At 72.6% G+C, this 55,301-nt stretch carries 50 protein-coding genes and 1 pseudogene; 19 read left to right on the top strand and 32 right to left on the bottom strand.

Annotated features, from left to right (window positions below):
• Window positions 1-147 precede the first annotated feature (147 nt).
• Complete coding sequence (locus E2C05_RS05315; RefSeq protein ID WP_133218562.1) at window positions 148-1,236, bottom strand: isocitrate/isopropylmalate dehydrogenase family protein; 1,089 nt, start codon at window positions 1,234-1,236, stop codon at window positions 148-150.
• A gap of 164 nt (window positions 1,237-1,400) precedes the next feature.
• Here E2C05_RS05315 and E2C05_RS05310 point away from each other — a divergent pair, with 164 nt between their 5' ends.
• The 4 genes from E2C05_RS05310 to E2C05_RS05295 are packed head-to-tail and all read left to right on the top strand — an operon-like array spanning window position 1,401 to window position 5,673.
• Entirely contained in the window at window positions 1,401-2,606 is a 1,206-nt protein-coding gene (locus tag E2C05_RS05310) for an acyl-CoA dehydrogenase family protein (RefSeq protein ID WP_133218561.1), read from the top strand.
• A 1-nt stretch (window position 2,607) separates the two neighbouring features.
• Window positions 2,608-3,744, top strand: coding sequence for an acyl-CoA dehydrogenase family protein (locus E2C05_RS05305; protein WP_133218560.1), 1,137 nt, complete (start codon window positions 2,608-2,610; stop codon window positions 3,742-3,744).
• Window positions 3,741-4,709, top strand: coding sequence for a Bug family tripartite tricarboxylate transporter substrate binding protein (locus E2C05_RS05300; protein ID WP_240046589.1), 969 nt, complete (start codon window positions 3,741-3,743; stop codon window positions 4,707-4,709). Before E2C05_RS05305 ends, E2C05_RS05300 begins: the two co-directional genes overlap by 4 nt.
• Window positions 4,710-4,713: 4 nt before the next feature.
• Entirely contained in the window at window positions 4,714-5,673 is a 960-nt protein-coding gene (locus E2C05_RS05295; protein ID WP_158291963.1) for a Bug family tripartite tricarboxylate transporter substrate binding protein, read from the top strand.
• 217 nt (window positions 5,674-5,890) lie between these two features.
• Here E2C05_RS05295 and E2C05_RS05290 read toward each other — a convergent pair whose 3' ends face one another.
• The 9 genes from E2C05_RS05290 to E2C05_RS05250 all read right to left on the bottom strand — a co-directional run bounded on the left by E2C05_RS05290 (window position 5,891) and on the right by E2C05_RS05250 (window position 13,672).
• Window positions 5,891-7,000: a retropepsin-like aspartic protease gene (locus E2C05_RS05290; protein WP_133218558.1), complete on the bottom strand. Its 1,110-nt coding sequence runs from the start codon at window positions 6,998-7,000 to the stop codon at window positions 5,891-5,893.
• A gap of 109 nt (window positions 7,001-7,109) precedes the next feature.
• Window positions 7,110-7,988: a DUF697 domain-containing protein gene (locus tag E2C05_RS05285; protein ID WP_133218557.1), complete on the bottom strand. Its 879-nt coding sequence runs from the start codon at window positions 7,986-7,988 to the stop codon at window positions 7,110-7,112.
• Window positions 7,985-9,388, bottom strand: coding sequence for a YcjX family protein (locus E2C05_RS05280; protein ID WP_133218556.1), 1,404 nt, complete (start codon window positions 9,386-9,388; stop codon window positions 7,985-7,987). The genes E2C05_RS05285 and E2C05_RS05280 overlap by 4 nt, the downstream gene beginning before the upstream one ends.
• Window positions 9,389-9,410: 22 nt before the next feature.
• A complete protein-coding gene (gene gloA / locus E2C05_RS05275; protein WP_133218555.1) occupies window positions 9,411-9,800 on the bottom strand; it encodes a lactoylglutathione lyase in 390 nt (129 codons plus the stop codon).
• Complete coding sequence (locus E2C05_RS05270) at window positions 9,797-10,639, bottom strand: LpxI family protein (protein ID WP_133218554.1); 843 nt, start codon at window positions 10,637-10,639, stop codon at window positions 9,797-9,799. Before E2C05_RS05270 ends, gloA begins: the two co-directional genes overlap by 4 nt.
• A gap of 85 nt (window positions 10,640-10,724) precedes the next feature.
• Window positions 10,725-11,609, bottom strand: coding sequence for an acyl-ACP--UDP-N-acetylglucosamine O-acyltransferase (lpxA, locus tag E2C05_RS05265; RefSeq protein WP_192912418.1), 885 nt, complete (start codon window positions 11,607-11,609; stop codon window positions 10,725-10,727).
• The gene (fabZ, locus tag E2C05_RS05260) at window positions 11,606-12,088 is read right to left on the bottom strand and encodes a 3-hydroxyacyl-ACP dehydratase FabZ (protein ID WP_133218553.1); all 483 of its coding nucleotides are present in this window, start codon (window positions 12,086-12,088) and stop codon (window positions 11,606-11,608) included. Before fabZ ends, lpxA begins: the two co-directional genes overlap by 4 nt.
• A gap of 4 nt (window positions 12,089-12,092) precedes the next feature.
• Window positions 12,093-13,127, bottom strand: coding sequence for a UDP-3-O-(3-hydroxymyristoyl)glucosamine N-acyltransferase (gene lpxD / locus E2C05_RS05255; RefSeq protein WP_133218552.1), 1,035 nt, complete (start codon window positions 13,125-13,127; stop codon window positions 12,093-12,095).
• A gap of 8 nt (window positions 13,128-13,135) precedes the next feature.
• Window positions 13,136-13,672, bottom strand: coding sequence for an OmpH family outer membrane protein (locus E2C05_RS05250; RefSeq protein WP_240046587.1), 537 nt, complete (start codon window positions 13,670-13,672; stop codon window positions 13,136-13,138).
• On the opposite strand from E2C05_RS05250, the gene E2C05_RS34535 reads away from it, so the two are divergent.
• A complete protein-coding gene (locus E2C05_RS34535) occupies window positions 13,658-14,011 on the top strand; it encodes a hypothetical protein (protein WP_207191657.1) in 354 nt (117 codons plus the stop codon). The genes E2C05_RS05250 and E2C05_RS34535 overlap by 15 nt on opposite strands.
• On the opposite strand, the gene bamA is transcribed toward E2C05_RS34535, so the two are convergent.
• From bamA to rpsB, 9 genes are all read right to left on the bottom strand, one after another.
• A complete protein-coding gene (gene bamA / locus E2C05_RS05245) occupies window positions 13,963-16,311 on the bottom strand; it encodes an outer membrane protein assembly factor BamA (RefSeq protein WP_133218550.1) in 2,349 nt (782 codons plus the stop codon). The genes E2C05_RS34535 and bamA overlap by 49 nt on opposite strands.
• Before the next feature lie 137 nt (window positions 16,312-16,448).
• Window positions 16,449-17,579, bottom strand: coding sequence for an RIP metalloprotease RseP (gene rseP / locus E2C05_RS05240; RefSeq protein ID WP_240046585.1), 1,131 nt, complete (start codon window positions 17,577-17,579; stop codon window positions 16,449-16,451).
• Between the two features lie 156 nt (window positions 17,580-17,735).
• A complete protein-coding gene (dxr, locus tag E2C05_RS05235; protein ID WP_133218549.1) occupies window positions 17,736-18,899 on the bottom strand; it encodes a 1-deoxy-D-xylulose-5-phosphate reductoisomerase in 1,164 nt (387 codons plus the stop codon).
• A gap of 156 nt (window positions 18,900-19,055) precedes the next feature.
• Entirely contained in the window at window positions 19,056-19,916 is an 861-nt protein-coding gene (locus E2C05_RS05230; protein WP_240046583.1) for a phosphatidate cytidylyltransferase, read from the bottom strand.
• Entirely contained in the window at window positions 19,900-20,574 is a 675-nt protein-coding gene (gene uppS, locus E2C05_RS05225) for a polyprenyl diphosphate synthase (protein ID WP_133218565.1), read from the bottom strand. The genes E2C05_RS05230 and uppS overlap by 17 nt, the downstream gene beginning before the upstream one ends.
• A gap of 113 nt (window positions 20,575-20,687) precedes the next feature.
• Window positions 20,688-21,260, bottom strand: a complete 573-nt coding sequence (frr, locus tag E2C05_RS05220; RefSeq protein WP_133218548.1) for a ribosome recycling factor — start codon at window positions 21,258-21,260, stop codon at window positions 20,688-20,690.
• A gap of 74 nt (window positions 21,261-21,334) precedes the next feature.
• Entirely contained in the window at window positions 21,335-22,066 is a 732-nt protein-coding gene (gene pyrH / locus E2C05_RS05215) for a UMP kinase (RefSeq protein ID WP_133218547.1), read from the bottom strand.
• A 245-nt stretch (window positions 22,067-22,311) separates the two neighbouring features.
• Window positions 22,312-23,232: a translation elongation factor Ts gene (gene tsf, locus E2C05_RS05210; protein WP_133218546.1), complete on the bottom strand. Its 921-nt coding sequence runs from the start codon at window positions 23,230-23,232 to the stop codon at window positions 22,312-22,314.
• Between the two features lie 159 nt (window positions 23,233-23,391).
• On the bottom strand, window positions 23,392-24,261 hold the full coding sequence (gene rpsB / locus E2C05_RS05205; RefSeq protein WP_133218545.1) for a 30S ribosomal protein S2: 870 nt from the start codon (window positions 24,259-24,261) through the stop codon (window positions 23,392-23,394).
• 310 nt (window positions 24,262-24,571) lie between these two features.
• On the opposite strand from rpsB, the gene E2C05_RS05200 reads away from it, so the two are divergent.
• From E2C05_RS05200 to E2C05_RS05190, 3 genes are all read left to right on the top strand, one after another.
• Entirely contained in the window at window positions 24,572-25,894 is a 1,323-nt protein-coding gene (locus tag E2C05_RS05200) for a hypothetical protein (protein WP_133218544.1), read from the top strand.
• A gap of 155 nt (window positions 25,895-26,049) precedes the next feature.
• Window positions 26,050-26,334 (top strand): hypothetical protein, encoded by a 285-nt coding sequence (locus E2C05_RS05195; RefSeq protein WP_133218543.1) that lies wholly within the window; start codon window positions 26,050-26,052, stop codon window positions 26,332-26,334.
• 159 nt (window positions 26,335-26,493) lie between these two features.
• Window positions 26,494-27,486 carry a Bug family tripartite tricarboxylate transporter substrate binding protein gene (locus E2C05_RS05190; RefSeq protein WP_133218542.1) on the top strand — a complete coding sequence of 331 codons (993 nt, stop codon included), beginning with the start codon at window positions 26,494-26,496 and terminating at the stop codon, window positions 27,484-27,486.
• 330 nt (window positions 27,487-27,816) lie between these two features.
• Here E2C05_RS05190 and E2C05_RS05185 read toward each other — a convergent pair whose 3' ends face one another.
• From E2C05_RS05185 to E2C05_RS05165, 5 genes are all read right to left on the bottom strand, one after another.
• Window positions 27,817-29,313, bottom strand: coding sequence for an amidase (locus tag E2C05_RS05185; RefSeq protein ID WP_133218541.1), 1,497 nt, complete (start codon window positions 29,311-29,313; stop codon window positions 27,817-27,819).
• A 219-nt stretch (window positions 29,314-29,532) separates the two neighbouring features.
• Window positions 29,533-30,105, bottom strand: coding sequence for a GNAT family N-acetyltransferase (locus E2C05_RS05180; protein ID WP_133218540.1), 573 nt, complete (start codon window positions 30,103-30,105; stop codon window positions 29,533-29,535).
• Between the two features lie 187 nt (window positions 30,106-30,292).
• Entirely contained in the window at window positions 30,293-32,224 is a 1,932-nt protein-coding gene (gene rpoD / locus E2C05_RS05175) for an RNA polymerase sigma factor RpoD (protein WP_133218539.1), read from the bottom strand.
• A 75-nt stretch (window positions 32,225-32,299) separates the two neighbouring features.
• Entirely contained in the window at window positions 32,300-34,204 is a 1,905-nt protein-coding gene (dnaG, locus tag E2C05_RS05170) for a DNA primase (RefSeq protein WP_133218538.1), read from the bottom strand.
• 169 nt (window positions 34,205-34,373) lie between these two features.
• The gene (locus E2C05_RS05165) at window positions 34,374-34,838 is read right to left on the bottom strand and encodes a GatB/YqeY domain-containing protein (protein WP_133218564.1); all 465 of its coding nucleotides are present in this window, start codon (window positions 34,836-34,838) and stop codon (window positions 34,374-34,376) included.
• 143 nt (window positions 34,839-34,981) lie between these two features.
• On the opposite strand from E2C05_RS05165, the gene carA reads away from it, so the two are divergent.
• The 7 genes from carA to E2C05_RS05130 all read left to right on the top strand — a co-directional run bounded on the left by carA (window position 34,982) and on the right by E2C05_RS05130 (window position 43,788).
• Complete coding sequence (gene carA, locus E2C05_RS05160) at window positions 34,982-36,439, top strand: glutamine-hydrolyzing carbamoyl-phosphate synthase small subunit (RefSeq protein ID WP_133218537.1); 1,458 nt, start codon at window positions 34,982-34,984, stop codon at window positions 36,437-36,439.
• Window positions 36,440-36,444: 5 nt separating this feature from the next.
• Window positions 36,445-37,203, top strand: a complete 759-nt coding sequence (locus tag E2C05_RS05155) for an SDR family NAD(P)-dependent oxidoreductase (protein WP_133218536.1) — start codon at window positions 36,445-36,447, stop codon at window positions 37,201-37,203.
• Between the two features lie 3 nt (window positions 37,204-37,206).
• Window positions 37,207-37,842 (top strand): LysE family translocator, encoded by a 636-nt coding sequence (locus E2C05_RS05150; protein WP_133218535.1) that lies wholly within the window; start codon window positions 37,207-37,209, stop codon window positions 37,840-37,842.
• Window positions 37,839-38,105: a hypothetical protein gene (locus E2C05_RS05145; protein WP_133218534.1), complete on the top strand. Its 267-nt coding sequence runs from the start codon at window positions 37,839-37,841 to the stop codon at window positions 38,103-38,105. The genes E2C05_RS05150 and E2C05_RS05145 overlap by 4 nt, the downstream gene beginning before the upstream one ends.
• A 160-nt stretch (window positions 38,106-38,265) precedes the next feature.
• Window positions 38,266-41,511: a carbamoyl-phosphate synthase large subunit gene (gene carB / locus E2C05_RS05140; RefSeq protein WP_133218533.1), complete on the top strand. Its 3,246-nt coding sequence runs from the start codon at window positions 38,266-38,268 to the stop codon at window positions 41,509-41,511.
• Between the two features lie 235 nt (window positions 41,512-41,746).
• Window positions 41,747-42,220, top strand: a complete 474-nt coding sequence (gene greA, locus E2C05_RS05135) for a transcription elongation factor GreA (RefSeq protein WP_133218532.1) — start codon at window positions 41,747-41,749, stop codon at window positions 42,218-42,220.
• Between the two features lie 368 nt (window positions 42,221-42,588).
• The gene (locus E2C05_RS05130; protein WP_133218563.1) at window positions 42,589-43,788 is read left to right on the top strand and encodes a threonine ammonia-lyase; all 1,200 of its coding nucleotides are present in this window, start codon (window positions 42,589-42,591) and stop codon (window positions 43,786-43,788) included.
• 306 nt (window positions 43,789-44,094) lie between these two features.
• Here E2C05_RS05130 and E2C05_RS05125 read toward each other — a convergent pair whose 3' ends face one another.
• The gene (locus tag E2C05_RS05125) at window positions 44,095-44,745 is read right to left on the bottom strand and encodes a class I SAM-dependent methyltransferase (protein WP_158291961.1); all 651 of its coding nucleotides are present in this window, start codon (window positions 44,743-44,745) and stop codon (window positions 44,095-44,097) included.
• A 357-nt stretch (window positions 44,746-45,102) separates the two neighbouring features.
• Between E2C05_RS05125 and E2C05_RS05120 the strand changes: the two genes are divergently transcribed.
• On the top strand, window positions 45,103-45,381 hold the full coding sequence (locus E2C05_RS05120) for a type II toxin-antitoxin system Phd/YefM family antitoxin (protein ID WP_133218530.1): 279 nt from the start codon (window positions 45,103-45,105) through the stop codon (window positions 45,379-45,381).
• Window positions 45,382-45,498: 117 nt separating this feature from the next.
• Window positions 45,499-47,307, top strand: coding sequence for an ABC-F family ATP-binding cassette domain-containing protein (locus tag E2C05_RS05115; RefSeq protein ID WP_133218529.1), 1,809 nt, complete (start codon window positions 45,499-45,501; stop codon window positions 47,305-47,307).
• Between the two features lie 116 nt (window positions 47,308-47,423).
• Here the strand turns inward: E2C05_RS05115 and E2C05_RS05110 are convergent, their stop codons facing one another.
• From E2C05_RS05110 to E2C05_RS05085, 6 genes are all read right to left on the bottom strand, one after another.
• A complete protein-coding gene (locus E2C05_RS05110; RefSeq protein WP_133218528.1) occupies window positions 47,424-48,152 on the bottom strand; it encodes a hypothetical protein in 729 nt (242 codons plus the stop codon).
• Window positions 48,149-48,781: a biliverdin-producing heme oxygenase gene (locus tag E2C05_RS05105; RefSeq protein WP_205082726.1), complete on the bottom strand. Its 633-nt coding sequence runs from the start codon at window positions 48,779-48,781 to the stop codon at window positions 48,149-48,151. The genes E2C05_RS05110 and E2C05_RS05105 overlap by 4 nt, the downstream gene beginning before the upstream one ends.
• Complete coding sequence (locus E2C05_RS05100) at window positions 48,781-49,698, bottom strand: methyl-accepting chemotaxis protein (protein ID WP_133218526.1); 918 nt, start codon at window positions 49,696-49,698, stop codon at window positions 48,781-48,783. Before E2C05_RS05100 ends, E2C05_RS05105 begins: the two co-directional genes overlap by 1 nt.
• Window positions 49,699-49,732: 34 nt before the next feature.
• Window positions 49,733-50,044 (bottom strand): STAS domain-containing protein, encoded by a 312-nt coding sequence (locus E2C05_RS05095; RefSeq protein ID WP_133218525.1) that lies wholly within the window; start codon window positions 50,042-50,044, stop codon window positions 49,733-49,735.
• Between the two features lie 11 nt (window positions 50,045-50,055).
• On the bottom strand, window positions 50,056-51,897 hold the full coding sequence (locus tag E2C05_RS05090) for a GAF domain-containing protein (RefSeq protein ID WP_158291960.1): 1,842 nt from the start codon (window positions 51,895-51,897) through the stop codon (window positions 50,056-50,058).
• Window positions 51,898-52,129: 232 nt separating this feature from the next.
• The gene (locus E2C05_RS05085; RefSeq protein WP_133218523.1) at window positions 52,130-52,972 is read right to left on the bottom strand and encodes an alpha/beta fold hydrolase; all 843 of its coding nucleotides are present in this window, start codon (window positions 52,970-52,972) and stop codon (window positions 52,130-52,132) included.
• A 174-nt stretch (window positions 52,973-53,146) separates the two neighbouring features.
• Between E2C05_RS05085 and E2C05_RS05080 the strand changes: the two genes are divergently transcribed.
• A complete protein-coding gene (locus tag E2C05_RS05080; protein WP_133218522.1) occupies window positions 53,147-54,364 on the top strand; it encodes an MFS transporter in 1,218 nt (405 codons plus the stop codon).
• A 92-nt stretch (window positions 54,365-54,456) separates the two neighbouring features.
• Here E2C05_RS05080 and E2C05_RS05075 read toward each other — a convergent pair whose 3' ends face one another.
• A complete protein-coding gene (locus E2C05_RS05075) occupies window positions 54,457-54,645 on the bottom strand; it encodes a hypothetical protein (protein WP_133218521.1) in 189 nt (62 codons plus the stop codon).
• Between the two features lie 469 nt (window positions 54,646-55,114).
• Here E2C05_RS05075 and E2C05_RS34135 point away from each other — a divergent pair.
• Window positions 55,115-55,301: pseudogene (locus tag E2C05_RS34135) on the top strand (hypothetical protein); the annotation flags it as partial.

Here is a 55,301-nt window from a genome sequence, read left to right as displayed (position 1 = left end):
GGCGGGGCGGCCGCGGCGGGGGTTGCCGGCAGCCCGCCCAGCGCCGCCAGCGCCGCGATGGCCGCCCGCGCCCCGCCCGCTGCCGCGATGCCGTCCAGCAGGCCCCGCCGCGTGATCACGCCCCCCGCCTCCTCCGCCGCGCCGCGGTCATCCGCCGATCCGCGCCAGCACGGCCTTCGCCGTCGCCACGGTCCCGTCCCTGCCGCCGATATCGGCCGTCCGCAGCCCCGCCGCGAAGGCCCGGTCCACCGCGCCTTCCAGCTCCGTCGCCGCATCCGCGAAGCCCTGCCCCGCCCCGCGGGAGGCCAGCCAGTCCAGCATCATCGCCGCCGAGAGCAGCGTCGCGGTCGGGTTGGCGATCCCCTGACCGGCGATGTCCGGCGCGGTGCCATGCGCCGGCTGGAACACCGCATGCTCGTCGCCGATATCGGCGGAGGGAGAAAACCCCATGCCGCCCACCAGCCCGGCGCCGAGGTCGGACAGGATGTCCCCGAACATGTTCTCGGTCGGCAGCACGTCGAACTCCCAGGGCTTGCGGACCAGGTCGAGCGCCATCGCATCCACATAGTGGTGGCCGCTGCCCACCCCCGGGAACTCCGCCGCCACGCCGTCGAAGACCGACCGCATGAAGGCGAAGGCCCGGAAGACATTGGCCTTGTCCACCAGCGTCACCTTGCCCGGCCGGCCGCGCTGTGCGCTGCGCCGCTGCGCGAGGCGGAAGGCGAAGCGGGAGAGCTTCTCGGTCACTGTCCGGGTGATGCGCAGCGTCTCCTCCGCCAGTTCCTCCGTCACCAGCCCCTTCCCGCGGGAGTGGAACAACCCTTCCGTGCTTTCGCGGATCAGCACCAGGTCGATCCCCCGCGCGCGCGGATCGGCCAGCGCGACCGGCACGCCGGGGATGGCCCGCACCGGCCGCACGCCGGCGTACAATCCGAGCCGGAAGCGCAGGTCGAGCTGCGGGGCGATCTCGGTCCCGTCCGCCTGGCGGATGCCGGGCCAGCCCATGGCGCCGAGGAGGATGGCATCGGCGGCGGCCGCGGCGCGGAAGCTGGCTTCGGGAAACCCGTCGCCGGTCGCCTGGTAGTGGAAGGCGCCAGCCGGCAGGGTCTCGGTCGCGATGCCGATGCCATGGCGCTTCGCCAGCGGCTCCAGCACCGCCAGCGTCGCCTCCGTCACCTCCGTCCCGATGCCGTCGCCGGGCAGCACCGCCACCCGCACCGTGTTCGACTGGCCCATCGCGGCCCTCCCTGCCCTTCCTGCCGCCGGCACTCTGCGCCAGCCGGGGGCGGCGGGACAGGGCGCGGGATCGTGCCGCTGGGGACCATGCCCGGGCAGCAGGCTTGCCGCCCGCCCCGGCCAGGGTCACACTTTCGGCCAACGACATCAGGAGGAAACGCGGCATGGACCTGCGCTTCACGCCCGAGGAAGCGGCCTTCCGCGAGGAGGTGCGCGCCTTCATCCGGGATCATCTCCCGCGCGAGATCCGCGAACGCATGCGGCTGGGCCACCCGCCGCGCAAGCAGGACACCATCGCCTGGATGCGCATCCTGAACGAGCGCGGCTGGGCGGCCTATTCTTGGCCCACGGAATGGGGCGGACCGGGTTGGACGCCCATCCAGCGCATGATCTTCCTTGAGGAGAACCTCTCGGCGCCGGCGCCCGAGCTGCTCTCCTTCAACATCACCATGCTCGGCCCCGTCCTGATCCAGTTCGGGACCGAGGCGCAGAAGAAGCACTTCCTGCCGCGCGCCGCCAACCTCGATGACTGGTGGTGCCAGGGCTTCTCCGAGCCCGGCGCGGGCTCCGACCTCGCCAGCCTACGCACCGCCGCGGTGCGCGACGGCGACCACTACGTGGTGAACGGCCAGAAGATCTGGACCAGCACGGCGCACAATGCCGACTGGTGCTTCTGCCTGGTCCGCACCAACCCGCAGGCCGCCAAGCGGCAGGACGGCATCTCCTTCCTGCTGATCGACCTGAGGACGCCTGGCATCGAGGTGCGGCCGATCATCTCCATCGACGGCAGCCACCACCTGAACGAGGTGTTCTTCACCGATGTCCGGGTGCCGGTCGGGAACCTGGTCGGCGAGGAGAACAAGGGCTGGTCGGTGGCCAAGTACCTGCTGGGCAATGAGCGCACCGGCATCGCCCGCCTGGGCAAGAGCAAGGAGCGCGTGCGCTTCGCCAAGGAGGTGGCGAAGGAGGTCCGGATGAACGGCCGCCCGCTGATCGAGGACAAGGCCTTCCGCCAGCGCGTCGCCCAGATCGAGGTGGAGATGAAGGCGCTGGAGATCACCCAGCTCCGCGTCGTCTCGGCCTATGCCAAGGCCGGCGGCAACCGGCCCGACCCGCTGTCCTCCGTGCTCAAAATCAAGGGGACGGAGCTGCTGCAGGCCAGCAGCGAGCTGGTGATGGATGTCGGCGGCCCGCAGGCCATGCCGGTCTGGCAGCAGGAGCTGGCGGCGCTGGCGAACGAGCCCGCCATCGGCCCCGACTGGGCGCCGCAGATGGCGCCGAACTACCTGATGCTGCGTGCCGCCTCGATCTATGGCGGCACCAACGAGATCCAGAAGAACATCCTCAACAAGGCCGTGCTGGGGCTCTGAGATGGATTTCGACCTCACCGACGACCAGCGCCTGCTGACCGACAGCGTCGCCCGCCTGCTGTCCGACAGCTATTCCTTCGAGCAGCGCAAGGCGCTGCTGAAGACCGAGCAGGGCTGGAGCGAGACGCTCTGGCAGAAATACGCCGAGCTGGGCCTGACCGGCCTGCCGATCGCCGAGGAGCATGGCGGCTTCGGCGGCGGCGCCGTGGATGTCATGCTGCTGATGCAGGCCTTCGGCCGGCACCTGGTGCTGGAACCCTACCTGGCCACGGTGGTGCTGGGCGGCACCGCGCTGCGGCTGGCCGGCGACGCGGCGCAGCAGGGCGAGATCCTGCCCGAGGTCGCGGCGGGTTCGCTGCGGCTCGCCTTCGCGCATTACGAAAGGCAGGCGCGCTACGACATCACCGATGTGCTCACCACCGCGAAGCCGCAGGGCGGCGGCTTCCTGCTGGAAGGCGCGAAGAGCGTGGTGCTGCACGGCGCGACGGCGGACAAGCTGGTCGTCAGCGCCCGAACCGGCGGCAGCCGAGCCGAGGCGGAAGGGCTGAGCCTGTTCCTGGTGGATGCGGATGCCCCGGGCCTTGCCCGCCGCGGCTACCGGCTGCGCGACGGCACGGAGGCGGCGGAGCTCTCGCTCTCCGCCGTGCAGGTCCCGCGGGAGGCGCTGCTCGGCCTGCAGGACGCCGCCCTGCCCGTCATCCAGCGGGTAGTGGAGGCCGGCATCGCCGCGACCGCGGCCGAGGTCATCGGCGCCATGGAGACCATGCACGCCATGACGCTGGACTACCTGAAGACGCGCGTGCAGTTCGGCAAGCCAATCGGCGAGAACCAGGCGCTGCAGCACCGCGCCGCCGAGATGCTGGTGGCGATGGAGCAGGGCCGGTCCATGGCCATGCTCGCCACGATGTCCTTGGAGGAGGAGGACGCCGCGGAGCGCGCCCGCCACATCTCCATGGCCAAGGTCGGTGTCGGACAGGCCGGCCGCTTCGTCTCCCAGCAGGCGGTCCAGCTGCATGGCGGCATCGGCATGACGGAGGAATACGCTGTCGGCCATTTCTTCCGCCGCGTCATGGTGATCGAGCATCTGTTCGGCGACACCGCCACCCACCTGGACCGGCTGGCGGAGCAGGTGGCGTGACCCGGCGCCGCGCGCTGCTGGGCGCGGCGCTGGCGATGCCGGCCATCGGGCGCGCGCAGGCGCCCTGGCCGGAGAAGCCGGTGAAGATCATCGTGCCCTTCCCGCCTGGCCAGGCCGCCGACATCCTGACTCGCGTGCTGGCCGATGAGCTGTCGCGGCGCTGGCCGCAGCGCGTGGTGGTGGAGAATCGGGGCGGCGGCGCCGGCGCCCCGGGGCTGGAGGCCGGTGCCCGCGCCGCGCCGGATGGCTATACGCTGACCGCCGGCACCTCCGGCACGCTCTCCGTCAACCCCTCCGTCCTGCCGCGCATCCCCTATGATGCCGAGCGGGACTTCACCTTCATCGGCAATGTCGCGGTGCTGCCGCTGCTGATCGTCGCGCACCCGTCCTTCCCGCATCGCACGGCGCAGGCGCTGGTGGCGGCGGCGAAGGCGGCTCCTGGCGGCATCGACCTGGCCACCGCCGGCCCGGCCACCAGCCAGCACATGTCGGCGGAGCTGTTCAGCCACCGCACCGGCACCCGCTTCAACATGGTGCATTACCGCGGCAGCGGCCCGGCCATGGCCGATCTGCTGGGTGGCACCGTGCCGCTGATGTTCGACAGCGTCACCTCCTCCCTGCCGCATATCCAGGCCGGCAAGATCATCCCCCTGGCGGTGACGACGCCCGATCGTGCGCCGCAATTGCCGGAAGTGGCGACCATCGCCGAGACGGTGGCGCCGGGCTACGGCGCCTATGGCTGGACCGGCCTGGTCGGGCCGGCGGGGTTGCCGGAGACCATCACCCGCAAGGTGAATGCCGACCTGAACGCCGTGCTGTCGGAGGCCGCCATCCGCGCCCGCTTCCTGGAACTGGGCGCGACCGTGGCGCCCGGCACGCCGGACGAGTTCGGCGCCTTCGTGCGCCGCGAGATCGCGCAATGGCGCGAGGTGGCGCGCATCGCCAATGTCCGGCTGGAGGGCTGACGCGATGCGCCGGCGCGCCTTGCTCGGCGCCCTTGCGCTGCCGGCCGCGGCGCGGGCGCAAGCGCCCGGCTTCCCGGCGCGGCCGGTGCGCATCATCGTGCCCTACGGCCCGGGCGGGTCGAGCGACATCGTCTCGCGCATCCTGGCGCAGCACGCCTCGGAACTCGCCAACCAGTCCTTCCTGGTGGAGAACCGCGGCGGCGGCGCCAGCGTGCCCGGCACCCAGGCGGTGGCGACCGCGGCGCCGGATGGCTACACCATCGGCAGCAACGACAACGCCCTGCTGGTCAACCCCGGCCTGCTGGGCGACCGGCTGCCCTACGATGCCGAACGCGACCTGCAGCCGCTCGGCCTCGCCGTCACCACGCCCGGCCTGCTGCTGGCGGCGCCCGGCGCCGCGGCGCGCGACCTGGGCGGCATGATCGCGGAGGCGCGGGCAAGGCCGGGCCTCGGCCTGTCGCACGGCGGCATCGGCACGCCATCGCACCTGCAGGTCATCCAGTTGCAGCAGGCGGCGGGCGTGGAGGTGACGCCGGTCGGTTATCGCGGCGGCGGGCCGCAGATCGCCGGCCTGGTCGCGGGCGAGACGCCCTATGGCTTCGCCGCCCTCTCCTCCTCCTTCGGGCATGTGCAGGCGGGACGGCTGCGGGCGCTGGCGGTGACGGGCGCCACCCGCACCCCGCTGCTGCCGGAGGTGCCGACGGCGGCGGAGGCTGGCTTCCCCGCGGTGGATCTGGTGGGGCTCTGGGGCTATGTGGTGCCCGCCGGCGTGCCGGCGCCGCTGGTCGATCGCCTGCACGCCCTGCTGCTCGCCCCGGCGCGCGAGCCGCCGCTGCGGCAGAAGCTGGAGGCGCAGGGCTATGCCGTGGTCGCCAGCAGCCCGGCCGATTACGGCGCCCTGATCCGCCGCGAGACCGCGCAATGGCGCGAGGTGATCCGCAAGGCCGGCATCAGGCTGGATTAGAGCGGTTGCCGTTCGCCATGGCTCACGGCAACCGCTCTAGTCATTTGAATCCACGAGCATCGTCACCCTCTCAGGTGATTCCACCTGATCGGGATCTGGTCTGGCCGATCGCGGCAGGGCGGGAACGCGCGGACCCATGCCGCGAACTGCGGCCTGCGGCGGGGTGCGCCGACCGGGGGCGACACGGCCACCCGTCCCGCCCTCCGCCGGCCCGGCCTCATGGCAGCGGCCGCAGCTCCAGCACGCCGTTGCCGAGCTGCAGGCTGAAATTGCCGAGGAAGGACAGGCCGAGCAGCGCATCCACGCCGGGGCCGAGCGCGGCCTTCGACTCCACCAGCACATGCACGGGCACGTCATGCGCCACGGCGCCGCCCACGGCGATGCGCCGCACCCGCCCGCCGGCCACCCAGGCCGTGCCGCTCGCCGTCCCGACCAGCGCGCCATCCGACCGGTCCTGCCGCAGGCCGATGCGGGCCGCGAAGGCGGTGGTCAGGGTGGTGCGCGTGGCGCCTGTGTCGAGGATGACGCGCGCCGGCGTGCCGTCGAACTCGGCCGGGACGATGACGGCGCCGGCGCGCGCATCGTAGCGAAGCTCGGCGCCGCCGCTGCCGAAGGGCGCCGGGCAGCCGCCCTGCTGCCGCCAGTCGCGCATCAGCGTGCCCAGTTGCTGCGTTCGGCGCTGGACCGGGTCGAAAGCGACGAAGTCGCGCAGGGTGAGCAGCGCGTCGCAGGGCCGCCCGGCCCGCGCCTCCGCCCGCGCCAGCGAGTAGTAGGTGGACAGGGCAACATTGCCCGGATCGGCGAAGCGTCCGAGCGCCTGCCGCCAGTCCTGCGCCGCGGCCGTCCAGTCGCCGGCCTTCTCCCGCAGCTCGGCCCGCCAGCCCCAGGCCTGCGGATCGGCGGGATAGCGCTCCACCAGCTCATCGGCCGTTCGCGCCGCGCCGGCCAGATCGGCCGAGAGGAGCTGCGCCTGCAGCCGCGGGTGCAGCAGCGCTTCGTCCAGCCCGCAGCGCTCGCGCGCCGCCGCTTCCACGATGAGCATGGCGCGGTACTCGGCCGCCTGGTTCAGCGCCTGGGCGAGGTCCAGCGCCACGGTGCGGTTGCACGGCTCCTCGGCCAGGCGGTCGGCAAGCTGCCGGGCCGCTGGTGCCAGGCGGCGAAGCGTCGCCGCGGGCAGGGCGGAGGGCGGCTCCGGCGCGGCGGGCGCAGCCGCCTGCGGGGGAGCCTGCGGCGGGGCCGGCGCCGGCATGCCCTGCCGCAGCAGCATCGCCATCCCGCCGGCCACCAGCGTCAGCACGATGCCCAGCACGACCCAGGCCCATGGCACGCCGCCGGAGGATCGCCGCCCGACTGGTATCGACCGCTCCGAGGGATCCACCCACATGGCCGCCTCCGTTGAAGCGGAAGCGACTCATATACGACACAGAAACGAAAATCTACTGTGTCGGCGTGATCCGGCACGCCTCGGCCGAGACCTTGGCCAGCCGCAGCATCCGCCGCACCGCGACGGCGCCCGCCCCCACCTCCCCCGCCACATGCTGCAGCAGCGGGTTGGAGAGCAGCGCCCGTGCCCCGGCATCCAGCACCACATCGGTCGCCGCCACCGTCGCCGCATCCCACAGCGTGCGCCGCAGCAGCGCCAGCGTGCCGAACAGGCCGGGCCGTAGTCCGTGCAGGGACGCGACCTGCCGCACCAGCCGCACCCCGCGCCAGGCGAAGATCAGCGCATCCAGCGCCGGCGAGGGGCTGATGGCGGTGACGGCGAAAGCCTGCATGGCGGCGCTGCGGCCCAGGGCGCCAGCGCGCTGTTCCAGCGATTGCATGCAGGGCTGCAAGGCCAGTTGCAGCTCGTCCACCGTCCGTGCCGCCTGGATGGCAGGGACCAGCGCCGCGCCGTCCGGCACCGTCGCGGCCCAGCGCAGCGCCTCCGCCTTCGCCGTCGCCAGGTCGCCGCGGGCGAAGGCGGCACGCGCCTGGTCGACGTTGCGGATGGAGGCGAGGCCGCGGAATTCCCGCCAGACGCCGGACCCGATCAGCGCGATGCCGCCGGCCACCACGCCGAGCGTCGCCGCGCCTTCCAGCATGCCGCGGCCGAACTGGTCGACGACGAAATTCACCGAATCGATCAGCGTGATGCCGCCGATCAGCAGCGCGCCGCCGCCCAGCACCCGGCCGATGCCGGACCAGCGCACGGTGGGGCGGGGCTCCGCCACCGGCACCACCGCCTGCTCCCACTGGAAGTCCAGGCGCTGGGCCGGCCGCGTATCCTCCTCCAGGATCACCCGCGGGCCGCGGGGCGCGTTCGGGTCGCTCACAGCTTGTCTCCGATCAGCGCCGCCACCAGCGCGTCGAGGCCGAGATGCGGAACGCCGGCGCCCCCGGCGGGGTCGAGCCGCGGCGGCTGGAATTCCGGCATCTCGAAGAAGCCGTGCTCCCAGAAGCCGGGCTCGGGCGGCCGCAGCGGGATCTCGCCGGGATAGACCTTGGCGCTGCGCCGGCTTTCCATCAGCACGCCGCGCACCGCCGCCACCGGGCGGCCGTCCAGCGTCGCCACGTCGTCTTCCGTGCAGCGGACGGAGGCAAGGGCATGCACGCTGGTGGCGACGCCGGCGCTGGCGACGCGGCCCTGCGGCGCCGCAACGAGGTGGCCCAGCAGGGCCGAGAGCGCATCGCGCTGCCGCGCCGGCACATGGTCGGCCTTGGTGGCGACGAAGGCGACGCGGTCCACGCCGACGCCGGTCAGCCAGTCCAGCCAGCCGCCGCCATAGCGCAGCGCCTCGGCGATGGCGGCCAGCGCATCGGCGGTGTCCTCGAAGGCCTCCCGCCCCGCATGCAGGGCGCCGAGCACGTCCACCAGCACCGCCTGGCGTTCGAAGCGGCGGAAATAGGGCTCGAAGAATTCCTCGCGCTGCGCCTCGATATAGGCGCGGTGGCGCTCGGCCATCGCCTCCGCCAGCTCGCCCTGCAGCAGGCGCGGCACGGGGAAGAACCACAGCAGCGGCGTCTCCCCGCGCGGGCCGGGGTTCAGCAGGCGGCCGGGCTGCAGGAAACGGAAGCCGAGCTTGTCGCGGCAGCCGCGCAGCGTGTCGCGATACAGCGCCGCGCCCTCCCTGATCAGCGAATCATCGGCGGGGGCGTAGTTCGGCAGGGCATCGAGGAAGGCGAAGAACCGGGCCGCCTCCGCCGCGCGCGGCCCGCTGCGCAGCCGCGCCAGCGTCGCCTGCGACCAGGCGGCGAAATCCTGCCGCAGCATCGGCAGGTCCAGCAGCCATTCGCCGGGATAGTCCAGCAATTCCAGGGTGATGGTGCGCGGGCCCATGACGCTGCCGAAAAGGCTCTGCCGGTCGAGCTCCAGGACGAGCTCGAGCGAGGAGAGGTCGTCGGTGCGGGCCGGCCAGGCCGGCGGGTTGGCGGCCAGCGCCGCGACATGCGCCGCCACGTCGAAGCGCGGCAGGCCGTGCAGCTCCGGCGCCACCGCCTTCACGCCGCGCAGCCTGCCGCCCGCCGCCGCCTCCAGCGCCGGCAGCGTGCGGCGGCCGCGCCCCGCCGCCAGCAGGTTGGCGAGCAGGGAGGTGATGAACACGGTCTTGCCGGCCCGCGTCAGCCCGGTGACGGCCAGGCGGATGCGTTCCTGCCCGAGCAGGGAACGGCCGAAGCGTTCCGCCCCATAGGCGGCGTCGCGCAGCAGGCCGAAGGGGTCGAGGAGGCCCGACATGCGCGGCCGGCGACGCCCCCGGTCAGCGCTGGATCAGCTCGATCTTGTAGCCGTCCGGATCCTCGACGAAGGCGATGATGGTGGTGCCGAACTTCACCGGACCCGCTTCCCGCGTCACCTTGCCGCCGCCGGTGCGGACCTTCTCGCAGGCCGCCGCCACGTCCGGCACGCCGAGCGCCAGATGGCCGAAGGCATTGCCCTGCTCGTACTTGTCCACGCCGTAATTGTAGGTCAGCTCGATCTCCGCCTGGCCCTCGGCATTGCCCTCGCCATAGCCGAGGAAGGCGAGGGTGTACTTGCCGTCCGGCACGTCGCGGCGGCGCAGCTCCTTCATGCCCAGCAGCGACGTGTAGAATTGCACGCTGCGGTCCAGGTTGCCGACGCGAATCATGGTGTGCAGGAACTTGCTCATGGCGTCCTCTCCTCGAATTCCTCGGGGCGCAGGGCGAGCAGGAACAGCCCCGCCGCCTCCGCCGCCGCCACCGTTGCGGCGCGATCCACCAGGATGGTCCCGCCCGCCTCGAAGGCGATGCCGGCAAGGCCGGCCGCCACGGCGCCGCGCACTGTCTCGGGCCCCAGGGTGGGCAGGTCAAGGCGGCGATCCTGCCCGGGCTTCACCAGCTTGACCAGCACGCCGCCCGGCCCCTCTCGCCGCAATCCGGCACAGCGCGCCAGCAGGGCATCGGTGCCCTCGATCGCCTCCACCCCCAGCACCAGCCCCTGCTGCACCACCGCGCCCTGGCCGACATCGACCGCGCCCAGCGCCCGCACCACCGCGACGGCGCGGGCGATGTCAGCGCGCGCGGCTTCGTCCGGCCCGGCGGCGGTCAGCAGACCGGCTTGCGGCAGGATGTCGCGCAGCAGGGACTGCGCCGGCAGGATCTCGAACCCCTCCTCCTCCAGCACCCGCGCCACCGCCCGCAGCAGCCCGTCATCGCCGGCGAAATAGGCCCGGCCGATCTTCGCCAGCAGCCGGGCGCCCACCGCGTCGGGGCGCAGGGAGAGGAAGCCCGGGCGCTGCGCCCGGCCGGTCAGCACGATCTGCCGGCAGCCATGTTCGCGCAGGAAGCCGAGGATGCTGCCGGCGGCGCCCACCCTCTCCCGCAACACCGGCACGTCCTGCCAGTCCTGGTCGGACCAGCCTGCCAGCGCCACCACCGCCACAGGGCGCCCCGCCGCGCGGGCGGCCTGCGCAACGCGGAGCGGGACATCGCCGCCCCCGGCCAGCAGGCCCAGAGGATTCCTCACCATCGCCTCGGGAGGGGCTCAGCCCCGCCCGGACCCTCCCCGCCAAGGGCCGAAGGCTCCTTGGAAATCACGAGATCCGGGCGACGCGTCACGCCCCGTCCCCGTTCTCCTCGTCGACGCCGCCAAGCTCGGGGGCGGCCATGCGGCCGGGGCGGACCAGCTGGCGGCGCCGGCTACTGTCGCGGACGAAGGCGATCACCTCCTGCACCAGGGGCTCGTCCGGCCAGCGCTGCGTCGCCTGCTCCAGCTTGGCGGCGAACTCGCCGGGGTCCTTGAACAGCAGGTTGTTGGCGGTCCGCAGGGTGCGCAGCTGGTCGCGGGTCGCGCCGCGGCGCAGCAGCCCGATCTTGTTGAAGCCGACCAGCCGCGCCGGCAGGCCGAAGACATAGCCGAAGGGCGGGATGTCGTTGGTCACGCCCGCAAGGCCCGAGACCATCGCCAGCCTGCCGATCCGCACCGTCTGGTGCACGGCCGCCCCACCACCGACGAAGGCGTGCTCGCCCACCCAGACATGGCCGCCGAGCATGACGTTGTTCGCCAGGATCACGCCGTCGCCGACGCGGCAGTCATGCGCGACATGCGCCATGGCCATCAGCATGCAGCCGGCGCCGACGGTGGTGACGCCACCGCCGCCGACGCTGGCGCGGTGGATCGTCACGCCCTCGCGGATCAGGCAGCCCGGCCCGACCTCGCAACGCGTCGGCTCATCCTTGTATTTCAGGTCCTGCGGCGGGGTCCCGATGGCGGAGAAGGCCAGCACTTTGGTGCCGGCGCCGATCCGCGTCGCGCCATCGACCACGACATGCGAGACGAGTTCGACCCGGTCCTCGAGCACCGCCTCCGGCCCCACCGAGCAGAAGGGGCCGATCCGGCAGCCGGCGCCGATGACGGCGCCCTCGGCGATCACCGCGCCGGGCGCGATGCTGGCGGTCGGGTCGATGCCCGGACGGGAGAGGGTGTCCAAGGCGCTCAACGGTCGAGGATCATGGCGGCATAGGTGGCTTCCGCCACCACCTTCCCGTCAACCTTCGCCTCGGCCGCGAATTTCCAGATATTGCCGCGCTGCTTCTCCTTCACGACGTGCACGCGCATCTGGTCCCCCGGCACCACCGGCTTGCGGAACTTCGCGTTCTCCACGGTCATGAAATACACCAGCTTGCCGCGCGCCTCCGGGCCCAGCGTCTCCACCACCAGCACGGCGGCGGTCTGCGCCATGCTCTCGATGATCAGCACGCCCGGCATGACCGGATGCTCGGGGAAGTGGCCCTGAAAGAAATTCTCGTTGATGGTGACGTTCTTGATGCCGATCGCCGAACTGTTCTTCACCACCTCGACCACGCGGTCGACCAGCAGGAAGGGGAAGCGGTGCGGGATGGCGCGCATGATCTGCGCGATGTCATAGGCCTCCACCGTCGCCGGGCCCGCGGTCTCCGCCGCCTCGCTCGCCGCCATCGTCCTAGCCTGCCTTCCCTTCGCCGCCGCGCCCGCCCCCCAGCGCCTTCAGCTTCGCCATCGCACGCCAGAACTCGCGCACCGGCATGGACGGGCTGCCGATCACGTCGGTCTTCGCGGGGACATCGTTCATGACCCCGGCCTGGGCACCGATCCGCGCCTGCGCGCCGATCCGCAGATGCCCGGTGAGACCCGCCTGGGCCGCAACGGTCACGTAGTCCTCGAGCACGGTGGACCCTGCGATGCCCGCCTGCCCGACCACGACGCAGCCCCGGCCGGTGCGCACGTTGTGCCCGATCTGCACCAGATTGTCGAGGCGGGTGCCCGGGCCGAGGACGGTGTCCCCCTGGCTGCCGCGGTCGACACAGGCATTGGCGCCGACCTCGACGAAGTCGCCGAGGATGACCCGGCCGAGCTGCGGCATGGTCTCGAACCGCCCATCCGGCGTCGGGGCGAAGCCGAAGCCTTCCTGCCCGATCCGCGCGCCGGGATGCAGCACCACGCCCTCGCCCAGAATGGCATGGCTGACGCTGCTATGCGGCAGCAGCCGGCAATGGTCGCCGATCTCGACCGCCGGCCCGACCGTCACCTGCGCCCCCAGGATGCAGCCGCGCCCGATCCGCGCCCCGGCGCCGATCACGGCATGGGGACCGATCTCCGTGCCCTCTCCCACCACCGCATCCGCGGCCACCACCGCCGTCGGGTGGATGCCGGGCACCGGCGCCGGCGGCGGGTGCAGCAGCCGCGCGGCGCGGGCGAAGCCGAGATAGGGCTGCGGCGTCACCAGCGCGACGGTCCCGGCCGGCACCTGGCCGGCGAAGGCCCCCGCCAGGATCACCGCCCCGGCCCTGGTCTCCGCCAGCAGCCCGGCATAGCGCCGGTTGTCGAGGAAGCTGACGTCGTCGGGCCCAGCCGCCTGCAGCGGCCCGACGCCGGTGAACAGCCGGTCCGGATCGCCCTCGAAGCTGGCGCCCGCGGCGCCGGCGATGTCGGCGAGCCGCGTCGGCCCGGCGGCGGGGAAGAAGCGCGGATCCGCCACGGCGTCGCCTAGCGCCGCTGGTTCGGCTGGCCCTGCTGGGCCGGCGCGGCCGCCCCGGGAGCCGGGCGCGGCGCATTCGCCGCCGCCGGCGCCTCGGTCGCCACGCCCTCGGGCGGCATGGTGACGCTGCGCAGGGTGCGGTTGAACTGCTGCGCGATCTCCTCCGTCAGGTCGAAGGGCGGCTCGTTGAAGATCACCAGCGGCCGCGGCAGCACCATGTTCACGTTGCGGCTGGCGGCCACCTGCCGGATCACCGTGCCGAGCGTCTGCTCGATCTCCTGCAGGGCCTGCTGGGCCGCCTGGTCGATGGCGGTGTTGCGGCCGCGGAAGATGCGCTGGCTGTCGGTGATGCGGTCCTGCAGCGCCCGCTCCCGCTCCCGCAGCTGCTCGGGCGGCAGGGTGGCGCGCTGGTTCGCCAGCTGCTGCTGCGCCTCCCGCCAGGCATTCTGCTCGCGCTGCAGGTCGTCGTTCAGCTTCTGCCGCCGCTTCTCGATCTCGTCGCGCACCTGGTTGAAGGCGGAGGAGACGCGTTGGATCTCCTGCACGTCGACGATGCCGATGACCGCGGCCGGCGGCTGCTGGCCGGGCGGCAGCGGCCGCGCCGCCTGTGGCGGGCGCTGCTGCTGCTGTGGCGGCCGCTGCTGCTGCTGTTGCTGCGGCTGGGCCGGCCGCTGCTGGCCCTGGTTCGGAATGAAGTAGCCGGGATCCTGCTGCTGCGCGCGTGCCGGCAGGCCGGGAAGCAGGAAGGCCGCGGCAGTGAGGCACGCGGCGGCCGCGCGGGCCTGGGCAGTCATGGGGCGCATGGTATCAGCATTCCGTCGTCAGATGCGGGGCGTCAGAAGCGGGTGCCGAAGCCGAAGCGGAAGACCTGCGTCTCGTCATAGGACTTCTTCACCACGGCCTGGGCAAGGTCGACATTGATCAGGCCGAAGGGGCTGCGCCAGGAAACGCCGATGCCGGCGCCGACGCGCGGCGCGCTGTCATCGGCGAAGCGCACGCCGGCCAGGCTGGGCGAGCTGGCGTTCAGCTGCGACAGCGACCCGACATCGACGAAGGCGCGGCCGATCAGGCCGAGTTCCGCCGGCAGCGGCAGCGGGTAGCGCAGCTCCGTGCTCTGGGTCCAGAGGAACTTGCCGCCGAGGCTGTCCCGCGTCGTCAGGTCGCGCGGGCCGGCGCCGGCGATGCGGAAGCCGCGCAGGTTCTCGCCGCCCAGGAAGAAGCGGTCGATGATGCGCTCGTTCTTGCCGAAGATGTTCTCCAGGTAGCCGACGCTGCCGGAGACCGAAAGGTACCAGTCGGGATCGCCGAGATAGGATTCCAGCGGGATGTAATAGGTGCCGTCGAGCCGCAGGCGCAGATAGGCGACGTCGCCGCCGAGGCCGGCGAAATCGGTGCCCAGCCGGGCGACGCCGCCGCGCCGCGGGTCGATGATGGAATCGCGGAAGTCGTAGGTCAGCGTCTGGCCGATCTGCGACAGCAGCGTCTCGCCCCGCTGCTCGGTGATGAAGCGCGACGCGCCGGTGGCGATGTCGTAGACCTCGCGGTTGACCAGGGTATAGGCCCAGGACTGCCGCAGCCGGTCGTTGAAGGCGTAGCCCGCGCGCAGGGTGAAGCCCGCCCGCCTCTCGCGGTAGGAGGCGATGTTCAGCAGGTTGCGCTGGATGAAGAAGATGTCGACGCCGGCCGCCAGGTTGCGGTCGAGGAAGTAGGGATCGGTGATCGAGAAGTCGAGCTGGCTGCGCCGCTCCGCCAAGGTGCCGTTGATCCGCGCGTCGATGCCGGTGCCGAGCAGGTTGCGCTCCCGCAGGCCGAGATCGGCGAGCGCGCCGGCATCGGTGGAGTAGCCGCCGCCGATCGAGACCTCGCCGGTCGCCCGTTCCGTCACCTGCGTCGTCAGGATCGCGCGGTCGGGCGCCGTGCCGGGCGCCGAGCTGACCTGCACATCCGCGAAGTAGCCGAGGTCGCGGATGCGCTGGCGGCTGCGGCGGATCTGCGCCGCGTTGAAGGCGTCGCCCTCGCTCAGGCGGAATTCGCGGCGGATGACGCGGTCCTGCGTGCGGGTGTTGCCGTTGATGTCGATGCGCTCGACATAGACGCGCGGCGATTCGTTGACCTCGAAGGTCAGGTCCACCCGCCGCTCGTCGCGGTTGCGCTGGATGCGCGGCTGCACGTCGACGAAGGGGAAGCCGCGCAGGTTGGCGGCGTCCTGCACCGCCTGCGCCACCCGCTCCACGCTGTCGCCGTCATACCAGTCGCCGGTGTCGATATCGACCAGCCGCTGCAGCCCGGCCGCCTCGAGGTTGCGGATGTTCGACACCACCTCGACCTTGCCGACGCGGTACCGCGGCCCCTCGTCGATGGCATAGGTGACGAAGAAGCCGCTGCGGTCCGGCGCCAGCTCGGCCGTCGCATTGGTCACCTGCACATCGGCATAGCCGTTGCGCAGGTAGAAGCGGCGCAGCAGCTCCCGGTCGAAGGACAGACGCTCCGGGTCGAACTGGTCGGAGGAGGAGAGGATGCGGTACCAGGCCTGCTCCTTGGTCGCCACGATCTCCTTCAGCTTGGTGTCGCCGTATTCCCGGTTGCCGACGAAATTGATGCGGGCGACCAGGGCGACCTCGCCCTCCTGGATCTCGTAGACCACGTCGACGCGGTTCTGGTCGAGCTGGATGATCTTCGGCTCCACCACCGCCGAGAAGCGGCCGCGCCGCGCATACAGCTCCTGCACGCGCTGGCGGTCCGCCTGCACCGCCTGCGGGGTGAAGACCGCGCGGCTGCGCATCTGCACCTCGTTACGCAGGACGTCGTCGGAGATCTTGCGGTTCCCCTCGAAGGCCACCCGGTTGACGATCGGGTTCTCCTGCACCTCGACCACCACGCGGCTGCCTTCGCGCCGCAGCTGCACGTCGCGGAACAGGCCGGTGGCAAACAGCGACTTCAGGCTGCGGTCCAGCCGGTCCGCGTCGAAGCGGTCGCCGGGCTGCAGCAGCATGTAGGACCGGACGGTATCCGCCTCGATCCGCTGGTTGCCGCGGATGTCGATGCCCTGGATCACCTCCCCGCCGGGCGCGGGCGCGGCGCGCTCCGGCGCACGGGGGCGGACCTGCGCATCCGCCGCCGCGGGCAGCAGGGTCGGCGCGAGGCAGGCGGTGGCTAGCAGGATGGCGCGCAGGGAGAGGGACAAGATCGGGCCCGTGCTCTGAGGGGGTTGCCCCGGGGTTTCGCAGGCGGCGCGGAGAATAACCGCAGCCCCCTCCCCCCGCCACCCCACCTGCCGCCGCCGAGGCCCCCCGGCGGCGGCGCCCCGGCGCCCGCGGCGCGTCAGCCCAGCAGGCGTGCCACGAATTTGCCGATGCCGCCCTCGACGATGTCGTTCCTCGAGGCAAAGAGGAAAAGGGCGATCAGCACCGCGAATCCGGCGCGGAAGCCGTATTCCTGAACCTTGGGGGGCAGCGGGCGGCCGCGAATCGCCTCGGCCGCGTAGAACATCAGGTGGCCGCCATCCAGGATCGGGATGGGGAAGAGGTTGAGCAGCCCCAGGCTGACCGACAGCACCGCCATCAGGTTCACCAGCGCGCCGATCCCCAGATTGGCCGCCTCGCCGCTGATCTCGGCGATGCGAATCGGCCCGCCCAACTCCTTGGCGCTGCGCTGCCCGGAGATCATCTCGCCGATCCCGACCAGCGTCTGCCAGGTGATGTCGGCGGTCTGCACCGTCCCGGCCCAGAGGGCGGAGACGGGGTCCAGCCGCTCGAACCGCGCCGCGCCGCCCTGGATGCCGAGGACGCCGACCGTGCCCTGCGCATTCTCCCGCGGCTCCGGCACCGCGGTCACCGTCACCGCGGCGCCGTCCCGCAGCACCTGCACGGCGATGGGCTGGCCGGCGCGCGGCTGGACGTAGCGCTGAACCTGCTCGAACCGCGCGACCTTCTGGCCGTCCAGCGCCACGATCTCGTCGCCGGCCAGCAGCCCCGCCCGGGCGGCGGCCGAGCCCTCCATCACCGTCCCGACCCCGGTGCCGCCGACCGGCTGCCCGATGCTCATGAACAGCCCGGCGAATAGCAGCACCGCGAGCAGGAAATTGGCGAAGGGCCCGGCGGCCACCACGATGGCACGGCTGCCGACCGGCTTGCCGTGGAAGGTGCGGCCCGGCTGCCAGGTCGCCCGCACCTCGGGCGGCGCGTCCTCGGGCGTCTCCTGCCCATGCATCTTCACGTAGCCGCCCAGCGGGATCCAGCCGAGCCGCCATTCGGTGCCTTGGCGGTCGACGCCCTTCACCACGGGGCGGCCGAAGCCGATCGAGAAGGCCTCCACATGCACCCCGCGCCAGCGCGCCGCGAGGTAGTGGCCGAGCTCATGCACGAAGACCAGCACGCCGAGTACGACCGCGAAGGCGATCAGCGTCCGCGGCAGGCTCGGCAGCAGGCTCCAAAGATGGCCGATGAACTCCAAGGTCCTGTCCTCCAGCCGGGGCGGCGGATCCGGCGGCGCCAAGCGGATGCGGACGACCCCCTGCCGCGGGAGCCGGCGGACAGCATGGGACCCGCCGCCCGGACCCGGCCGGCAGGCTGACCCCGGCGGCTTGCCGGAGTCTCGACGGCCAGGGGTTCAGGCGGCGGCGCGGCGGGCGGCGATCTGCCCGGCCTCGGCGCGGGCGGCGCCATCCAGCGCCAGCACCGACTCCAGCCCGGACACCGCCGGCGCGCCGAAGCGGCCCATGGTCTCCTCCACCACCGCCGCGATGTCGAGGAAGCCGAGCCGCCGGTCGAGGAACAGGCCGACCGCAACCTCGTTCGCGGCATTCAGGATAGTGGGGGCGCCGGCGCCTGCCTGCAACGCCTCCCGTGCCAGGCGCAGGGCGGGGAAGCGGACCGGGTCGGGGGCGAAGAATTCCAGCCGGCCCAGCAGCGCCAGGTCCAGCCGCGGCAGGCCCACCCGCATCCGCTCCGGCCAGGCCAGGCAGTGGGAGATCGGGGTCCGCATGTCGGGGGTGCCGAGCTGGGCGAGGATGGAGCCGTCGGCATACTGGACCATGCCGTGCACCGCCGATTGCGGATGCACCAGGATGTCGATCCGCTCCGCCGGCACCGGGAACAGGCGGGCCGCCTCGATCAGCTCCAGCCCCTTGTTCATCATCGTGGCCGAGTCGACCGAGATCTTGGCGCCCATCGACCAGACCGGGTGCTTCACCGCCATCTCCGGCGTCGCCGCCCGCATCACCGCCAGGTCGGCAGTGCGGAAGGGCCCGCCGGAGGCGGTCAGCACGATCTTCTCGATCAGCGCCGGGTCCTTGGTGTCCAGCGCCTGGAAGATGGCGTTGTGCTCGGAGTCGACCGGCAGCAGCGTAGCGCCGGTGCGGGCGGCGGCGGCCAGCACGATCTCGCCGGCGCAGACCAGCGTCTCCTTGTTCGCCAGGGCCAGGGTGCCGCCGCGGTCCAGCACGGCGAGCGCCGATTGCAGCCCGGCGCTGCCGACGATGGCGGCCATGGTCCAGTCGGCCGGGCGGGCCGCGGCCTCCACCACCGCCTGCGGTCCTGCCGCCACCTCTATGCCGCTGCCCGCCAGCGCTTCCTTCAACGCGGTATAGGCGCTGGGTTCGGCCACCACCGCCAGGCGCGCGGCGAGCTTGCGGGCCTGGGCGGCCAGCGCCGCCACGTCCCGGCCGGCGACCAGCGCCTCGACCGCGTAGGTCCCGGGCGGCGCGGCCTCCACCAGGGCCAGGGTGCTGCGGCCGACGGAGCCGGTGCTGCCGAGGATGCTGAGGCGCTTCATGGGGCGGTCCATTGCTGGTCTCTCGCCCGGCAGGGGCGGGTGCCCGCCGGTAGGGTGTTGACGATACCGGCTGTCATCCGGGGCTGACAGCCGAGCCTAGCGTCCTTTCCGACCGTCATGGTGGGAAATGCGAAGCGCGGCCAAGCGCCTGTTGCGTCAGTGCCACAGGGCGGCGCCAGGGCCCAGAAGCACGCCCAGCAGCGCCGCCGCGGGCGCTGCCGGCAGCACGCCGTCCAGCCGGTCCAGCAGGCCGCCATGCCCGGGGATGAGGGCGGAGCTGTCCTTCACCTGGAAGCGCCGCTTCAGCCAGCTTTCGAACAGGTCGCCCGCCTGGGCCAGCACGCCGATGACCGCGGCGACCAGCAGCACCCGACCGGGCGGCATGGTCCCGCCCTCGATCACCGCTGCCGCCAGCAGGCCGACCAGCATGGCGGCCCCAAGGCCCCCCAGCGCGCCCGACCAAGTCTTGTTAGGGGAGATGGCGGGGGCGAGCTTCGGCCCGCCGAAGCGCCGGCCAGCCAGGTAGGCGCCGATATCGCTGGCCCAGACGACGAGGAAGAGGAACAGCACATTGGCGCGCCCCGCCGCCTGGTCCCCGCGCAGATGGATCAGCGCGATGCCGGCCAGGCCGATATAGAGCAGCCCGAAGGCGAGCCAGAAGCCCGGCTGCGCCCGCCGCAGCCCGGGCGGGCGGCCGGCGGCCCAGAGCCCCAGGAACCCGGCCACCACCAGGCCGAGGGCCCAGGACCAGCGCTGCTCCACGGCCAAAGTGCCGGCGGCGAGCGTGACCAGGGGCACCGCCATGCCCGGAAGCCGGCGGGTGGAGAAGCCGCAGAGCCGGGTCCATTCCCATGCCAGCAGCGCCACGGCTGCGGCCATCAGCGCCGCCCAGGCTTCCGCCCCCAGCCAGATGCAGAGCACGGCGGCCGGCAGCAGCAGCGCCGCCGAGATCGCCCGCTTGCGCAGGTCCGGCCAGCGGGCGGGCAGCGGCGGCGCCGGGTCAGCCGGTCCGGGCACCGTAGCGCCGCTCCCGCCGGCCATAGTCGCGGATGGCATCGGCCAGCGCCTCGGCGTCGTAGTCGGGCCAGAGCACTTCCTGGAAGACGAACTCGGCATAGGCGGCCTGCCAGAGCAGGAAATTGGACAGCCGCTGCTCGCCGGAGGTGCGGATGATGAGGTCGGGGTCGGGCATCCCGGCGGTGAAGAGCCGCTCGCCGAACAGGCCCTCATCCAGGCAGGCCGGGTCCAGCGTGCCGGCCTTCGCCGCCTCCGCCACCGCCCGCGCGGCGGCGACGATCTCCGCCCGCCCGCCATAGGACAGGGCGACGGTCAGGTTCAGCCGCGTGCCGTGCGCGGTCTGCGACTCGGCGCGCTCGATCTCCCGCACCGTCTCCGCGCCGAAGCGGGACCGGTCGCCGATGACCCGCAGCCGGATGCCCTCCTTGGCGAGCGTCGCCACCTCGGACCGGAGGTACAGCCGCAGCAGGCCGGTGAGCGCCCGCACCTCCTCGGCCGGCCGCAACCAGTTCTCCGAGGAGAAGGCGAAGAGCGTGAGCCAGGAGACGCCCTGCTCGACGCAGCCCTCGATGGTGCGGCGGACCGCTTCCGCCCCGGCCTTGTGGCCGAGCGGCACGGGCAGGCCGCGGGCCTCGGCCCAGCGGCGGTTGCCGTCCATGATGATGGCGACATGCGCGGGCACCCGCGAATCGCCACCGCGGCGGGTCGCGGCGGCGGCGGGCAGGGTGTCGAGCGGGGCGAGGCTCAGCTTGGGGGCACCGGACACCGGGCTCAGACCTGCCTGATGTCCTTTTCCTTGTCGGCCAGCGTCTGGTCGACGGTCTTGATGAACTGGTCGGTCAGCTTCTGGATCTCGTCCGACCAGGTCTTCGCCTCGTCCTGGCTGATCGGCGCCTTCTTGTCCTTCTCCTGCGCCTTCGCCTGCTCCATGCCGTCGCGGCGGACGCCGCGGATCGCGACCTTCGCGGCCTCGGCGTATTTGTGCGCGGTCTTCACCAGTTCCGTCCGCCGCTCCTGCGTCAGGGGCGGCAGCGGCACGCGGATCACCTGCCCCTCGGTCTGCGGGTTGAGGCCGAGGCCGGAGTCGCGGATGGCGATCTCGACCGCCTTCACCACCGACTTGTCCCAGACCTGGACCGACAACAGGCCGGGGCCGGAGACCGAGACATTTGCCACCTGGTTCAGCGGCTGGTTGTTGCCATAGGCCTCGACACGAATGGGCTCGAGCAGCGCCGGGCTGGCGCGGCCGGTGCGCAGGCCGGAGAATTCCTTCTTGAGCAGTTCGATGGCGCCATCCATCCGGCGCGTCAGGTCCTGCTTGAGTGTCTTGAGGTCGGCCGGCATGGCCCCTGGTCCCCCGTATCGTTGGCACGGCCCGGCCGGCGCGGAACCCCTCGGCCCGGCGCCGGCGGCGCCGGCTAGTGCTCCAGCACCGTGGTGAATTTGCCCTCGCCGCGCATGACGGCGGTGAAGGCGCCCGGCTCGTGGATGTTGAACACGATGATCGGCAGCTTGTTCTCGCGGCAGAGCGAGATCGCGGCGGCGTCCATCACCGCCAGGTCGCGCGCCAGCATGTCGAGATAGGTCAGCGTCACATAGCGCTCGGCCTGCGGGTTCTTCCGCGGGTCGGCGGAATAGACGCCGTCTACCTGGGTGCCCTTCAGCAGCGCATCGCAGCCCATCTCGGCGGCGCGCAGCGCGGCGGCGGTGTCGGTGGTGAAGAACGGGTTGCCCGTGCCGGCGGCGAAGATGACGACGCGTCCCTTCTCCATGTGGCGGATGGCGCGGCGGCGGATATAGGGCTCGCAGACCGACTGCATGGCGATCGCGCTCTGCACCCGGGTCGGGATGCCGGCCTTCTCCAGCGCCGACTGCATGCCGAGCGCGTTCATCACCGTCGCCAGCATGCCCATGTAGTCGGCCTGGGCACGGTCCATGCCGGCAGCGGCGCCGGCGATGCCGCGGAAGATGTTGCCGCCGCCGATCACCAGGCATACCTCGACGCCGAGCGCCACCACGCCCTTCACGTCCTCGGCGATGCGGCGGAGCGTGGCGGTGTCGAGGCCGTAGTCGCGCTCGCCCATCAGTGCCTCGCCGGACACCTTGAGCATGACACGCTTGTAGCTGGCGGCTGCGGGCGCTGTGCTCATTATGGGACCGTCACGGCAGGCGGCTGAAGATAGGCACCCCCCTCCCGCCGGGCAAGCGCGGGAATCAACACCGCCCTGAGAGGCCGGGTGGGGTGCGGCGGCCGGGGGCGGCGCGGGCCGGCCGGCCGGCGAAGTACACGCTCGGCAACGGTACCGGGCGGCGGTACCGGCGGCCCTGGGTGCGCCCGGGCCGGGACCCAGGCGGTTGGCGCGGCTGGGGGAGGCCCCTGCCGCGCCGGGCAGGCTCAGGCCGGCGCGGTGCCGGCGGCGGCCGCGACCTCGGCGGCGAAGTCCGGGCCGGTCGGCTTGTCGATGCCCTCGCCGAGCTGGAAGCGGGCGAAGCCGGTCAGGCTGCCGCCCGCCTTGCGGACGATCTCCTTCACCCGGGTCTCGCCGTCATGCACCCAGACCTGCTCCAGCAGCACCACTTCCTCGTAGTACTTGCGGATCCGGCCCTCGACCATCTTCTCGATCACCGCCGGCGGCTTGCCGGACCCGCGGGCCTGCTCCTCGAGCACCGCGCGCTCGCGTGCCAGGGCCGAGGGATCGACCACCGAGACGTCCAGCGCCTCCGGCCGGGCGGCCGCGACATGCATGCCGATCTGCCGGCCGAGCTGCTCCAGCGCGTCGATCTCCGACTTGCCTTCCAGCGCCACCAGCACGCCGATCTTGCCGAGCCCCGGCTTGATGACGTTGTGGGTGTAGGTGGCCACCGTGCCCTCATTGACCTCCAGCCGCTTGGCGCGGCGGATGGTCATGTTCTCGCCGATGGTGGCGATCAGCCGCGTCAGCTCCTCGGCCACCGAATGGCCGGTGCCGGGGAAGCGCGCCGCCTTGATCGTCTCGACATCGTCGCCGACCGAGAGGATCAGGCCGGCGACCTCGGAGACGAAATTCTGGAACTGCTCGTTGCGCGCGACGAAGTCCGTCTCAGCATTCACCTCGACCATGGCGCCGACCTGCGGCGCGGTGGCGACGCCGACCAGCCCCTCGGCCGCGACGCGGCCGGACTTCTTGGCGGCGGCCGACAGGCCCTTCTTCCGCAGCCAGTCGATCGCGGCTTCCATGTCGCCGCCCGCCTCGGTCAGGGCCTTCTTGCAGTCCATCATCCCGGCGCCGGTCTTGTCGCGCAGGTCCCGCACCATCGCGGCGGTGATCTCGGCCATGGGGGCTCTCCCGTGTCCTTCGGCTTCGTACAGGTCGGCTGGCAGCGTCGCGGCTGGCAGCTTCGGCCGGAACGCTGCCGGGCGGGGCCTGTGCGGCCGCCGCCCGGAGCATCCTGCCGGCATCGGATCCCGCCCGGCTGCCGCCGGGGCGGGCGGGCGTCAGGCGGTCTCGGCGGGGGTGCCTTCGGGCTCGCCCGCCTGGACCATCGTCTCCAGGGTCCCGGCGTCGAGGCCGGCCGTCGGGCTGGCCTGGGCCTCGGCCAGCACGGGCTCGCCCTCGGTCAGGTCGGGCTCGGCCACCACCTCCTCGGACGCGCCGAGGTCGACGCCGCTGGCCTGCAGCTCGGCCGAGATGCCGTCGAACACCGCGCCGGCGACCATGTCGCAATAGAGGTTGATGGCGCGGATCGCGTCGTCATTGCCCGGGATCGGGAAGGCGACGCCCTGCGGATCGGCGTTGGAGTCCACCACGGCGACGACGGGGATGCCGAGCTTGTTGGCCTCCTCGATCGCCAGCTTCTCCTTCACCACGTCGATCACGAAGATGATGTCGGGCAGCCCGCCCATCTCCTTGATGCCGCCGAGGGCGCGGTCGAGCTTCTCCTTCTCCCGCGTCAGCATCAGGACCTCCTTCTTGGTGAGGCCCTGGACGTTGCCGGAGAGCTGCTCCTCCATCTGCTTCAGGCGCTTGATGGAGCCGGTGATCGTCTTCCAGTTGGTCAGCATGCCGCCGAGCCAGCGGTGGTTGACGTAGTACTGGCCGCAGCGGGTCGCCGCTTCCGCCACATACTCCGCCGCCGCCTTCTTGGTGCCGACGAACAGCACGCGGCCGCCGGCCGCCACCACGTCCCGCACCGCCCGCAGCGCGCGGTCCATCATCGGCACGGTCTGCTGCAGGTCCAGGATATGGACCTGGTTGCGCACGCCGAAGATGTAGGGGGCCATGCGCGGGTTCCAGCGCCGCGTGTGATGGCCGAAATGCACGCCGGCCTCGAGCAGGGCGCGCAGGGAAACCTGTGGCATCGCCATGGGGCGAAATCCTTCCAAGACAGTCCGGTTGGGCCTCCGCGGCGCGTTCCGGGATGTCTCCCCGGACCGGACCCCGCCCCCCTGGCAAGCCAGGGGAAGGAAGGGCGCGCCGCGTGCGGATTTGCCGGCGCGGGACACCTCCCCCGCCGGCGGCGCCCCTATGGCATGCCGGGCGGCCCGGGGCAACAGCCGCGGGCGGCCGATGCCGGCCCGGCAACACGTCCGCGTCAGGCCGGGCCGCGGCGGGCAGACAATGTCCCGGGCCAAGCCCTACTGCCGCATGCCGCAGCGCAGCAAGGAAGGGGCGCCGATGACCGCCATCACCGGATCGGGCGCCGTCCCGCAAGCCCGGACGGCGCCGCGCGCCTGGCTGCCCTGGTGGCTGCCGGCGACGCTGCTTGCCGCCGCCATCGCCGTGCCGATGCTGCTGTCGCCCTACCCGCCGCTGCAGGATTTCGCCGAATGGGCGTATCAGGGGGCCCTGCTGGCGCGGTTGGCCAGCGGGCAGCCGGTGCCCGGGGTGGAGCTGGTCGGGCATCCCGTGCCGAACAGCCTGACGCAGGCGATCCTCGGCCTGCTCTGCCTGGTCCTGCCGCCCGCCGTCGCGGCGCGGGTCTTCGTGCTGGCCCTGCTCGGGGCGGGGCTCGCACTGTGCCTCGCCCTAGCCCGCCGCTGGCAGCCGGGCGCGGCGCGGAGCCTGGCGGTGGTGCTGCTGGTCTCCGTGGTCTGCAATGCCACTTTCTGGAACGGCTACCTGAACTACCAGCTTGGCCTGCTGCTGCTGGCCGGCTGGTTCCTGCTGCCGGCGCCGCGGCGGCTGCAGGCCGGGCCGATCGCCGCCTTCGGCACGGCGATCTTCCTCTCCCACGCCGCCACCTTCGCCGCCTTCGCCGCGGTGGTGGGGGCGGAGGCGCTGCTGGCGCGGCGGCTGCGCGGGGCGGTGATGGGCCTCGCGCTGCCGGGGCTGCTGGGCGTCTGGTACGTGCTGGCGGGCGATGGCGGCGGGGAGCCGACCAGCGCCATGGGCGGCGTCGCGCGGTTCCTGGCCTTCAAGGCCTATACGGTCGCCAAGATCGGGCCCTACCACAATTTCGTCTTCGCCGGCGGCGGCGACGAGGTGCTGCGGCCGGCGGCCTACTGGGCCGGCAGCGCCGCCAACCTGACCTATGCCGGGCTGGTCCTGGCGGCGCTGGCGCTGGGGCTGTGGCGCGGCGGGGTCCGGCGCTGGCCGCTGCTGCTGGCCGCCGCGGCGCTGCTGGCACTGTTCCTGCTGCTGCCGCAGAACGCCCGCGGCATCGTCAATCCGGGCGAGCGCCTGATGCTCCCCGCCCTGCTGGTGCTGCTGCTGGCGGTGCCGCTGCCGGCCTGGCCGCTGCGGTTGTCCGCCGGGCTGGGCGGGCTGGTGCTGGCGGCCAATCTGCTGGCCTTCGCCATCCCGGCGCGCGACTGGACCGTGCCGGTGCATTTCCGCGACCTGGAGGCGGCAGGCGGCGCCGCGGCGCTGTTCCGGCATCGCCCGACCTCCTTCGCCTGCAAATGGGCGGCGCTGGAGACTGCGGATGCGCCGATTTCCTTCCGGACCAGCCTGCTGCGCTCGGCGGGGGAGGACTTCTACTGCCCCGTGCCGCCGTGACGGCGCGGCCGCGCCCCCGCCCGCCCCCGCTTTCCCGTGCCCGGGGGCGTCGCAGCCGCCACGATCCTGCCGCAGCCGCCACATCGGCGCCGCGGTGGCGCCGAAGCCACGCCATGCGGCTCCGGCAAGTTGCCTCCCACAGGAGGTTCCCGACCATGACCAAGCGCCTGCTCGCCGCCGCCGGCCTCTCCGCCGCCCTGCTGCTGGGCGGCTGCCAGAACCCCGATGGCTCGACCAATTGGGGCAACACGCTGCTGCTGGGCGCCGGCGTCGGCGCCGCCGCGGCGCTGGCTGCGGGCGCCGCCTCCGACCAGCCGCGGCACCGGCACTATGCCGGCGGGTATGGCGGCTACCGTGGCGGCTATGGCGGCTATCGCGGCGGCTACCAGCCGGCCTATGGCGGGTATTACGGCCGGCCCGGCTATTACCGCGGCTGGTGAGGCCGGGGATCGACGGCACCGGGATCCGCCGCGCGGCGGATCGGCTTGACAAGAGCGCGCCGGGCGCCCGGCGGCCGCGCGCGGACGGCATCCGGGTTCAACAAAGCCGCCGCTCGCGCTAGCGTTCCTGCCAACAAGACCGGCAGGGAGGGCAAGCCTATGCGTCGCACGAGACGGGAATTCGGCAGGCAAGCCGCGGGGCTTGGGCTGCTCGCGGGGCTCGGCCCCGCCACCGCCCTGGCACAGGCAGAGGCCCCGTGGCCCAACCGGCCCATCACCATGCTGGTGCCCTGGGGCGCCGGCGGGTCCACCGATGCCTTCGCCCGCATCCTGGCCGGGCATCTGCAACCCATCCTCGGCCAGCCCGTCCCGGTGGAGAACCGGGTCGGCGCCAACGGCACCATCGGCATGGCCGCCGCCGCCCGGGCGCGGCCGGATGGCTACACCGTGGTGGTGGCGCCCAACAGCACCTATGCCATCGCGCCGCTGATCTACCAGGTGCCCTACGACGCGGAGCGCGCCTTCACCGGCGTCGGCCTGCTGGCCGCCATGCCCATCTTCGCCTGCGTCCACCGCGACTTCCCGGCCCGGACCCTGGCCGAGTTCGTCGCCCTGGCGAAGCAGCCGGGCCGGCGGGAGACCTACGCCAATCCCGGCATCGGCGCGACCACCCACCTGGCGGCGGAGTGGTTCCTGCAGCTCTCCGGCGCGCCGGTGATGGAGGTGGGCTATCGCGGCGGCGCCCCGGCCATCCAGGCGGTGCTGGCGCGGGAGGCGAGCCTGGTGCTGATGCCGGCCTCCGCCGTGCTGCCCATGATGCAGGCGGGCGACCTGCGGGCGCTGGCGGTCACCACGGCGCAGCGGAGCCCGCTGGCGCCCGAGGTCCCGACCTTCCGCGAGCTCGGCTTCGACGGCTATGAGGTGGTCGAGCACCTGGCGATGCTGGCGCCCGCCGGCACCCCACCGGCGATCCTGCGGCGGCTGAACGCCGCCTGCGCCCAGGCCCTGACGGCGGCGGACACGCGGGACCGCTACGCGTCCCTGGCCGTCACGCCGATCGTCGAACCGCCAGAGGCCTTCCCGGCCTATCTGGAGAAGGAGACGGCGAAATGGCGCGCCCTGGTGAAGGCGCGCGACATCAAGGTGCAGTAGCGCTGGGCTGGCGCCGGCGTCGCGGCACGGGCGACGCGCCCGCGTCGCGGGTTTGGCGTGGGCGGCTACGGCGACACCAGCGGCGTGCGAGCGGCACGCCCGCGCCTCGGGGCTGGCTCCCGCCCGACCGGCCGCCGGCGTCGGGCTGCAGGCGCCAAGCTTAAGGCACCAGGGCGCGACCTTGGCCGGAGGGACGCGCGAGACGCCGGCGCCCCCGTCGAGGCCGGCCGGCATGGTCATGGTGCGCGGCGCGTCGCCGCCACGCGGTCGGCGCCTGGCCCCACCTCGGGCGATGGCGGTGGGCAGGCGCCGGGGCGCCTGCCCTGGCGATCAGTCGAAGCCGAGGAAGCCCTCCATCCCGGCGATGGGCGCCGCCGCCGCGAGCGCCGCGATATCCGGCAGCGGCCGGCCGAGCGTCGCGTCGCCGGCCAGCGCCTCCTCCAGCGCCGCGGCGACGCCGAGCAGGAAGGCATCGCCGCCGCGCGGCCCGACGATCTGCAGGCCGAAGGGCATGCCGTTCGCGTCGCGGCCGAGCGGCAGGCTGATCGCGGGGTGGCCGGTCAGCGTCACGTAGTAGGCCAGGGCCAGCCAGTGGAAATAGGTCCGTGTCGGCTGGCCGTCGATCTCGCGCGGGAACAGCTCGCGCCAGTCGCGCGGGCTGATGGTGATGGCCGGCGTCACCAGCACGTCATGCGTCTCGAAAAAGCGCTGGAAGTCGCGGTAGATGCGGGTCTGCGCCGCCGCCGCCCGCGCCGCGTCCTCCAGGCTGTAGCGCAGCCCTTCCTCGACATTGGCGATGACGTTGGGGCCGCAATCCTGCGGCCGCGTCCGCACCTTCTCCAGATGCGCGCTGAGGACCATCTGCGCCCGCAGCACCTCGAAGGCCTCGTCGCCGCCGCGGCAATCCGGATGCGCCTCAGCGGCGGTGCGGAACAGCGGCGCGATGGCGGCGACGCGGCTGCGGAAGGCCTCGCGCACCACGCGCTCGGTCGGCGCCTGGCCGAGATCCTCGCTAAAGCCGAGGCGGAGGCCGGCGAGGTCGATCCGCCGCGCCGGGTGGAACAGCGCCGGCTCCCCGCGCACCGGCCGGGCGTGCAGCGTATAGGCCAGCGGGTCGCGCGCATCATCGGAGGCCATGGCGCCGAGCAGCAGCGCGGCATCCGCCACCGTCCGCGCCATCGGGCCCAGCACCGGCAGCGGCGACCAGCCATGCGCCCGCTTCTCGGAGGTGACGAGGCCGGCGCTCGGCCGGTAGCCGACGATGCCGCAGAAGGCGGCGGGGTTGCGCAGGCTGCCGCCGGTGTCGGAGCCAGAGCAGAGCGGCGCCATGCCCGCCGCCAGCGCCGCGGCCGATCCGCCGGAGGAGCCGGCGGCGGAGCGGGTATTGTCGAAGGGATTGCCGGTCGCGCCATAGACCCGGTTGCGGGTATTGGCGCCGAGGCCGAATTCCGGCGTGTTGGTCTTGCCGATGACGATGCCGCCGGCGGCGCGGATGCGCGCCACCATGCCGCAATCCGCCGCCGGCACGAAGTCGGCGAATAGCGGGCTGCCATAGGTGGTGCGCAGCCCGGCCGTCTCTTCCAGGTCCTTGATGCCGACCGGCAGCCCGTGCAGCGGGCCGAGGTCGTCGCCGCGCATCACCACCGCCTCGGCCTCCCGCGCCGCGACGCGGGCGCGGTCCTCGTCCAGCGCCACCATGGCGTTGATCGACGGGTTCACCGCGGCGATGCGGGCGAGGCAGCTTTCCAGCAACTCGACCGGCGAGAGCGCCTTGCGGCCGATCAGGCGGCGCGCCTCGAGCGCGGTGAGGTCGCAGGGGTCGGCCAAGGCAGGCTCCTCGTCACGCAACGGAGGCCACCGGGGTAGACCCGTCCTCCCGGCGCGGCAAGCGGGGGCACGCGGGAGGGGCGGCGCGGCGCGGCCGGCAGCCCGATGCGGGGCCCGGCACGGATCGCGGGCGCGGGCGGACGAGCGACCCGGCCAGGGCGGCACCGGCCGGGCACGGATCGCCGGCCTCCCGCGGCGCCGGCCAGGCCGGCCGGTGGGTCAGCGCTGCCGCAGCCGGTCCGGGATGGGCAGGCCGAGCCGGGCCGGTACCTGCCAGACCTCGCGCACCGTGCGCAGCCAGGCGAAGCCGGCGGCCATGTAGTTCGGGAGGGCACGCGGGTGGTCGGCGGTGCAGGTGTTCACCGTCAGCCCACGGGGCAGCTCCGCCCAGGCGGCGTCGATCGCATGGCGCAGGAAGGCGCGGCCCAGGCCCTGCCCGATGGCATGAGGCAGCAGCCCGAAATAGGAGAGGTTGATATGCGGCCTGTTGCGCCGGTCTAGCTCGTAGAAGCCGGCCGGCTCGCCATCCCGGTAAAGGACATGGATGGACACGCCGCGGTCGCCGAGGATGGCGGCAAGCTCGGCATCCGGCAGGGTGCGGCGCAGCCACCAGACATAGTCCTGCCCGACCGTGTGGTAGAGATAGCGGTAGAAGCCGACGCTGCACCGGCCGACCCGGGCCACCGAGGCATCCGGCGGCAGCGCCGGCCCAGGCTCTGCCGGGCGGCGATCCATGCGCAGGAAGGTCACGTCCACCGCGACCGGGATGATGGTCTCCACGAGCCTGCCCATCACTGCCAACCGCTTGCCGCCTTCCCGCCGCCGCGCGGCAGGATAGCCGCGGCCGCGCGGCCTGTCCCCTGTTGTCCTGGCCCTGGTTGTCCCGGTCCTGGCCCCCTCGGCCGCAGGGCGCGGGGCGTGTCGTGGCCGCGCCGCCGGCGGCCGCGGCCCCCGGCGCCCGCGGCCAGGGCGCCGCGCGTCAGTTGTCGAGGAAGCTGCGCAGCTTCCGCGAGCGCGACGGATGCTTCAGCTTGCGCAGCGCCTTCGCCTCGATCTGCCGGATGCGCTCGCGCGTCACGTTGAACTGCTGCCCGACCTCCTCCAGCGTGTGGTCGGTGTTCATGCCGATGCCGAAGCGCATGCGTAGCACCCGCTCCTCGCGCGGCGTGAGCGAGGAGAGCACCCGCGTCGTCGCCTCCCGCAGGTTGGACTGGATGGCGGCGTCCAGCGGGATGATGGCGTTCTTGTCCTCGATGAAGTCGCCGAGGTGGCTGTCCTCCTCGTCGCCGATCGGCGTCTCGAGGCTGATCGGCTCCTTGGCGATCTTGAGGACCTTGCGAACCTTCTCCAGCGGCATGCCGAGCTTCTCCGCCAGTTCCTCCGGCGTCGGCTCCCGCCCGATCTCGTGCAGCATCTGCCGGCTGGTGCGGACCAGCTTGTTGATCGTCTCGATCATGTGGACCGGGATGCGGATGGTCCGCGCCTGGTCGGCGATGCTGCGGGTGATCGCCTGCCGGATCCACCAGGTGGCATAGGTGCTGAACTTGTAGCCGCGGCGGTACTCGAACTTATCGACCGCCTTCATCAGGCCGATATTGCCTTCCTGGATCAGGTCGAGGAATTGCAGCCCGCGATTGGTGTATTTTTTGGCGATGGAGATCACCAGGCGCAGGTTCGCCTCGATCATCTCCTTCTTCGCCTGGGTCATGTCCCGCTCGCCGCGCGAGACGGTGGCATAGACCCGGCGGAACTCGCCGATCGGCAGGTTGGTGTCGTTGGCGATGATCGCCATCTGGGCGCGGACCGATTCCACCTCGTCCCGCGACCGGGCGATGAAGGTCGGCCAGGCCTTGCCCTTCAGCTTGGTCAGCCGCTCGAACCAGGCGGGGTCCAGCTCGCTGCCGCGCCAGTGCTCGAGGAATTCCTCGCGCTTCACCTTGCTGGCCTCGGCCAGGCGAAGCACCTGGCCCTCGAGCGCGGTCAGCCGGCGGTTGATATGCTTGAGCTGCTCGACCAGTTCCTCGATCCGGTTGTTGTGCAGGTGCACCTTCTGCACCAGCGCCACCAGCTCGGCCCGCGACTTCTCGTAGGTCTTCTCGGACTTGCCCTGCAGGTCCTCGCCGGCGGTGTAGGCCTCCATGCGCTTGAGCTGCAGCTTCTGCAGCTTGGCGTAGTTCGCCTCGATCGCCTCGAAGGCGGCCAGCGCCTCCGGCTTCAGCTTCTCCTCGAGCGCCGACAGCGACAGGCCAAGCCCCTCGCCCTCCTCGCCCTCCTCGAATTCCTCGTCCTGCTGGCTCTCGGCGGCGGCCGCCGCCTCCGGGTTGTCGGCGGCGTTCGTCGCCTCCAGGTCGATGACGTCGCGCAGCAGCATGCGGCCTTCCTTGACCGCCTCATGCCAGGCGATGATCGCCTTGAAGGTCTGCGGGCTCTCGCAGAGCCCGCCGATCATCATGTCCCGCCCCGCCTCGATCCGCTTGGCGATGGCGATCTCGCCCTCGCGCGACAGCAGCTCGACGCTGCCCATCTCGCGCAGGTACATGCGGACGGGGTCGTCGGTGCGGCCGAGGCTCTCCTCGTCGACGTTGCCACCGGACTCCTCGTCCTCCTCCTTCTCCTCGTCCTTTTCCTTGGCCTTGGCGGCGGGCGCGCCCTCGGGCTCCTCGCCCTCCTCGGCCTCGACCAGGTTGATGCCGAGGTCGGACAGGGTGGCCAGGTGGTCCTCGATCACCTCGGACGAGACCTGGTCCGAGGGGAGCGCCGCGTTCAGCTCATCGACCGTGACGTAGCCGCGTTCCTTGCCGCGGGCGATCAGCTTCTTGACCGCGGCCGACTGGATGTCGATCAGGACGCCTTCCACCGCCTCGTCCCGGCTCTCCACCGTCTCCGTGCCGCCAGCGACCTTGCTCGCCATGCCGTCCGCTCCATCGACGCGACAGGCCCCGCCAGTGCCGGTATTCCGGGCCGGCGGGATACCCGTGCAATGCCCCTACCCTATGGTGCTCGCACGCGATGCCTGGGGACCCTCCCCGGGCTCCCCCTCGGCCGCCTCATCCGGGTCGGACTCCGTCTCGCCACGCCGCAAGGCGTCGAGAGCCCGCTTCAACCGGATCAGCCGCTGCTGCGCGGCCGGGTCGTAGGTCTCGGTCAGTTGACGCTGCGCGTCCGCCAAATCCTGGACCAGATCCGCCTCACCCCGCAGCAGGCCGAAGAAATGCCACCAGCCGTCCAATGCCTCCTTGGGCTGGGCCGTGGGCTGCGCCGCGGCGCAGAGCCCAGTGGCCCGGGTGGCCCAGGTGACGGCATTCCCCATCCCGCACTGGGCGAGGTGGCCCGTCAAGGCAGCCGAGTCAAGCGGTTCCGCCGTGCCGAGCCAGGCCAGCATCGCCGCCCGCAGGCCCTCCGCCTCGCCGGCCGGCAGATCGAGCGACATCAGCGCCTCCTCCACCTCCGGCAGCAGCAAGGGGTGGCGAACAAGGATGGCCAGAAGGTTGCGCGCGCGCTCCCGCCGGATGGCGTCGCTGTCCACCGCCGGGCGGGCCATGATGCGGAAGGCGGCCGGCCGGCCGGCCCAGGGCGCTCCGCCGCCGCGGCGGCCGGGGCCGGGCGCGGCCCGCCGGGTCTCCTCCCAGAAGCGGTCGAGCAGGGTGCGGCGATACTCGCCCGACAGGACCCGGTCGGGGATCGCCCGCGCCGCCTCCTCCAGCCGGCCCCGCAGCGCCGCGCGCTGCTCCGGCGTCTGCCGCGGCCGGCCCTCCGCCAGCAGGTCGAACAGCGCGGCGGAAAGCGTGCGGGCGCCATCCAGCACCGGCTGGAAGGCCCTGGGCCCGCCCTTCTGCAGCAGCGTGTCCGGATCCTCCCCGCCGCTCAGCGCCGCCAGCTTCAGGCTGCGCTCGGCCGTCAGCAGCGGCAGCGCCGTCTCCGCCGCGCGGGCGGCGGCGCGGGCGCCGGCGGCATCGCCGTCGAAGCACAGCACCGGCTCCGGGCTCAGCTGCCAGAGAAGCTCCAGCTGCTCGGAAGTGAGCGCCGTGCCGAGCGGCGCCACAGCCCCGGCGAAGCCCGCCTGGTGCAGGGCGATCACGTCCATATAGCCCTCGACCACCAGGACCGGGGCGCCGCGGAAGGCCCCTTCCCGCGCCAGATCCAGGCCATAGAGGCCCTGCCGCTTGCGGAACAGCTCCGTCTCCGGCCCGTTGACGTATTTCGGCTGGCCATCGCCCAGGATCCGCCCGCCGAAGGAGATGGTCCGGCCGCGGCGGTCGCGGATCGGGAACATCACCCGGCCGAAGAACATGTCGGAGTATTGCGCCCCTTGGCCGGCCTCAGGCCGGTCCGGGTCGCGCTGCTTCATCAGCCCGGCGGCGACCAGCTGCGGCGGCTCGATCCCGTCGGATTTCAGTTCGGCCGCCAGGGCCCCGCGGCCCTCGCCCGACCAGCCCAGGCCGAAGCGCGCGATGGTCTCGTCCGACAGGCCGCGGCGGCGGAGATAGTCGAGCGCCGGCCGCCCCTCGGGCAGGAAAAGGCGGCGGCGATAGGCGGCCTCGGCCGCCGCCAGCACGCCATGCAGGTCGCGCGCCCGCCTCTCCCGCGCCGCCGCCTGGGGCGTGGGCTTCGGTACCTGCATCCCGGTCTCGGCGGCCAGGCGCTCCACCGCCTCGGGGAAGGTCGCGCCCTCGGCCCGCATGAGGAAGGTGATGGCGTCGCCATGCGCGCCGCAGCCGAAGCAGTGGAAATGGTCGTCATAGACGTAGAAGGACGGCGTCTTCTCGTTGTGGAAGGGACAGCAGCCCTTCCACTGCCGGCCGTTACGGGCCAGCCGGGTCCTGCGGCCGATCAGCCCGTGCAGGGGCGTGCGGACACGCAGCTCGTCGAGGAAGGCGGGGGGTAGCGCCACCGGTCCGAAGGCCTCCTTGCTGCCCTGGGGAGTGGGGACAGGGAAGGACCTCCCTGCCCCGATGCCCCCCACAACCCGCTAGTCCCTGCGTCCAGCTTCCCTGCGTCCAGGCGCCCGGGGCGGATCGCGGAGCGGCATGGACGCCGCGGCGCGTGGACCCGCCCTGCGATCAGGACCCGAGGGCAGCCTTCACCAACGGCCCGGCCTTGCCCAGGTCCATGCTGGCGGCGTGCTTCGCCCGCAGCACGGCCATGACCTTCCCCATGTCCTTCACGCTGGCCGCGCCGGTCTCGGCGATCGCCGCCTGGATGGCCGCCTGGGTCGCCGCCTCGTCCATCTGCTGCGGCAGGAAGGACTCGATCACCCCGATCTCCGCCTCCTCCTTCGCCGCCAGCTCCTCCCGCCCGCCCTGGCGGTAGAGCTCGACCGACTCGCGGCGGGACTTCGCCATGCCGCGCAGCATGGCGACGATCTGCTCCTCGGGCACCTTATCGACGCCCGAGGGCCGCGCCGCGATGTCCGTGTCCTTCAGCTTGGCCAGGATCATTCGCAGGGTGGAGGTGGTGGCGGCATCCTTCGCCAGCATCGCCGTCTTCAACGCCTCGGTGAAACGGGCGCGGAGCTCCTCGGCCATGGCGATTCCCTTATCCGGCTTGGTCACGCCAGGGGCTTTAGGGCGGATCGCCAGCGGGCGGCAACGCTTCGAAACTGGGAAGTAATTTCCCATTCGGGCCGTCGAGGTTGATCCGGGAAGTCTTTTCCCACATATCTCCTGGCATGCGCACGGTCGAAGACATCATCGCCCTGCTCGGGGGGCCGGAGGCCGCCGCGCAGCGTTGCGGCATCGGCACCGAGGCGGTGCGGAAATGGCGCCAGGCACGCGCCATCCCGCCACGGCACTGGCCCGCCATCCTGGCCGCCACCGGCCTGTCCCTTGCCGAGCTTCCCGGCGCCCCCGATACCCGCCCCAGCCCCCGCGCGGAGACCGCCATGCCCATGCCCGAGACCGCCCCCGATCTGGTGCCCGACGGCGATCTCGACCCCCGCGCGCCCGAAGGCGATCGCAACCCCCGCGCGCCCGAAGGCGCGACGGCCTGCCTGGTGCTGGGCGACGGGTCGGTCTTCTGGGGCCGCGGCTTCGGCGCCCATACCCCGGCGGGCAACGCGCCGGCGGCGGAGGTCTGCTTCAACACGGGCATGACCGGCTACCAGGAGACGCTGACCGACCCGTCCTATGCCGGGCAGATCATCACCTTCACCTTCCCGCATGTCGGCAATGTCGGCACTAACCCGGAGGACCTGGAGGCGGCGACCCCGGTCGCCCGCGGTCTGGTGGTGAAGCAGGACGTGACGGAGCCGGCGAATTACCGCTCCACCCGGCATCTCGACCTCTGGCTGAAGAGCCATGACGTGCCGGGCATCGCCGGGCTCGACACGCGGGCGCTGACCGCCCGCATCCGCGACGGCGGCGCGCCGAACGGGGTGCTGTGCTTCCCGGCCGATGGCCGCTTCGACCTGTCGGCGCTGCGCGCCCAGGCCGGCGCTTGGCCGGGCCTCGAAGGCATGGACCTGGCGAAGGAGGTTTCCTGCCGCCAGCCCTATCGCTGGGACGAGACCGAATGGGCTTGGCCGCAGGGCTTCGGCCGTCAGGCGGCGCCGAAGCACAAGGTGGTCGCGGTGGATTACGGCGCGAAGCGCAACATCCTGCGCTGCCTGGCCGCCGCGGGCCTCGACGTGACGGTGGTGCCGGCGACCGCGACGGCGGAGGAGATCCTGCGGCACCAGCCGGACGGCGTGTTCCTCTCCAACGGCCCCGGCGATCCGGCCGCCACCGGCGAATACGCCGTGCCGGCGATCCGCGAGGTGCTGGAGAAGCGCGTGCCGGTCTTCGGCATCTGCCTCGGCCACCAGCTGCTGGGCCTGGCGCTGGGCGGCAAGACCTACAAGCTGGACCGCGGCCATCGCGGCGCCAACCAGCCGGTGAAGGACCTGACCACCGGCAAGGTGGAGATCACCAGCCAGAATCATGGCTTCGCGGTGGATGAGCGCAGCCTGCCCTCCACCGTGCGGGTCACCCATGTCTCGCTCTTCGACGGCTCGAACGAGGGCCTGGCCGCGACCGACCGCCCGGCCTTCTCCGTGCAGTACCATCCGGAGGCCTCGCCGGGCCCGACCGACAGCCACTACCTGTTCCACCGCTTCGTGGACCTGATCGAGACGAGCAAGGGAGGCTGAGAGCCATGTTCGACCTGAAGGGCCGCGTCGGGCTGGTGACCGGCGGCAATGGCGGCATCGGCCTCGGCCTCGCGCGGGGGCTGGCGAAGGCCGGCGCCGCCGTCATGGTGGCCGGCCGCAAGCCGGAGAAGAACGCAGCCGCCGTCGCCGAGCTTCGCGCGCTCTGCGCCGAGGCCGAGGGCGTGGTGGTGGACGTGACCGACGAGGCCAGCGTCAACGCCATGGTCGCCGCGACCGTCGCCCGCTTCGGCCGGCTGGACGTGCTGGTCAACAATGCCGGGATCAACATCCGCAACCGGCCGGAGGTCTATGAGATCGCCGACTGGCATCAGGTGATCGCCACCAACCTGACCAGCGCCATGCTGGCCAGCAAGGCGGCGCATCCGCATCTGAAGGCGGGCGGCGTCGGCCGAGTGATCAACAACGGCTCCATGCTGTCCATCTTCGGCCTGCCCTTCCATGCCGCCTATGGTGCGTCGAAGGGCGGCGTGGTGCAGATGACGAAGAGCCTGGCGGTCGCCTGGGGGGCCGACGGCATCACGGTGAACTGCCTGCTGCCCGGCTGGATCGACACCGACCTGACGCGCAAGGCGCGCACCGACATGCCGGGGCTGAACGACAACGTCCTGGCCCGGACGCCGAAGGGCCGCTGGGGCGAGCCCAAGGATTTCGAGGGCATCGCGGCCTTCCTGGCCAGCGACGCGGCGGCCTTCATCACCGGCTGCGCCATCCCGGTGGATGGCGGGTTCTCGGTGAACGGCTGAGCTGTGCCCTCCCCCGAAACCCTCCTCGTCTTCGCCGCCCTCTCGCTCGGCCTCGCCCTCACGCCCGGGCCGAACATGCTCTACCTCGTCTCCCGCTCCCTCGCGCAGGGGACCGGGGCGGGCATGATCTCGCTCATCGGCTGCCAGGCGGGCTCGCTCGCCATCATGCTCGCGGCCGCGGCCGGCATCACCGCGGCGCTGCTCGCCATTCCCTATGCCTGGGACGTGCTGCGGCTGGGCGGTGCGGCCTATCTGCTCTTCCTCGCCTGGCAATGCGTGCGCCCTGGCGGCCAGCCGCTGTTCAGCCCGCGGCCCATGCCGCGCGAATCGGCCCCTCGCCTCTTCACCGTCGGCTTCGCCACCGCAACATTGAACCCCAAGGTCGCGCTGTTCTACATGGCGGTGCTGCCGCCCTTCCTCGACCCCGCGCGCGGCGATGTCTTCCTGCAGGGCGCGATGCTCGGCGCGGTGCAGATCGCCATCTGCACGGGCTTCGACGCCGTGCTGGTCTGGGGCGCCGCCGCGACCGCCCGCTTCCTGGGCACGCGGCCGGCCTGGCTGGCAGTGCAGCGCTGGGTCCTGGGCGCCGCGCTCGGCCTGCTGGCCCTCAAGCTGGCGACGCAGGGGCGCGCCGCGTGACGCTGATCCTGATCGCCCTGCTGGCGCTGTCCTGGACCGGGCTCTCGCTGGCCGTGCTGGCCATGGCCTTCAAGCGGATCGGCCCGCCGCGGCAGGCGGCCTGGCGCGCCTGGGGGATCAGCCTAGTCTTCAACACGATCAGCGGCTGGTATGCCGCCCCCGGTGAACCGCTCCCGACCGCCCTGCTGGTCGTCGCCTGCCATGCCCTCCTGCTGCCGCCGCTGCTGCTGGCCGCGCGGCGGGAGGAGCAGCGCGGGTCATGACCGGCCCCTTCCGCCTCCTCGCCCGCGCCGCCACGCCGCCGCCTGCGACACGGCGCGCGGGAGGCGAGGCCGGGCGCACCCGCCGCCGCATGGCCCGCCCGCTGCCGAACGCTTCCCGCCAGTCCCCCGACTGCGCCCCCACGACCTGACCGGAACCGCCATGCCGAAGCGCACCGACATCAAGTCCATCCTCATCATCGGCGCCGGCCCGATCGTCATCGGCCAGGCCTGCGAGTTCGACTATTCCGGCGCCCAGGCCTGCAAGGCGCTGCGGGCGGAGGGCTACCGGGTCATCCTGGTGAACTCCAACCCCGCCACCATCATGACCGACCCCGGCCTGGCGGATGCGACCTATATCGAGCCGATCACGGTCGAGATGGTCGAGAAGATCATCGCCAAGGAGAAGCCGGACGCGCTGCTGCCCACCATGGGCGGCCAGACCGCGCTGAACACCGCGCTCAAGCTGGCCGAGGCCGGCGTGCTGGCGAAGCATGGCTGCGAGCTGATCGGCGCCAAGGCCGAGGTCATCGACAAGGCCGAGGACCGGCTGAAATTCCGCGATGCCATGGCGAAGATCGGCATCGAGAGCCCGCGCAGCGGCATCGCCCACAGCATGGCCGAGGCCTGGGAGGCGCTGGAGCTGGTCAAGCTCCCCTGCGTCATCCGCCCCTCCTTCACCCTCGGCGGCACCGGCGGCGGCATCGCCTACAACAAGGAGGAGTTCGAGCAGATCGTCACCGCCGGCCTCGACGCCTCCATGACCAACGAGGTGCTGGTCGAGGAGAGCGTGCTCGGCTGGAAGGAATTCGAGATGGAGGTGGTCCGCGACAGCGCGGACAACTGCATCATCGTCTGCTCCATCGAGAACCTGGATGCCATGGGCGTCCATACCGGCGACAGCGTCACCATCGCCCCGGCGCTGACGCTGACCGACAAGGAATACCAGCGCATGCGCGATGCCAGCATCGCCTGCCTGCGCGAGATCGGGGTGGATACCGGCGGGTCCAACGTGCAGTTCGGCATCAACCCCGCCGATGGCCGCATGGTGGTGATCGAGATGAACCCGCGGGTCTCGCGCAGCTCGGCGCTCGCCTCCAAGGCGACCGGCTTCCCGATCGCCAAGGTCGCCGCCAAGCTGGCAGTCGGCTACACGCTGGACGAGCTGGCCAACGACATCACGAAGGTGACGCCGGCGAGCTTCGAGCCGACCATCGACTACGTGGTGGTGAAGATCCCCCGCTTCACCTTCGAGAAATTCCCCGGCACCCCGGCGACGCTGACCACCAGCATGAAGTCGGTCGGCGAGACCATGGCCATCGGCCGCAGCTTCGCCGAGGCCATGCAGAAGGGGCTGCGCGGCCTCGAGACCGGGCTTTCCGGCCTCGACGAGATCCCGGTGCCGGGCGATGGCAGCCCGCAGGCCTTCCACGCCGCCCTCGCCACCGCGAAGCCCGACCGGATCCTGGTCGCCGCCCAGGCCATGCGCGCCGGCATGGCGGTGCAGGACATCCACGAGGCCTGCAAATTCGATCCCTGGTTCCTGCGGGAGATCGAGAAGCTGGTCGCCGCCGAGGCGGAGGTGAAGGCGCAGGGCCTGCCGGGGACGGCCATCGCGCTGCGCCGGCTGAAGGCCATGGGCTTCTCCGACCGCCGCCTCGCCGTGCTGGCCGGGAAGACGGAGGCCGAGGTGGAGGCGCATCGCATCGCCCTCGGCGTCGTCCCCGTCTTCAAGCGCATCGACACCTGCGCGGCCGAGTTCGCCTCCGAGACGCCCTACATGTACTCGACCTATGAGGGCGGCTTCGGCACCCCGGCCTGCGAGAGCCGGCCGACCGATCGGCAGAAGGTCGTCATCCTCGGCGGCGGTCCCAACCGCATCGGCCAGGGCATCGAGTTCGACTATTGCTGCGTCCATGCCTGCTACGCGCTGCGCGATGCCGGCTTCGAGACCATCATGGTCAACTGCAACCCGGAGACGGTCAGCACCGACTACGACACCTCCGACCGGCTGTATTTCGAGCCGCTGACCGCCGAGGATGTCCTCTCCATCCTGCGGACGGAGCAGCGCGCCGGCACGCTGCTCGGCTGCATCGTGCAGTATGGCGGGCAGACGCCGCTCAAGCTCTCCCAGGCGCTGCACAAGGCGGGCATCCCCATCCTTGGCACCAGCGCCGAGGCGATCGACATCGCCGAGGACCGCGAGCGCTTCCAGCACCTGCTGCGCGGCCTCGGCCTCAAGCAGCCGCAGAACGGCACCGCGCGCGACCTCGACGAGGCGGTGCGGGAGGCCGAGCGCATCGGCTACCCCGTGGTCGTCCGCCCCAGCTACGTGCTGGGCGGCCGCGCCATGGAGATCGCCCACAATGCCGAGCAGCTTCGCCGCTTCGGGCAGGAAGCGGTGAAGGTCTCGGGCGACAACCCCATCCTGATCGACCAGTACCTGGCCGATGCGATCGAGGTGGATGTGGACTGCATCGCCGATGCCGACGGCCAAGTCTATGTCGCCGGCGTCATGGAGCATATCGAGGAGGCGGGCATCCATTCCGGCGACAGCGCCTGCTCCCTGCCGCCCTATTCCCTGCCGCCCGCCATCGTGACGGAGCTGAAGGCGGAGACCGAGGCGATGGCCCGGGCGCTGAAGGTCGTCGGCCTGATGAACGTGCAGTACGCGGTGAAGGACGGGGAGATCTACGTCCTCGAGGTCAATCCAAGGGCGTCCCGCACCGCGCCCTTCGTCGCCAAGGCGACCGGCGTGGCCATCGCCAAGATCGGCGCCCAGGTCATGGCGGGCGCCCGGCTGGCCAGCTTCGGGCTGGACGACGACGCGGTCTATCGGCACGTCGCGGTGAAGGAGGCGGTCTTCCCCTTCAACCGCTTCCCCAATGTCGACGTCATCCTCGGGCCGGAGATGAAGTCGACCGGCGAGGTCATGGGCCTCGATGCCAGCTTCGAGCGCGCCTTCGCCAAGTCGCAGCTCGGCGCCGGGGTGAAGCTGCCGCTGGCCGGCACCGCCTTCATCTCGGTCAAGGACAGCGACAAGCCGGCGGCGGTGGTGCTGGCCCGGCGGCTGATCGACATGGGCTTCGCCGTGGTGGCGACGCGGGGGACGGCGGCCCGCCTCCGCGATGCCGGACTGGCCTGTGAGATCGTCAACAAGGTGCTGGAAGGCCGGCCGCATTGCGTGGATGCCATCAAGTCCGGCGACATCCAGCTGGTCATCAACACCACCGGCGGCGGGCAGAGCGTGGCGGACAGCTTCGACATCCGCCGCAGCGCCCTGACCCACGGCGTGCCGCACTACACCACCGCGGCGGGTGCCCGGGCGGCGGTGCACGCAATTGCGGCATTGCGGGCCGGCACCCTTGATGTGGCCCCCCTGCAGTCCTACTTTGCCCGATCATTCTGAGCGGTAGGCCGCCGGTTTCCGGCGCGGCCCCCAGGCGGCGCAGCACCGTTGCGCCGCCGGGTCGCGGAACCCCTGCCCGTCCCGCTCGGTTTCCCTCAGCCGCCCGGAACCGGTGCCGGTGCCGGGTTTGCCCCGGCCCCTCCCGGCTCCTTGGGGGCACGGAAAGTTTTTGGTCGCCATGCCGCGCCCGGGGCGCGCAGACTTGGCGAGGGTCGCTCGGAAGGAAGGGCTTGCCGTGCAGAAGTTCCCCATGACCGCGGAAGGTCTGGCGAAGCTGGAAGAGGAACTGAAGCAGCTGAAGGCCGAGGAACGGCCGGCGGTGATCCGCGCCATCGCGGAAGCCCGCGCGCATGGCGACCTCTCCGAAAATGCCGAGTATCACGCGGCGCGGGAGAAGCAGTCCTTCATCGAGGGCCGCATCGCCGAGCTTGAGACCATCATCCCGGCCGCCGAGGTTATCGACGTCTCCAAGCTCTCGGGCGACCAGGTCAAGTTCGGCGCCCGCGTCACCGTGGTGGACGAGGAGACCGAGGAGGCGAAGACCTATCGTATCGTCGGCGCCTACGAGGCCGACATGAAGCACAACTCGATCTCCATTTCCTCGCCGCTGGCCAAGGCGCTGATCGGCAAGAAGGTGGGCGACAGCGTGGAAGTCCCGGCCCCTGGCGGCGCCCGCGCCTACGAGATCACGGCCGTCGCCTTCCGCTGAGGCTGCGGCGCCGCCAGCACGGGAACTATCCCGGCCGGCGGCGCGGCGCGCACCGCCCGTCCCGCCGGGCGCCGAAACGTGGCGCTGGCCAGGCCGGCGGCAGGGTCGCCGGACAGGGCGCCGTGCCGGTGTCGCAGCGCACCTCCGGTGACCGCGCTTCGGCGGCGGATGCGCCGTGATGCATGACAGCGTCGCCAGCGGCCTTTTGCAGCGCAACATGAAGGATCGCCGCGGCTGCGCAAAAGGCGTATAGCGCGCCACCCCGCCGGCCGCGTCCCGTGCGCCGGCGGGGCGGAATGCTGCCGCGAAGGATCCCTGTCGTGCCGCACCGTGCCCTTGTCTCCGAAGGGATGGTCGCCCCGCCTGCGGTGGTGACACTCGCCGATATCCGCGCCGCGGCGGCGCGGATCGAGGGCGCGGTCCTGCGGACCCCGACCCTCCGCTCGGACGCCGTGTCGCGCGCCGCCGGCGCCCAGGTCTGGCTGAAGCTCGACAATTTGCAGGCGACCGGGGCCTTCAAGGAACGCGGCGCCGCCAACCGCATCGCCCTGCTGACGGCGCGGGAACGCGCGGCCGGCGTCGTCGCCATGTCCGCCGGCAACCATGCCCAGGCGGTGGCCCGCCACGCCGCCCTGGCCGGCATCGCCGCCACCATCGTCATGCCAAAATTTACCCCCGCCACCAAGGTCGTCCGCACCGAGGGCTGGGGCGCCCGCGTCGTCCTGCATGGGGAGACGCTGGCCGAGTCGGCCGCGCATGCGCATGCCCTCGCGCTGCGGGACGGGCTGACCTTCATCCATCCCTATGACGATCCGGGCGTCATCGCCGGCCAGGGCACCATGGTCCTGGAGATGCTGGAGGATGCGCCGGCGCTCGATGCCCTGGTCTTCCCGGTCGGCGGCGGCGGGCTGCTGACCGGCTGCGCCGCCGCGGCGCGGGAATTGCGGCCTGGCCTGCCGGTCTATGGCGTGGAGGTGGAAGGCTATCCCGCCATGGCCCAGCGCCTGGCCGGCAGCCCCGTCTCGGTCGGCGGCCCCACCATCGCCGAGGGCATCGCCGTGCGCGATGTCGGCGAATTGCCGCTGGCCCTGCTGCGGCAGATGGGGGTGGAGGTGCTGGTGGTGCCCGAACGGGCGGTGGAACAGGCCATCGCCCTGCTGGCCGAGGGCGCCAAGCTGGTGGCGGAAGGCGCCGGCGCCACCGGCCTCGCCGCCATCCTGGCCTTCCCCGACCGCTTCGCCGGCCGCGCGGTGGGCACGACGGTCTGCGGCGGCAACATCGATGCCCGCATCCTGGCCAATGTCCTGCTGCGCAACCTGCTGCGGGATGGCCGCATCCTGCGCCTGCATCTCGACATCCCGGACCGCCCGGGCGTGCTGGCCGACATCGCCGCGCGCGTGGCGGAAGCCGGCGGCAATGTCATCGAGGTGAGCCACCAGCGCCTCTTCGCCGCGCCCAGCGTGCAGAGCGCGGAGCTGGAGCTGATGATCGAGGTGCGCGATACCGCGCAGGGCAATGCCATCATCGCGGCGCTGGAAGCCGGGCAATACGTCGTTCGCCGGGGGTGACCCGGCCAGTCCTGTCCCGGCCGATCGCGCCCTGTCCCTGCACGACCAGTCCGCACGGTGCCGCTGCCGGGTCCGGGTCGCACCGGCAAGCGCCGGTGGCCTTCCGTGCGGGCCCAGGCACGTTCTGGCCAGTGGGCAGGCCGGCAGTGCGTCGGCCGCCTGCCACGCCGCACGCGCCAGGCGACGGGGCGCGCCCTGCTCCGGATATCGGCGCCCCAGGTACGTCTGGCCAAGGCCCGTTGCCGGGGGCGGCCGGCGCCATCGCATCGGTCGACTCGTCGCCCCGGCTGTCGGCCGGCGGGACCCTCAGGGCCGCGCCAGCAGCGACACGCAGTCGAGCCGCGGCACGCCGCCCCAGTCCATCAGGTCCTGCCGCAGAACCCGCAGCCCTTCCTTGCGGGCATAATGCGCGAACAGCTCCCGTGACATGAAGGCGCGGCAATGCGGCGCCTGCAGCCAGTCCTGCCCCTCGGTCCAGTTGGAATGGTGCAGGAAGGCGCGGCCGCCGGGCGCCAGCACCCGCCGCGCCTCCGCCAGGTAGGCGCGCACCACGTCGCTGTCGAAATGCACCATGGCGTCGAAGCTGTAGACCAGGGTGATGCTGCCATCCGGCACCGCCCGCAGGTCGTAGCCGTTGTTGGCCAGGTAGGTGATCCGCGGGTCGTCGCCGAAGCGGCGGCGGCAGAAGGCGATGTTCTCCGGCCGGATATCGACCAAGGTCAGCCGTCCGGCATGGTCCAGCAGCTTGCGCGCGTTGCGGCCGCGGCCGGTCGCCAGGTCCAGCACGCTGGTGAAGTCGGCGCCCTCCAGGAAGGGCAGGATGGCCGGCCAGATCCGCTCGAAGACCGGCTCGGCGGCGTCGAAATAGGGGTGCTCGGGCAGCCAGATATCGCCGGCATGGCGCGCTGCGGCGTCGAGGCGCGCCTCGGTCAGCAGGGCGGTCGGGCTGGCGGACATGGCGGTACCCCGTGGCGGTGCCGATGCTGCTGCCCCGGACTCCTTGCCGGTTTCCTCCCCGCCACGGCCTCGCCACATCGCCGCTGCCCACGGGGTGCGGAGCGCGACCGCTCGTCGCCACAAAGCCGCGCGATCCGCAAGGGCCGAGGGCTGGTGGCGGCCAGGGACCGGGCGGCAGGGCCCCGAGGCGGGGCGGAGCGCATGCGGCGCATTGCGCCGGCGGGGGCGCTCCCGCTATCGCGACCGCTGCCGCCGGCGTCGCCGGGCCGGGGCATCTGCTATAGACCGGGTTGGAGCCGCGCGGGCGAGGCATCAGGCGGCGCCGCGACGGGCGCGGGCATGGGGGCGACGGCGCGGATGAGCGGTTGGCGCAAGGATGAGGACGAGGCCATCCGCTCCGGCACCGTGCCGGATCCGGCCCCCGGGCTGGAAGGCTATCCGCGCGTCGACATGCAACTCATCGAGGCCGCGGTGCCGAAGCTGGTGGATCATGCCGTGGGCGGGCCGGTGGTGCTGACCCGGCACGGGCGGGAAGCCTATGTGTTGCTGCCGCTCGATATCTGGCGGCGGGTCTGGGGCGCCACCTCCCCGCCGCCGGTGCTGGACATGGATCCGGACGGCCTGCCCAAGCGCTAGGGCGCTGCGCGGGCGGGCCTGACGGCCCGGGCGCGCCTGCCGCCCCGCGCCGTGGCGAAAGACGGGCCGGCCAGGATGGCTTGACGCGGCGGGGCCGCCGCCCCCCTTTCCGTGGCCATGGCCCCGCCCCTCCTCATCCTCCAGGATATCCACCTGCATCTCGGCACCACGCCGCTGCTCACCGGCGCCACGCTTTCGGTCGGCGCGGGGGAGCGGGTGGCGCTGGTCGGCCGCAACGGCTCGGGCAAGTCCACCCTGCTGCGCATCGCCGCCGGGGCGGTGCAGCCGGAGCGCGGCAGCCGCTTCGTCCAGCCCGGCGCCACCCTGCGCAGCCTGCCGCAGGAGCCCGATTTCGGCGGCGCGCGGACGGTGTGGGAGCATGTCGCCGCCGGGCTCGGCCCGGCCGACGACCCGCATCGCGCGCGCTGGCTGCTCGACCAGCTCGGCCTGACCGGGGAGGAAGTGCCGGACCGGCTGTCCGGCGGCGAGGCGCGGCGGGCGGCGCTGGCCCGCGCCCTGGCCCCCGACCCCGACATCCTGCTGCTGGACGAGCCGACCAACCACCTCGACCTGCCGGCAATCGCCTGGCTGGAGGAGGCCCTGGCCGGCTTCCGCGGCGCCCTGGTGGTCATCAGCCATGACCGCCGCTTCCTCGGGCGGCTGTCGCGCGCCATGGTCTGGCTGGACCGCGGCACGACCCGCCGGCTCGACCGCAGCTTCTCGGAGTTCGAGGCCTGGCGCGACCAGGTGCTGGAGGAGGAGGAACGCGAGGCCCACAAGCTCGACCGCAAGATCGTGCGGGAGGAGCACTGGATGCGCTACGGCGTCACCGCCCGTCGCAAACGCAACATGCGCCGGGTCGGCGAGCTGGCGGCGCTGCGCCAGCGGCGGCGGGAGGCGTTGCAGGCCACCGGCAGCGTGCGCATGGCCGCGACCGAGGCCGAGGGCAGCGGCACCCTGGTGGCGCAGGCCGAGGGCGTCACCAAGGGCTATGGCGGCACCCCGGTCGTGAAGGACTTCTCCACGCGCATCCTGCGGCGCGACCGCATCGGCATCGTCGGCCCGAACGGCGCCGGCAAGACCACGCTGCTGAATCTGCTGACCGGCGCCCTGCCGCCCGACCAGGGCAGGGTGCGGCTGGGCACGGGCCTGTCGATGGTCACGCTGGACCAGACGCGGGAGAGCCTCGACCCCGCGCTGAGCCTGCAGGAAGCGCTGGTCGGCGGCCCGGGCGACCAGGTGGAGGTGGGCGGCCAGAAGCGGCACGTCGTCGGCTACATGAAGGACTTCCTGTTCGTGCCCGACCAGGCGCGCACGGCCGTCGGCGTGCTGAGCGGCGGCGAGCGCGGCCGGCTGATGCTGGCCCGCGCCCTGGCGCGGCCGAGCAACCTGCTGGTGCTGGACGAGCCGACCAACGACCTGGACCTCGAAACGCTGGACCTGCTGGAGGAGATGCTGGCGGAGTACCAGGGCACCGTGCTGGTGGTCAGCCACGACCGCGACTTCCTCGACCGCGTCTGCACCAGCGTGATCGTGGCGGAGGGCGATGGCCGCTGGCAGGACTATGCGGGCGGCTACAGCGACATGGTCGCGCAGCGCGGCCGCGGCGTGGAGGCGAAGCCGGCGGAGGCCGCGAAGCCCGCCGCGCCGAAGGGGGCGCCGGCATCGCCCGCCGCGACGGCGAAGCGCCGGCTCAGCTTCAAGCAGCAGCACGCGCTGGAGACGCTGCCCGACCGCATGGCGGCGCTGGAGAAGGAGATCGCCACCCTGCGCCAGGCCCTCGGCGCGCCCGACCTCTATGCCCGCGACCGCGCGCGCTTCGAGCGGTTCACCGCGGCGCTGACGGAGAAGGAGGCGGCGCTGGCCGCGGCGGAGGAGGAGTGGCTGGAGCTGGAGATGCTGCGGGAGGAGATCGAGGCCGGCTGAGCCGCCTTGGGGCGGGCGCCGCCGGCTCGTCATGACGCGGCGGCGCATGGGGTGGCCCCGTCCCTGCCCGGGCCGCAGCCGCCAAGGGCCGAAGGGCCTCGGGGAACCCCGGGTCCCTATGCCGCCAGGGCCGGCGTCGCGGGCAGGGGAAAGAGGCAATCCGCGATGAAGGCATCCGCCAGCGGGGCGCCGATGCAGCCGGCCAGCATGCGCCGGGTGCGGTCGTTGCGGCGCTGCCCCTCCACATAGCGGGACTGCGCCGCCGCCATGGCCGCGGGATCGGCCGCCGGGATGCGTGCCAGCGCCAGCATCGCCGCCATCGTCGCCTCCCCCAGGGCAAGCCCCGCCTCCACCTCCGCCGGGTCGCGCGGCCGGACCGCCACGACATGCGGGGAGAAGATGCTCGCCCAGTCCGGCAGCGCCCGCTGCTCGCCCAGCCCGGCCCGGAGCGGCACCACGCCCGCCGCCCAGTCGAGGATGGCCGGCGAGGCCGCCGCCACCGTCGGGGAGAGGTCGAGGAAGCAGCCCGTCGCCTTCTCCCGCCCGGCGACGACATCGAAGCCGAGGACCGGCAAAGCGAGATGCGGCTGCGGCATGCCGCAGCAATGCAGCACCGCGATCTCCCCGGGGATGGCCAGGAATTCCACATGCAGCCGCCGCCAAGCCGGCGTGGCGACCACCAGGTTGCGCCAGGCCAGCGGCCGCCGCAGCGTGCCGGCGCGCCGTGCCGCCGCCAGCCAGTCCATCTCCGGCAAGGGCAGGGCGGCGGGCGCCGCCAGGGCGCGCGCGGCCAGCGCCGCCGCCGCCTCGTCCAGCCGCGCGATCAGGTCCGCGCCGCCGGTCATGCCGCGGCCACCCAGCGGTCCAGCGTGTCGAAGGCATGGCGCGCCGCGGCGACCACGGCCGCCGGATCCAGCGCATCGGCCCTCGCCGCGTCGTCCAGAAGCTGCTTGAAGCCGCGCCAAAGCAGCCCGGTCTCCCCGCCATGCGGCACCATGCCGGCGCAGCCATGCGCGGGCGACAGGCCGAGCACCGCGGCGAGATGCCGGGCGATCAGCTGCCCACCCAGCGCCGAGCCTTCCAGCACATAGAGCGTGCCCCAGGCCGCCTCGGCGCTGCGCAGGCTGTAGCCGGGGCAGCGCGGCAGCGCGGCGATCGCGTCCTCCGCCAGGCCGAGCGCCCGCAGGTCCTCGGCCAGCAGCCGCGATCGGGTCAGCCTCCGGTCGAGGTCGAGCGCCCGCGGGAGCAGCCCGCCGGCCAGCGCGACCGCCGCTTCCGCCGCGGCGTGGTGGCCAAGCAGCGCGGCGACCAGCCCCCGGTATTCCGCCAGCCCGAGATCGGGCGCCATCAGCCGGGCGAAGCGCGGATTCGTCTCGATGCGGTCGTGCAGATCCTGCGTCTCCGCCCGCAGCCGGGCGCTCAGCGGCAGCGGCGCGGCGATCGCCGCCGGACCCGCCAGATGCGCCGCCGGCATCATGTCAGCGCCTTCCGCGTCGCCACCGCCGCGGCCAGCACGCCCGCATCGCCCGGCCGGGCGACGCCTTCGGCCGAGACGGTCAGCGTGTCGAGCGAGGCGGTGAGCTGCGCATAGGCCTCCCCCGTATCGGTCACCGCTTCCTGCATGCGGGTGATGGCGGCGCTCACGCCCTCGATCATGGTCGCGGCCTCGGCGGTCTGCTGGCAGCCCTGGCCGATGGTCTCGGCCACCTGCTGCTGCCGCGTCACCAGCTCGGTCAGCGCCGCGGCGGCGCCATGCACCGCCTCGACGATCGCGCTGAAATTCGCCTGCGCGCTGCGGGTCGCCGAGACCAGCTCGCCGAGCTTCGATTCGATGTCGGCGCTGAGGCTGCCGGCGCCGCCGGCGAGCGCCTTCACCTCCTGCGCGATGACGGCGAAGCCGGCGCCATGCGCCCCGGCCCGCGCCGCCTCGATCCGCGCATTCAGCGACAGCAGGTTGGTCTGCTGCGAGATACGGGTGATCTCGCGCAGGAAGCCGCCGATGGTCCCGAAGGTGTCCACCAGCGCGGCGATGGACCGGGCGCCTTCCGCCGCCCGGCCCTGCGCCAGTTCCGCCTGGCTGCGGGCGCTGTCGGCCAGGCTGGTCATGTCCCGCGTGGTCTCGAGCAGGGCCTGGCCGGCCTCGCGGGAGCGGTGCAGGTAGTCCGAGGTCTCGGCCACGCTGACGGAGAGCGTGCAGGCCTCCATCATCGTGCTCTCGAGCGTGCCGGAGAGCTTGACCCCGGCCTCCCGGATCACCTTGCACTCGTCCAGCACGCGCGCGGAGAGGAAGTCGAGCCGGCTATGCTCCTTCCCGTCCGCCGGCGGGCCCTTGCCGCGCCGATCCTCGGCCGACCAGGCCTCCGGCTGCGGCGCCCCACTCATCCTGTCCATGCACAGACCTCCGTGGACACCGGCGCGCGCGGCGCTACTGGATCGTGAGCACCTTGCCGAGATTGGCCTTGTGCATCAGCGCCAGGACGGAAGGATTGGCGTTGACGATCCCGACTGCCTTGTTCCGCGACTTGGCGGTGTGGCTGAGCATCATCAGCATGCCGGCGCTCGCCGCCTCCATGCTCTGCACGCCGCTGAAGTCGAGCCGGATCTGGTTGACCGCGGCATTCGCCAGCACCGGCTCGAGCTGCTGCTTGAGCATCGACTGGCTCATGCTGTCGAGCGTGCCGCGCAGCGTCACCGAGGCGAGCGGGCCGTTCGCCTGGACGGATACGTTGATGGACATGACGGCACCCCTCAGCTGGCGGCCGCCCAGGGACCGGCCGCCGCCGCCCCGGGAAGCATCGTGAAGGCGCGGCCACTGCGCGCGCCCATCCCATCCGGCTCCAGGGCCGGGTCGGCATACACCACCGGCGCGGCCTCCGGCGGCGGCATCGGCTCGGCGCCGTCGCGCCGCGTCCCCTGCCAGGCCTGGCTGACCGCGACGGCGAACTGCGCGGCCAGCAGCACCTCGCTTTCCAGCCAGGGGCGGGAGGCGCCGGCGAGCGGCGCGCGGTGCGCGGCGAAGTCATCGCGTGGACGGAACATCTTCTCACTGTTCAGCTCGGCCACGCTCGGCGGGCGGCCGGCCCAGATGGCGTCGATCACCCGTTCCTTGCGGAACCACAGGATCATGTCGCCGCGGTTGCCGATCGGTGCCGCCAGCAGGCCGCTCGCCACGGCGATCAGGTCCGGCGTCAGCGGCGCGAAATCGCCGAGCGCATCGGTGGCGAAGACCCTGCCCTCGCCCTCCTCGAAGGCCGGAAGCCGGCTGCCGAACAGCGCGGCCAGGCCGCGCACCGCCAGCGCGTCCGGCGTCGCGCCGATCAGGTGAACATGCCCGCCCGGGCCGGCCCGCAGCACCGCGGCGCCATCGGCATCGGCCAGCCGCAGCAGGTCGAAGGAGAAGCGGTCCTCCGGGTTGCCAGCGACCGCGCGGTCGAGCCCGGTGGCGGAGACATAGGTCGGCGCCAGCGCCGCGACATGCCGCGACATGGCATGCATGGCGTGCAGGCGGATGCTGTTCCCGTGGTCGCCGCGAAGGTTCGGCGTGGAGGAGAGCATGGCCTGCGCCGCCTCCACCGTGGCGACCATCTGCTGCGCCAGGCGCTGCCGCTCCTCGATCCGCGCCTCGCCGGCCTCCAGCTCGACGAGCCGGCTGGCGAACATCATGGTCAGCTGCTCGATGACCGCGCGGCTGTCATAGTTGAGGAATTTCTCGTCCTTGTTGTGGACGACGAAGAGGCCCCAGAGGCTGTCGTCGAGGCAGACCGGGAAGATGATGTTGCTGCCGACGCCGAGATTGTTGTTGTAGCCGTTGTCGCAGGGATGGATGCCGCGCAGCCAGCAATCGGTCATGTCGATGCGCGGGCCGCTCTCGGTCGGCTCGCCGTCCGGGCCGCGCATCAGCAGCGGGACGGATCCGCGCTGGGTCGGCTTCTGGCGGGTCTTGCCGGTCAGCAGGATCTCCTTCGCCGCTTCCGGCACGTCGGAGGCGGAGAAGTGGTAGCCGAGGAAGGAGCCGGGCAGCTTGCTGTCGGGGGCGTGCTGCTCCGCCACCACGACGCCATGGCCGTGCGACAGGAATTTGTACAGCTTCACTCGGTCGTAGCGGGTGACGAAATGCATCATCCGCGCCGCCGCCGCGTAGAGCCCCTGCACCGTGGTCTGGCGCGAGATGGCGTCGACCGCCGCCGACACCATGGTCTGGTAGTCGTGCTCGGCGGTGACATAGGGCTCGATCTCGATGAACAGCCGGCCGTCGCGCAGGTGGCAGATCGCCTCGAAGGCGCGGCCGCGGGCCTGCAGCGGCGTCGGGTTCTCGAAGAAGCGCCGGCCGGGGCGCAGGATGTCCTGCAGCCGGCGCACCGATTCAGGGTCCTGGAAGGCCATGGTGGGCTGCTGGCCGAGGACGGCGCGCGCCGGCACGCCGAGGATCTCCTCGACATTGGCGCTCACATGCTCGACGCAGCCCGTCTCCGGCACCACGACCATCATGACGCCATGCGGCTGCACCGTGCCGATCCGGGCGATCGGCAGTGTGTCGTGCTCGCATGGAAGGGGGCGCCCGTTCCAGATCCGGGCCCGGATGCTCGGCATGCTCTCGCGTTCCTCGTCTGCGGCTCCAAGCGACGCCGCGCTGCCGCCTGCCCGGAGGCTCGCGACACCGTGGTTCACCTTGCACGACGAGTGTTGCGTCAAAGGTTGAAGACAGGATTGAAATGGGGCCGGTTTAATGGCGCCTCCAGCACGCGGGCCGGACGAAGCCGGCCGGACGGGGCGGGCCGAACCGGGTGGTCCGGACAGGGCGGTGGCCCTGTCCGCCTGCGCCTCATCCCAGGTGCCAGCGCCCACGCTCCACGGTCGAGAGAAAGGCAGCCACTTCCCGGTTGAAGGCCGCCGGCTCCTCCAGGTTGATGGCATGCCCGGTCCGCGGGCACATCCACAGCCCGGCATTCGGCAGCACCGATTTCAGGAACAGGCTGGTCTCGAGGCAGGGGGTGTCCTCATCGCCCACCGCGATCAGGGTCGGCACGGGCATCCCGCGCAACGCCGCCTCCCAGTCGAGGATGGAATCCCGCCCGCCCTGGTAGTGCTGCATGGTCAGCCCGGTGCCCGGGCCGGAATGCTCCGACAGCCGCTGCATGTAGGCGGCCCATCCGCGCGGGTCCTTCTTCTTCAACTGGATGCGGGTCGGGCTGTGCCCCGTCTCTTCCGCCATGGCACCGGGCCAGCCTTCGGCCGCCAGCCGCTCCCCGCGCGCCTGGCAGGCGACGCGGAAGGCCGCCTGCTCGGCCCTGGGCGAGCCCGAGCCGACGCCCGCCAGCACCAGCGACGTCGCCATCCCGGTGTGGCGGAGGCCGAAGAGCAGCGCGGCGAAGGCGCCCATGGACAGGCCGACGACATGCGCCCGCGCGATGCCGAGATGCCGCAGCACCGCGGCGGCGTCGGCCACCGCATGGTCCTGCCCATAGAGCCCGGGATCGGTCGGCACGTCGGAGGGCGGATAGCCCCGCGCGCTGTAGGCGATGCAGCGGTATTCCCGCGCGAAGAACCGCATCTGGTCCTCCCAGTCGCGGTGATCCGCGCCGAATTCGTGGATGAACAGGATGGGGTGGCCGGAGCCGGCCTCCTCGTACCAGAGGCGGGCACCGTCGGCTTGGGCGTAGGGCATGCTGTCGTCCTCCCTGGCCGGCATCCTGCACCACCACGGCAGCGCGCCGAAGGCTGGAAATGCCGCGGGCCCCCGCGGCCCGGGCGCGCAGCGCGCCTGGCGCGGCGTCGCGCTGCCGGTCCGCCCGGCTTGCCAGTCTCCCTGGCGCGGGCGAGGCTGCAGCCGACGCCAGACATGCCACGCGACGCGGACCACGCCGTCCATCCCCTCCGGCGCCTGCTCGGCCTGCCGGCCTTCCGTCGCCTCTGGGCGGTGGGCGGCCTCGCCAATGCAATGCGCTGGGTGGAGACGCTGATCGCCGCCATCTGGACCTTCGAGGCGACCGGATCGGCGCTGGCCGTTTCCCTCGTCGCGCTGATGCGCGCCCTGCCCCTGCTGCTGCTCGGCGCCGCCGCCGGCGCCCTGGCCGAGATGCTGGACCGCAAGCGCCTGCTGATGGCCGGTCAGGCCGCGAATGCCGTCGGCGTCCTGGCGGTGCTCGCCCTCGCCCTGACCGGCCGGCTGGAGGTCTGGCATCTCGCGGCGCAGGGCTTCCTCGGCGGCCTGGTCTGGACCGGGGAGATGGCCTCACGCCGCCGCATGCTGACCGAGGTGGCCGGCGAGCGGGACGTGGTCACCGCCGTCGCCTTCGACAGCCTGACCTCGAACACCACCCGCATGGCCGGTCCGCTGCTGGGCGGCGCGATCTACCAGTGGCTCGGCCTGCCCGCCGGCTTCGCGCTCTCGGCCGCCTGCTATGCCGTGACTTTCGCGCTGCTGGCCGGCGTGCCGCATGCCCAGGCGCGGCGGCGCTTCGGGCCACGCCTCCTGCTCGCCGAGATGGCGGAGGCGCTGCGCGTGGTGCGGCGGATGAAGCCGCTGTGGGCGGTGATCCTGATCACCATCGCCATGAACGTCTTCGGCTTCTGCTTCATCGCCGTGCTGCCGGCCTATGGTACCCTGGCCTTCGCCGCCAGCCCGGTGCAGATCGGGCTTCTGACCGCGGCGGAGCCGGCCGGGGCGCTACTCGCCGGCCTTGTCATGGCGACGCGGCGCGGCGTGCCGCTCTCGCCCGCGCTGATGCTGGCCGGCGGCGGGTTCTTCCTGCTCTGCCTGCTGCTGCTGGCGGCGGCGCCCAGCCTGCCCCTGGCCATCGCCGCGCTGATGCTGGGGGGAATCGGCACGGCGCTCTTCGCGGCGCTGCAGACGGCGCTGCCGGTCACCCAGGCCCCGGCCGAGGCGCGGTCGCGGGTGCTCGGCCTGGTCACCACCTGCATCGGGCTGGGGCCGGCCGGGCAGCTGAGCATCGGCTGGCTGGCGGATGCGACGAGCCCGGCGACCGCCAGCCCCGTCATGGCCTGCCTGGGCCTGCTGATGGTCGCGGCGACCGCGGCCATCACCCTGCGCCGCTGACGCGGCCCGCCCCCCGCCCCGGGCGAAGGCTCGCCACACCCCGGCCCGCCGGCCGATCGGGCCCGGCGCGGGCAGGGCCGCTGGCACCCGGCTCAGCGTGCCGCGCTGGCCCGCCGCAGCGGCTCCAACCGCCGCTCCGGCACGGCGCCCCGCCGCAGGCAGTCCTCGGCGGTCGCCACGGGCTGCTGCGGCTGCCGGCGCAGCAGGGGCGCGAAGCGCGCCCGCAGGGCAGCCAGCGACCGCGACCAGCCGACCCGCCGCGTCAGATCCTTCCCGTCCATTCCACCCTCCATGGCTTGGGACGGACGCAACGCGGATCGCCCCCAGGCGGCTCCCGCCGCCGCCTCGCATGACGATGCCGACGCGGCGGAAGGAGGCTCGGCGCGCATGGGCCGCCATCCGGTGCCAGGGCGCGCCGCCGGGCATCCCGCCACGCCCGCTCCGGCACGAGCCGCGGATTGCCGGCTTCGGACGAGCGAGGGCCGGGCGGCGGCCGCAAAGCGTATGCCGGCAGGATTTCGGCGCATGCGGTTGCCCGCGCCGCTGCCATCGCGGCATGGTCCGCCCATGCTGCTCGGCATGGCCGATCTGGACGGGGTGCGCCGGCGCGTGCGCGATGTTGGGGACGGGCAGAAGCGGCGCCGCAAAGCCTGTGCGCTTCGGCCGGCGGCCGGTGCAGGGGGGCACCCGGCCTTCCCTGGCGCAGCGATGCCCCGCGCCGCGGCGGGCGTGACGCGGCTGACCCGTGGCATGGCGATCGTTCTTGCCCTGCTGCCCCTGCTGCTGGCTGCCCCGGCGACGGCGGCGCCTGCGGGCCGCAACCGGCCGGATGCCGCCTGGCTGGACGCGGCGCGGCGTTTCCTCTGCCCGCATGGCGGCGCCCCGGTGCGCGGCCAGGGCGGCCGCTGCCGCCCGGCGCCCGGCGAAGGCCCTGGCC

This window comes from Paracraurococcus ruber (assembly GCF_004353985.1).
GTDB lineage: Bacteria > Pseudomonadota > Alphaproteobacteria > Acetobacterales > Acetobacteraceae > Paracraurococcus > Paracraurococcus ruber.
This window is presented reverse-complemented; position numbering and strand designations above follow the sequence as displayed.

Excerpts from the sequence above, each read along its gene's own strand:
- E2C05_RS05115 (WP_133218529.1), top strand. The coding sequence starts at position 45,499 with ATGGCCCCGCCCCTCCTCATCCTCCAGGATATCCACCTGCATCTCGGC.
- E2C05_RS05095 (WP_133218525.1), bottom strand. The coding sequence starts at position 50,044 with ATGTCCATCAACGTATCCGTCCAGGCGAACGGCCCGCTCGCCTCGGTG.
- E2C05_RS05280 (WP_133218556.1), bottom strand. The coding sequence starts at position 9,388 with ATGTCGGGCCTCCTCGACCCCTTCGGCCTGCTGCGCGACGCCGCCTAT.
- E2C05_RS05270 (WP_133218554.1), bottom strand. The coding sequence starts at position 10,639 with ATGGTGAGGAATCCTCTGGGCCTGCTGGCCGGGGGCGGCGATGTCCCG.
- E2C05_RS05195 (WP_133218543.1), top strand. The coding sequence starts at position 26,050 with ATGACCAAGCGCCTGCTCGCCGCCGCCGGCCTCTCCGCCGCCCTGCTG.
- rpoD (WP_133218539.1), bottom strand. The coding sequence starts at position 32,224 with ATGGCGAGCAAGGTCGCTGGCGGCACGGAGACGGTGGAGAGCCGGGAC.
- E2C05_RS05075 (WP_133218521.1), bottom strand. The coding sequence starts at position 54,645 with ATGGACGGGAAGGATCTGACGCGGCGGGTCGGCTGGTCGCGGTCGCTG.
- E2C05_RS05110 (WP_133218528.1), bottom strand. The coding sequence starts at position 48,152 with ATGACCGGCGGCGCGGACCTGATCGCGCGGCTGGACGAGGCGGCGGCG.
- fabZ (WP_133218553.1), bottom strand. The coding sequence starts at position 12,088 with ATGGCGGCGAGCGAGGCGGCGGAGACCGCGGGCCCGGCGACGGTGGAG.
- E2C05_RS05165 (WP_133218564.1), bottom strand. The coding sequence starts at position 34,838 with ATGGCCGAGGAGCTCCGCGCCCGTTTCACCGAGGCGTTGAAGACGGCG.
- E2C05_RS05180 (WP_133218540.1), bottom strand. The coding sequence starts at position 30,105 with ATGGGCAGGCTCGTGGAGACCATCATCCCGGTCGCGGTGGACGTGACC.
- tsf (WP_133218546.1), bottom strand. The coding sequence starts at position 23,232 with ATGGCCGAGATCACCGCCGCGATGGTGCGGGACCTGCGCGACAAGACC.
- rpsB (WP_133218545.1), bottom strand. The coding sequence starts at position 24,261 with ATGGCGATGCCACAGGTTTCCCTGCGCGCCCTGCTCGAGGCCGGCGTG.
- E2C05_RS05120 (WP_133218530.1), top strand. The coding sequence starts at position 45,103 with ATGAGCGGTTGGCGCAAGGATGAGGACGAGGCCATCCGCTCCGGCACC.
- E2C05_RS05105 (WP_205082726.1), bottom strand. The coding sequence starts at position 48,781 with ATGCCGGCGGCGCATCTGGCGGGTCCGGCGGCGATCGCCGCGCCGCTG.
- carB (WP_133218533.1), top strand. The coding sequence starts at position 38,266 with ATGCCGAAGCGCACCGACATCAAGTCCATCCTCATCATCGGCGCCGGC.
- E2C05_RS05080 (WP_133218522.1), top strand. The coding sequence starts at position 53,147 with ATGCCACGCGACGCGGACCACGCCGTCCATCCCCTCCGGCGCCTGCTC.
- E2C05_RS05125 (WP_158291961.1), bottom strand. The coding sequence starts at position 44,745 with ATGTCCGCCAGCCCGACCGCCCTGCTGACCGAGGCGCGCCTCGACGCC.
- E2C05_RS05190 (WP_133218542.1), top strand. The coding sequence starts at position 26,494 with ATGCGTCGCACGAGACGGGAATTCGGCAGGCAAGCCGCGGGGCTTGGG.
- E2C05_RS05155 (WP_133218536.1), top strand. The coding sequence starts at position 36,445 with ATGTTCGACCTGAAGGGCCGCGTCGGGCTGGTGACCGGCGGCAATGGC.
- E2C05_RS05310 (WP_133218561.1), top strand. The coding sequence starts at position 1,401 with ATGGACCTGCGCTTCACGCCCGAGGAAGCGGCCTTCCGCGAGGAGGTG.
- uppS (WP_133218565.1), bottom strand. The coding sequence starts at position 20,574 with ATGGACGGCAACCGCCGCTGGGCCGAGGCCCGCGGCCTGCCCGTGCCG.
- frr (WP_133218548.1), bottom strand. The coding sequence starts at position 21,260 with ATGCCGGCCGACCTCAAGACACTCAAGCAGGACCTGACGCGCCGGATG.
- E2C05_RS05305 (WP_133218560.1), top strand. The coding sequence starts at position 2,608 with ATGGATTTCGACCTCACCGACGACCAGCGCCTGCTGACCGACAGCGTC.
- E2C05_RS05090 (WP_158291960.1), bottom strand. The coding sequence starts at position 51,897 with ATGCCGAGCATCCGGGCCCGGATCTGGAACGGGCGCCCCCTTCCATGC.
- pyrH (WP_133218547.1), bottom strand. The coding sequence starts at position 22,066 with ATGAGCACAGCGCCCGCAGCCGCCAGCTACAAGCGTGTCATGCTCAAG.
- E2C05_RS05085 (WP_133218523.1), bottom strand. The coding sequence starts at position 52,972 with ATGCCCTACGCCCAAGCCGACGGTGCCCGCCTCTGGTACGAGGAGGCC.
- E2C05_RS05100 (WP_133218526.1), bottom strand. The coding sequence starts at position 49,698 with ATGGACAGGATGAGTGGGGCGCCGCAGCCGGAGGCCTGGTCGGCCGAG.
- carA (WP_133218537.1), top strand. The coding sequence starts at position 34,982 with ATGCGCACGGTCGAAGACATCATCGCCCTGCTCGGGGGGCCGGAGGCC.
- E2C05_RS05315 (WP_133218562.1), bottom strand. The coding sequence starts at position 1,236 with ATGGGCCAGTCGAACACGGTGCGGGTGGCGGTGCTGCCCGGCGACGGC.
- gloA (WP_133218555.1), bottom strand. The coding sequence starts at position 9,800 with ATGAGCAAGTTCCTGCACACCATGATTCGCGTCGGCAACCTGGACCGC.
- dxr (WP_133218549.1), bottom strand. The coding sequence starts at position 18,899 with ATGAAGCGCCTCAGCATCCTCGGCAGCACCGGCTCCGTCGGCCGCAGC.
- E2C05_RS05295 (WP_158291963.1), top strand. The coding sequence starts at position 4,714 with ATGCGCCGGCGCGCCTTGCTCGGCGCCCTTGCGCTGCCGGCCGCGGCG.
- E2C05_RS05200 (WP_133218544.1), top strand. The coding sequence starts at position 24,572 with ATGACCGCCATCACCGGATCGGGCGCCGTCCCGCAAGCCCGGACGGCG.